Below are 57,671 nucleotides of genomic sequence, written 5' to 3'. Positions count from 1 at the left end.
AATCCCATAAAATGGATGGGATAGAGTCATAGGAATCAGAGGTCTGTTGACAAACTCTCCCCCAATGTGGGGGATTTTCTGTTTCTGAAAATAAGGAGGCTTTATCCTCACTTGCTCCTAAACCTGTGCATACGATTGCGATTATCCCAAGAACACGCGCGTGTTTATGAAACATGTTACTCTCCCGAAGTTATGAATAAAAACACCCAATTACATAGCCCTTCCCAGAAATCCCTCATGTTTCTGGATGCCATGTGAGCCGTTTCTCCTGTGTTTTCTGTATGGGGGAGGGGGATGACCTCAATCTCATGAAGATGTGTAAGGAACGTAGAGAAATCTGGGTTTATAGGACAAGTATAATAACCCTCATTAAAGTAGGATGAAAGTTCTTTCAACGCGGGAGGATAGGACTGGCAAGCTAATACCCAGAGTCCGTGAATACCTTTAATTTGGTCTGATTCACACAGCATGTCCGCACAGCTTTTTTCAAAATGTATCGCACATTCATCGTCCGATAAAAGAAGCGCATGAAGGGGTTTTGGTGTGAGATTATAAACTTCAAGAGTCATTCTGACTGTTGATGAGACTGAGGATCCCCAGGCGTAGGGGGAGTCTGTGCCTTCATCATGGGTGCTTGCCCAAGAGCTCAATGAGGATATCACACTGAAAATAACCAAAAGTACTCTATGATATTTTTTCACATATCATCCTTGTATCCCTTGATTAATGATAGGAGCAAAATCGCCATAAACACATAACGTAGCAATTACGGGAGTGGTATTATATAGCCGTTGTTTAGGGGTAAGATTTTATTGAGATGGCGGCGTTAATGTCTCAAAATGATTCTTTAAAACCATAACCATGACAAGTGCTGGAACCGTTGCAAGGGAAATCCATAAGTGGAATGTCGCCCACCCCATGTGTTGCTCCAGAAATCCTGCAAACGTAGAAAGATAAATGCGTGATAGAGATGAAAACGAGGAGAGAAATGCAAAGTGTGCCGCTGTTTGAGGGCGATAACACAAGCGAGAAAGGTAAGCAATCAAGGCAGTCTGAGATATCCCACACGTAATGTTTTCAAGTCCCATTGTTACGTACAAAAGCGTGATGTCGTGTCCAACCTTGGCCTGTACAAAGTACCCAAGACACGCAATGATCTGTAAAAGACAACTCACGATCAATGTATGGCGCAGGTGAAGTTTATAAAGCATTACACCCCCCATAGCTCCCCCCACAATCATGGAGACAATTCCAAATGTCTTTGCAACAGTGGCCACCTCAAAATTTGAAAAACCCAAGTCTTTCAGAAAAATAACAGTAACCGTATTGAGTACTGTATCAGCTAATTTAAAAAGAAAAATAAAGGACAAAACAATAAACCATGGTCGCTTGCGCGAGAAATCTAAAATAGTCCCTATAAAACTTGGATTGCTTTGAGAAGAAAGAGGGATGGTTATAGGCTCATCAGCCAGCAATGTGCCCACGACCCCCAAAACCATACACGCCGCCATCACAAGATAAGCGACCTGCCAGCCATGTTCATGGGCAATAAGCAAGGCAAATGCACCTGAAATAAGCATACCAACGCGAAACCCCATAACAGCAGCTCCTGCTCCGTAGGCTTCTTCTTCCTTGCGCAGAGTCTCTACGCGAAAAGCTTCAAATACAATGTCTTGGGTGGCTGCCAGGAAACTTAAAGTGCTTCCTGCAACAACCAATAACCACAAATCTGCTTGGGTATAAAAACTGAGATTTATAATACTTGCAGCTGTGCCTATTTGCGCAACGAAAAGCCATGCCCGCCGATGCCCCAACAGTGATGTTAAAAACGGCACACGAAAACAATCAAGAAGGGGAGCCCACAGGAATTTGAGCGCATAAGGTAAGGTAATGCCAGTCAAAGAGCAAATGATATGGTTGGGAATCCCCTTGTCCTTAAGGTAGGCACTGAGAGTGGAGGTTAGAAGTAAAAAAGGAATACCACTGGTAATTCCCATGAGGAACACACAAATAACCCGACGGCGCATGTATACAGAAAGCGTGCATACCCAATTTTTCAATGCGTTAATCCTTGATACTCTGTTGGTACAGTAAACGTTGCCCCAAAAATGGCGGACACCAATGGCGCAAAGGCTTGGAAGTTCTTGGATCAGATTTTTAGCCGCTATTATACAAAACGTTCTGCCATTTTTCAGTCGCATCTAAAACGAAAGATTGATAGACAAGATTTTTTGAATTTTAACGCGGGGGACTATGGCTTTTTCGCTGGTTCTGTTAAGCCAGGAACTTTCTCAAGCTTCACGTTGTAGGCCTTTTTCAGCGCTTCGTAATGCTTCTCAATTTCTTGAGCAGCCACTTGTTGTTGCAGGCCCTTCGTCATGTCAGAAAGCTCTGGTTTCTTCAGATCCCGCACATCAAGACATTTAACGAGATGCCACCCTGCTCGTGTTTTAAAGGGTCCCCGTATTTCACTTTCTTTCATGTTTTCAACCTCTTTGCGAAACTCGGCAGGAATGCCCTTATGCAAATCATTGATGTAACCAAGCACACCATTCTGCAACTTATCACTAGAGAATTTGGCTACAATCTCGTCCATATCAAGAGACTTGCTCGTGTAAAGTTTGAGTGCCTCATCAGCCTTGTCCTTGGAGGTAAAAAGAGCATGCTGAATTTTCCGTTCTTTGAGTTTCTTATTCTCAAAGTTCTCCTTGATGTAGGTATCGTAAGCAGCTTTAATTTTTTCATCAGTGACGAGTTCAGATGTTTTGACCTGCATGTACGTTTCAAAGAGGGCTTGAATGCGGGCATTTTTAACACGCGCAAGATAGAGGTCGTTTTTTCTAATGCCTGTCTTGCGGGCTTCAGCAACAAACAATTGTTCTTGAACCCAGGCACGCATCACAAGGGGAATCAGTCGCTCAGCGGGCATGTTCCGCATCTGTGGTGGAAGCGCTTGCAGCATTTTTTGCAGATCAGAAACAGTGAATTTTTTTTCACCAATGCTTGCCAAAAGTGTGTTTTCCGTTATCTCAGGCGTAGCGTTTAGTGCATGCGTGCTGAGCGTAATAGAAACAATTGCCATAACAAGGAGACTATTAATAAACCGTGATTTCATTTGTATACCCTTTTGACGTAACACTTTTAAAAATATCACGGTCACTATATCGCGTTTGCCTTATAAAAGACAACCTTTTCCTGTTTTTTTTATCTGCATTTTAGGATATACCTGAAAGTACGATAAAATAACGTATATTTTGAATAATGCTTAAAAAGATTCTGGCGCAATTTTTCCCCTCTGCGAACGATCGGTTTATTCGCCGAATCATGCCAACGATTGAAGCCATTAACGCGCGTGAGTCGGAGGTTCAGAAACTAACGGATGCCCAACTCAAAGAACGCACAGATCTTTTTCGCACACGCATAGCAGGCGGAGAAAGCCTGAACGATATTTTGGTTGACGCCTTTGCAACTGTTCGCGAAGCATCAGTGCGGTCAATGGGGTTGCGTCAATATGATGTTCAGTTGGCAGGCGGCATTATTTTGCATAAGGGTATGATCGCGGAGATGCGCACCGGTGAAGGAAAAACACTGATGTCTGTTGCCCCTATTTATTTGAATGCCCTTGCAGGTAAGGGTGTGCATGTTGTCACTGTGAACGACTACCTTGCTGCACGCGATGCGCATTGGATGAAACCTGTTTATGATATGTTAGGAATACACGTCGGTATCATCACACACACAATGTTTGATGATGAGCGCAGAGCGGCTTATGCCGCTGATATTACCTATGGCACTAATAATGAATTTGGTTTTGACTATCTTCGCGATAATATGAAGTTTCGCCTTGATGATATGGTTCAGCGGACGTTTAATTATGCGGTTGTGGATGAAGTTGATAATATTTTAATTGATGAAGCCCGCACGCCATTGATTATTTCGGGAGCCGCGGAAAAATCCTCTGATCTATATACCAAAGCAGACAAACTCATTGGGAGGTTAGTGGAAACGGATTATAAAATTGATGAAAAAGCCCACTCTGTGGTTTTGACAGAGCAGGGGCAAAAACACGTAGAAGATCTTGTGCGTGAGCATGGCCTTATTGAGGGTGAAAACCTTTATGATGTTCACAACATTGCTCTTGTGCATCATGTAGACCAGGCGTTGCGTGCCAATACTCTGTATCGTCGCGATAAAGATTATATTGTCAAGGATGGTGCGGTCGTTATTATTGATGAGTTTACGGGGCGCATGGCGGATGGGCGACGCTACTCGGATGGTTTGCATCAAGCGATTGAGGCAAAAGAAAAAGTCGCAATTCAGTTGGAAAACCAAACGTTGGCTTCCGTCACGTATCAGAACTATTTCCGATTATATCCGAAATTGGCAGGAATGACGGGAACAGCGCTTACGGAAGCTGCAGAGTTTTCAGAAATTTATAACCTTGATGTTGTTTCTGTTCCCACTCATCGTCCCCTTAGGCGTGTGGATGGTGATGATGAGGTGTACCGCACATTTGAGGAAAAGTTTGTTGCTATTAAAGAGCGTATCTTGGCGGCACATGAGGCACGCCAACCGGTTCTGGTTGGCACAACAAGCATTGAAAAATCAGAGCTTATCTCCCGTCTTTTGAAGGAAAAAAATATTCCTCATCAAGTGCTTAATGCGCGCTTTCATGAAAAAGAGGCTGAGATTATTGCCCAAGCAGGAAAACCGGGAGCAATAACAATTGCAACCAATATGGCTGGTCGCGGAACTGATATTAAGCTTGGTGGAAGCGCAGAGATTGAATTTGCGAAGCGTATAACGGGAGAAGAATCCCCTAATGATCTTGCCACACTCAAGGCAAAAATTACGGCTGAAATTGCCGCTAATGAAAAAATCGCCCGTGAAGCGGGGGGATTGCTGGTCATTGGTACAGAGCGCCATGAAAGTCGACGCATTGATAACCAGTTGAGGGGTCGTGCGGGGCGCCAGGGGGATCCAGGAGAGTCAATTTTTTACCTTTCTTTGGGTGACGATCTCATGCGTATTTTTGGTTCCGATCGCTTAGATGCCACACTTGTGCGCCTAGGTTTGAAAGAAGGAGAAGCGATCAGGCACCGATGGGTTACGAAGGCGCTTGAGCGTGCTCAAAAACGTGTGGAAGCCCGCCATTTTGATGTGCGCAAACAACTCTTGAAATATGATGATGTGATGAATGATCAGCGCAAAGTGATCTACCAACAGCGCCGTGACATTATGACCCTCGAGGACATTAGCGATACCATTGTCGCTATGCGCGAAGAAGCCGTTCGCAATGCGTTGAATCGTTGCATTGCCCCCCGTACGTTTCCGGAAGAATGGCCCATTGAACTGATTGGGGTCGAATTGAAACAATTTACCAATGAAGATTTCCCTCTGCATGCGTGGATCACTGAAGCTGGGATGAATCAGCAAGTGGCCGAGGCACGCGTTTTGGAATTTCTAAACGTTCTTATGGCCACAAAAGAAAAAGCCCTTGGGTCCGAAGCTATGCGTAAAATGGAGCGCTTGATTTTGCTGCGGGTTCTTGATCAAACATGGAAAGATCACCTGGCAGGGCTTGACCATTTACGCCAAGGAATCCATTTGCGTGCCTATGGTCAAAAAGATCCCCTGAATGAGTATAAGCACGAAGCATTTGCTATGTTTCAAACAATGTTGACGACGATCCAAGAATCCGCTACACAGCTGCTCGCGCTGTTCACAGTCGATAAGGAAGCCATTGCAACCCTTCAAGATGAAATGTTTGAGGACGATGTTATTGATGGCACGGCATCCAATCCTGATGCCGAAGAATTTCTTTCAGGAGGCGAGCATGAAAGTACAGATCATAATGAGTCATCCGATCATTGGGAAGCGTACATTCCCCGCAACTCCCCTTGTCCTTGTGGATCCGCAAAACGTTATAAGCACTGCTGTGGTCGTTAGCCGATCGCATGTTTGGTTACACAGGGGGTTATGAAGTCTGTTCATTTTAAAGTGTATTCATCAATATGTGTCGATATCTCTCACCATGCCCTCAACACATAAGAAAGCAGGAATCTTTGCAAAAAAGTTCCCCCTTCGAGGTTGTATTCTCTAGTCTGTCACCTGGTGGGCCATAAACCCACTACCCTTTTGCCCATCCCCAAATTTTTTGAGATTATCAGTCTGTGCTCCTTCTATAATAAAAGGATTTCCATTATTGCGTGGTTTTATGAGAACCTACTGGAGGGTCGAGCTTAATGTGTAGTTCTTTTAATTGTTTTTCAGATACCGTGCTTGGTGCGCCCATCATCAAGTCTTGGGCTTTTTGGTTCATCGGAAATGCCACAATTTCGCGGAGGTTTTCGACATCGGCCAGCAACATTACAATACGGTCAATGCCTGGGGCTGACCCTCCGTGAGGTGGCGCACCGTAGCGCATAGCATTAATCATCCCACCGAAACGCGCTTCCACTTCAGAGGCAGGATATCCTGCAATTTCAAACGCTTTGAGCATAATGTCAGGTTTGTGATTGCGTATTGCCCCTGAGGAAAGTTCGGTTCCGTTACATACGATATCGTATTGGAAGGCTTTAATAGCAAGAGGATCCTGTCCTTCTAGGGCATCCATCCCCCCTTGTGGCATAGAGAAGGGATTGTGACTGAAGTCAATTTTTTTCAGATCCTCGTTGTATTCGTACATGGGGAAATCCACAATCCAGCAAAAGTCAAAGCGATCATTGGGAATCAGACCCAACTCAGTTCCAAGTTTCGTGCGTGCAGTCCCTGCAAGTTTTGCCGCTTCTGCCTCCTTGCCACACGCAAAAAACACACTGTCATTGTTTCCAAGTTTTGCAATTTCCTTAAGTTTTTGCAGGCGAGCTTCGTCAAGAAATTTGGCAATTGGCCCTTTAGCGACACCGTTTTCAAAGGTAATATACCCCAAGCCAGGAGCCCCTTGCCCTCGTGCCCATTCATTCATTTTATCAAAGAAGCTTCGTGGTTGTTGGGCTGTATGAGGGGCGGGAATAGCACGCACGACCATTCCTTGTGCAACAGATTTTGCAAATACACCAAAATCCGAATCTGTAAACACTGTTGTCACATCAGTAATAACAAGTGGATTCCGCAAATCAGGTTTATCAGATCCATAGTGCAGCATTGCATCATGGTATGTGATGCGCGGGAAAGGCGCTTGGGTTACTTTTTTTGATGAGAACTCTTCAAAAATTCCCTGTAAAACGGGTTCGATGGCCGCAAAGACATCATCTTGTGTGACAAACGACATTTCAAAGTCTAACTGATAAAACTCACCCGGAGATCGGTCAGCTCGTGCGTCTTCATCTCGAAAGCATGGTGCAATCTGAAAATACCGATCAAAACCAGACATCATCAAAAGTTGCTTAAACTGTTGTGGTGCTTGAGGGAGTGCATAAAATGTACCCGGATGCACGCGACTGGGAACCAAATAATCGCGCGCGCCTTCTGGCGAACTCGCGGTGAGAATGGGCGTTTGAAACTCTGTAAAGCCTTGGTTTACCATGCGTTGTCTGATGGAAGAAATGATATGAGAGCGTAACTGTATCCGCTTATGTAAACCATCTCGTCGCAAATCAAGAAAGCGGTGTTTGAGGCGTAATTCCTCATTTATGGGTTCATCCACGCTGATTTGAAAGGGTAAGACCTTGGCTTCGGATTCGATCACAACATCCGACACTTTAACTTCAACCTGACCCGTGGGAATATCAGGGTTTTCTGTCCCTTTCTCTCGTGCAGCTACAATCCCTGTTACCGTAATGACACTTTCAATACGGGCACCCTCGAGGAGATTAAAGTGCGGGTTTCCTGCTTCAACCACACATTGGGTCAAACCGAAATGATCCCGTATATCGAGAAAAATTAAATCTCCATGATCACGCTTATTGTGAATCCATCCACTCAACCGAACAGTTTGGTTGACGTGTGAGGCGCGCAACTCATGGCAGCAATGAGAACGATACGGGTGCATGGACAGGCTTTCATAGGAGTCTAATTGGTAGACAACTTAGCAAATCCCCATTCTCGTGAAAAGGGTTATTTCAAAGAAGAGGTTCTTGACTTTTATCCAAACAGCGCTCCCATCTAGACCACACATCAAGCATTTCTTCTCCTGGTACAAAGGGAGCAAAGGGTGGTCTACACCTTATCGTAAGGGGGTTTTCTTTTTTTTCTTCTTCAGAGGGTCGTTCTATCCCAGGCCGAAGATCAGGCGAAAAGCCTTCAGGTATATTTTTTTGTATTGCATCCTCCGCACCGAAGAGATCTGCATCCTTTCTCATGGTTGTGGGAATACTGGCTTTATGCCTGGGGGGTGTGATTTCACCAAACAGGCGCCCGAAAATACCTGTGAACGAAGGGCGTGGAGATTCCGGCCCATTCCGTGGTGAGAGCGGTTTGACACGCCTAACGCGCAGGGATTGCGTATGTGTTTGTCCCGTCGTGTGCGAGTCATTCAGCGGATCATGTGAAGGATCAGAGGCCTCAATAAACGTCACGGAGACAGACACACTTACGGCCACAGGTAGAAGAAAATACGGTAAGAATTGTTTCATAACAAAATTCGATTAATGTGATGATAATTTAGCACTAATGACCTTTCTAAGAAAACCCCAAATGAGAAAGTATCTCTTTTTATGTTGTTTTTAGAAAAAAAGCTGGTGTTCTACGCGAAGCACACCAGCTTTTGTATAGAATGAAAATTACTGCACTTCATTCAGGTTGTAAATTCTTTCAGGAGAGCCATTGATTGAGGGATCAAGTTTTTCAGGCGCAGAGGGTGCTAGTGCTATTGCGATAGCTTTTGTATCGGCCTGTGCAAAGTTGCCTTGGCTTTCAACGATAGTCTTAGAGGGCCCGTATTTCATCACATTTTCAACGGCCTTCAGCGCCTCCCAGAGTGAGGTACCGAAACCACCAGCAACACACTTGTTAGCAAGATAACCAGCCAAAGAAACAGCAATCCGCGAGGATTTTACCATGGGCGAATCTGACTGTTCTATGGTAAGGATTTCCTGCGTTGTTTTGGCTGCTGCACCCCGATTCCAGTCTGCCACAGTTCCTCCATTTTCTATGGCCTGTTTAAGATTTGCAGGGCCAAAACTCTGCACGGATAGATCCACAATCTTGCGACAGCTTCTAATAACGGTGGTGTAAATTTGTTGACCATAACCAGATACTCCTAACCCCATACCAGAACCTTGGGAATCATTTCCGACCGTGAGGGGCCCCACGCCCACTCCCCATGCTTCCAAGGACCCCCCTGGCGAGGGTGTTTTTTCGCTACCACCCGGCGTTTTTGCGATAGGGTGATCGTTCTTCTCCACTGAAGATTCCATGTCTATAATCCCTTTTTGGGGCATAATAAACAGGCGCCATGCGAGCGATGCAGAAGCTTCGGCCCGGCTGATAATACCAGCCGATTTTTTATCCTTCACATTTACCACAGGCATAAGCGTATGTTTCACATCACCGAGTATTTGATGAAGATGTTGGAGGATTTTTTCCATGTCTGTCTCTGGTACAAATAAAGAGTTCTCTGAGGGTATATCTCCGATGTGGCTCTTGGTGAGAGACTTTTGCTCCTCCAGTGCTAATACATCGCCCTCTAGATCACTTATTTTGTCCGTTAGATCTCTTATTTGAGTATTGACGCGCGGAGAGTCATCAGACACAAGGATATCTGCGTTTCTCTCCTGAGGGCCGACTACTAAAAGATCCTCCAAAGAGGCCTGAGAACCATCATCAGTCAGGGGTTCTTCTGCAAGAATCAGGGGTTCTTCTGTCACAGAGGGGCTTTCTTCACCCAGAAGTGCCGTTTCTTCCGCGAGTATAATTTCAGCCGCAACAGGGGTAAAGAATATAGTTGCTAAAACAGAGGCAGTTAATATTTTTTTATTTTTCATAATCAAAAAATGGTTATTCTTTAAATATGATGCGATAAAGTTATTAACAAATTATATAATTATATACAAATATAAAAATAACTAATTACTTGAGTTTTTTTATGGTAATATTATTCCATCCATGACTATGTGTGTTTTCAGCGTATGTTTCTTGTGTCACGTCGGCGCATTGAGATAAGCGCCTGACAAACGGTTGGAACACCTTTTGTGAAACCGTCGAATCTTGTCCTCCCCACACAAAATGGTAGGAACCCCCACACAGTTTCTGGTGATAGTTGCGCGGATCGAGCCCCTGATTTAAAGGAGTTAGTCCCAAGGATTGGGTCCACGCCGCAACATCAATGTTTGAAGCAATAGTGGTCACCGTGCTGATATCTGTACGATGCGCTTTAATAAGTAAAGCAAGAGTTCCGCCGCCTGAATATCCTATAAGTTCAAGATGCTTGGGGTGAAAGCGTTTTTTATAGTGGTCAATCACCGCTGAAATTGCTGCAATCACCTGAGCGCTATAGATATGGGTCGTCCACATATCGGTGGTGCAGGCATGAGCTGGCTTCATTGTATACTGACAAGGACGTGCCAGATAAACCCATGACCCTATGTCATTTGCGAGAGCAATGTGTAGTGAAACTGGTGAAATTGGAGTGGGGTTTGTAGAGGGTTCATAGGCATTTTTCCATCCAAATCCATCTCCTTCAATATATACACGAAGAGTATCCGTGGAACCTTCACGAAAGGCTGTACGTAAAACAAAACCTCCGGCGGTAATATCGTCACAGAGAAGGTGGTGATGTTTCACGAGAGTGTTAAAAGCAGAGTGACGGCGATCAAGATCAAAGCGCGAGCAGCATGCTGTTAACATCATCAAGCAAAAAGGCCACCCAAAACGGATGGCCCTTTGTATTAGGTATTGCGTAAACTTAGAATTCATAACGAACTGTAAGCATACCCGTATCAGATTTAAACTTGCGTGCCCCATCAAAGTGAGAATACTCAGCAGTGATCAAGAAACTATCAAACTTCCCAATGATACCACCACCCATGATGTAGTTGCTGCGATCATTTTTGAAGTTTATCGCTGTGCTTTTTGCTGTGAGAGGGTTTGTGTTGGTAACATCATACTCAGGAGATTTTTTGCTGGAGACCAAGTCATACAAATATCCACCTTTGATAAAAGGCATGATACCTTCTGCAATCATAAAGCCAACCTTTAGATTAGCAAAGGCACGACCAGCTTTAGCCGTAACAGCACTGACTGCACGATCATCAGTCATGTTTTGAACCTTAAAGCTTGCTTTTTGAGAGAATGCTTTTTGCTTGCGTTGGGCATAATCAGCACCAATCTGGGCACTTACCATAACACACTCCACAGGCTCTACGTGTGCATTAAATGCTACACGACCACTGAATTGGTCGGCCTTTGGGCTACCCGATAGTGTTCCATCAACAGCAGATGTTGAAAGGATGTTATAATTCCAGCGGGTGTTTTTGCGAGATGTCTTCGATGTAATGTGCAGATATGAGGCCATAATGTCGGCATCAAAGTTCTTGCTGAAAACAACTTTTGCATAGGGCGTCAAACCATAGCCATTACTTCTAACTTTCTCAGATAAGAATGTTGTCTTGGCATTTTCATGGGCATAGTTAAGGGCAAGACCAACTGTAAACATATCATTCAAGCGATAGTCAGTACCCAATGCTGCGGCCCAAACATCACCACTAATACCAATGTATGGATCACTTACTTTATAGTCTGTGTATGCTGTTGATAGCCACAAGCCCCAGTTCATCTGATCAGAACCAGCAGATGTTCCTTTTCCACGACCTGCAATTGTTGTGTATACAGAGTTGGCTTGCGCCATTTTTCCACCACCTGAACCAAGCGCATCTAAGCGATGATTCATGGCCGTTGTCATGGTTTGTAAGTTTGCCAACGTGGTTGCTTTGTTTGTTACAACCGTACCGTTTCCAAGCAAATCAGATTTTGTGTACATCCCGTACTTTCCAGTTAGGGAAGCGTAAACAGATTGTCCCATATTACCAATGTACATGTAAACCCATGTACCCGAACGAACACTTGAACTGTAGGTTCCGCTTGCTTGTGCGTGCGAAGTGACAGTTAATGCCGCCACACACACAAGAAAGATCTTCTGTATTTTTTTAATCATTGATTTTTCCCTAATTACTTATTACTAAACTTTATCCTTATAACGCATTGTAGATATGAAAATAGTTACCAAAGCGAATGTGCCAGAAATTTTTCATGAGACGTGTGTTGAAAGTGCAACAAAATTGTCAACGCCCTTACAAACAATGTTTGTTATTCTTTCATTGGTAACGTTTAATATTTTTATTTTCAGTGGATTTTCGATTTTCCACCTAGGGTACTGTCATGATTCAGATTTTGCCCATGTTTCTTTTTGGTTGCTGAGCTTTGTTCAGGGTGTCGCTTTGATGGCGACCAAGGCACGCCTTTCAGTTATTGCTTTGCTTAAAACCCCTCTGCCCCACGTAATTTTTGTTCTTTATATTACAACTGTAGGGCTTTCTTTTTTTCATGAAAGCACCGTCCTTAGTTTTCTGGGGTCCGCACAAATGGCCGAAGGTGCTATGTCTCTCTTGAGTTTTTTGATAACAACGCTGACATTTAGTATCCTGTGCCAAGAGGAACGCACCCGAAAAACCCTCCTTAATATAGCTTTATTCTCGGGGCTTACACACATAGGTATTGCCTTGCTAGGCACAGAAGAAGGGTGGCACCGGGTCTCTTCTGTGTTGGAAGATTTTGGATTAACCGTTATTGGGGAATCCCCCCCCCTGCGGAGTATCGTTCCGCATTGGTTTCCTGATTATATCATTTTTGTTTTGTTGCCCACTTTTGTGTTGTTTCTTCTAAGGATTGCGTCGCATGAAGGCCTATTTATCCAGCGTGGCTCTGTGCGTACAGGAGTCCTGTGCGGGGGAATGCTTGTCGTGATTTTTGCGTACATACTGATGAATCATTCATTTTCTGTATCTCTTTGTATTGGAACTTTGGGCTGTGTAACCATGTATGCCATGAGAAGAATCTTTTCTCCATCGAAAGCTCTTTTTTTGTACCTGATTTTGGGTGGTTCTCTGGTTATGGTAGCCATCTTTCTTTCTCCTGATTTTTCTTGGATTCCTGATAATATACAGTCACGGGGTTATCTGGCTCAAATTGTTTTACCCCGATGGCCGTATGATTTTTCTTTTCAAGGATTTGTAGATATTTTTGTGGGCCGTGGCTGGGGAACCTATGATCAGTTATTAACCCAAAACATTGATCTTATAAAAGTCCACCAATACCAAGGAAGTTCTTGGAACCCATCGTGGGAATCCTTCGTGCGTGACCAATTTCATACCCATAACAGCGCGCTAGAGTACTATGTGAGCCTTGGTTTGGTGGGAGTTACTGTAGGGGGATATAGTCTTTATGTCATCAGTACCAACCTTCGCAACGCATATTTCTATCTAGGGAGCTTTTATCTCTTTGCTATGACTATTTTATGCTCTGCCTGGTTTCAGGTTTTGAGTTGTGTACCCTATAATATTCTTGTTTTATGCCTTATTTTGAAAGATAAACCCTTGTCTTCACCCATACAGGGAAAGATACTCGCACGCGCATGGAAAGTTCTTCCCTTGAGCCTGGTGCTTTTGCCTTTAGCGGCCGTTGGTCTTGGGTCTATGACGTACGCGATACGCAACACGCACATGCCGGAAAAACCAGAAACACTTGTTTCTGAAAGTATGGCATTTATACACTCAGATCTTAATCATCTTGATCGATTGCAAGGATACTATCGGATGAACAAAGTTCTCTCCTTGTGGTTGAGTCTTGCTCCGGAGGGGATAAAGCAAAAAACAATCACATCCCGTGAGGCTTTTGCTGTTACAAAAGCCTTTGCGCATAAACTTTATGAGGGCATTAAGACGAAGCGTATGCCCCATTCGCGTGTGTTAATTTTAAATCTTTTGGCGCTGAATGGCACACATCCGGAACTAAAAAAACACATGCAAGAAGAAGATTATAGGTTCTGGATTAGGTTTTCTCAAGAGTTCTTGGATAGTGTGCCGCAAAGAGCTTCCGTTCTTCACCTGACGCTTGCTTATCTTGTCAGTGTGAATGATACCGTGAATCTTATACAAATTTTGGATAAAATGGATCGCGTTGCTCCCAATAATCCCGTTGCGTTGTGGTTTCGGGGGTTTCATTTATTCGGATCTACAGCCACCACCAAAGAAGGAGTGGCTCTTTTATATTCAGCCCTTCAACGCGGCGTGAACAACGTTATTCCCATCAACCCTCAGCACCGTGAAAAAATCATCCAGATTCATAAGCAGATGTTTCCCCATGACCATCTTTTTGGTGGTTAAGAAAGCAAAGGCTGTCGGGTCGCAGGATTTTCCTAAGGAAGACGACCAGAAAACCGACAGGGAATACAGGGTCTTCAAGAGGGATTCCAAGAAGATCATTAGCTTTTTGCAATAAATACAGCGTAGGGGTTGCTCACAAAAAACTCTGAAGAAGGAAAAAATTATACCTTAGCAAATACGAGGGAGGCATTAGTGCCGCCAAACCCAAATGAGTTTGACATCGCAAGAGAAATACCCCTGTCTTTAGCAGTGTGTGGGGTGAGATCCAGGTGAGCACATTCATCAGCAGGGGTGTGCAAGTTAAGCGTTGGAGGGCATACATTGGTATAAAGTGCCATGACTGTGAATACGGCTTCAACGCCACCTGCTCCCCCTAATAAATGACCCACGGCGGACTTGGTGGATGAGATAGACGTCTGAGGGGCCGAAGCCCCTAACAGGCGCGTAATGGCAAGGGCTTCGATAACATCCCCTAAAGGGGTGGATGTCCCATGTGCATTAATATAGTCAATGTCTTGTGCCGGGAGGGCTGTATGGTTCTTGATACTCTTAAGGGCTGCTTTCATTGCACGGTATCCACCGTCTCCATCGGAAGCGGGTGCTGTAATGTGGTGAGCGTCACCGGACAACCCATAACCAACAACTTCGCCATAAATTTTTGCTCCCCGCTTTTTGGCATGGTCATATTCTTCGAGAACAAGAATGCCTGCACCTTCTCCCATCACAAAACCATCGCGCCCTTTATCCCACGGACGAGATGCTTCTGTCGGGGTATTATTGTATGTGGTACTGAGGGCACGGCATGCAGAAAATCCTGCTAGTCCAATGCGGCATACGGCTGCTTCTGCTCCACCGGCGACCATGACGTCGGCATCGCCATAAGCAATGAGCCGTGCGGCATCACCGATAGCATGGGTGCCTGTCGCACATGCCGTCCCCACCGCGTGGTTGGGGCCCTTAAAACCGTACTTAATAGAAACTTGACCCGATGCCAAATTAATTAAGATCGCAGGGAGAAAAAACGGACTAACGTATCGGGGGCCTTTTTCATGAAGATCCACAGAGGTATCATAAAGTCGTTGCAATCCCCCTATTCCAGATCCAATCAACACCCCTGTGCGCTCGCATTGTTGCGTGTCTGTTGGTTTCCATCCAGAGTCTTCAATGGCTTGCGTTGCGGCTGCGATGGCGTAAACGATAAAGGGATCTGTGCGTTTGCGTTCTCCTGCTGTCATCCAATCATCAGGATTAAACAACCCTATGGCAGAGTCTCCGTGGGGAACCATACCGGCAATGTGGCAGGGAAGATCATCTACAGGAAATTCTGTAACTGTACGAATGCCGGATTTTCCGGCAATCAAGGAATCCCAGGACGCAGAAATGGTCCCCCCCAAAGGAGTAACGGCCCCTAGACCCGTAACAACAACCCGACGCATAAAAACAGACTACTAGGCTGTGTTAATTTTCATAACGCGATCAATCGCGTCTTGAACTGTTTGAATATTGTTTGCTTCTTCTTCGGGAATTTGGATACCAAACTCGTTTTCAAGAGCCATGACAAGTTCAATTTGTTGAAGACTATCAGCATTAAAATCATTGACGAAATGGGACTCAGCTGTGACCTTATCAAAGTCAACCTCAAGGGTTTTTGCAATAACTTCAGTTACTTTTTTTGTGATATCTGCCATGATAAATCTTTCCTTATGTTCGTATCATCAACGAGAGTTACAGTGTATGGCTTGATGAGCCTGTGTTTGTTTCCTATCATACTTCAATTCGAAACACCAGTATGGAAAAATAGTGCCCAACAATAAGACTACTAAACCATCGCCATACCACCATTGATGTGAAGCGTTTGTCCGGTAATGTATTTTGCTTCGTTACTTGCTAAAAAAGCAACCGCCGCTGCCACATCATCAGGGCTTCCTATGGACCCTGCAGGTATTTTACCCATGATAGCGCCTTTTTGTGTGTCGTTTAGTTTTGCTGTCATGTCGCTTTCAATGAAGCCGGGAGCAACACAATTTAAGGTAACCCCGCGTACGGCGACTTCCTGGGCCAACGCCTTTGTCATTCCTATAAGCCCCGCTTTCGATGCACAGTAGTTGGCTTGCCCAGGATTACCCATGACACCGACAATAGATGCAATATTAATAATTCGCCCCCACCGATTGCGCATTAACGTTTTGATGGCTTCGCGAGAAATAACAAAAGCGGCACTCAAGTTGACATTGATGACGGTGTCCCAGTCTTCGTCTTTCATGCGCATGGCCAACATGTCACGTGTGATCCCTGCGTTATTTACGACAATGTCGAGACCACTCATGGCTTCTATGGCTGATGGTATCAGTGCTGTGACAGCAGAGCGATCACTTAAATCGCATGATATGACTGTGGTTCGTGATCCTAATTCCCTCGCAAGGGTATCCAGTTTTTCGTCGCGTGTACCAGAAATCACCACATGGGCGCCCTGGTTGTGAAGAGTGCGTGCGATGGCTGACCCAATGTTTCCGGTGGCCCCTGTTACAAGTGCCCGTTTTCCCTTTAAATCAAACATTATTATATCCTTTATACCTAGTTTTATGTAATATTTTTCATAAATGTGTCAAGATCACTGGGTGTTTCCAAACTACACGCCATAATTTCTTTATTGATACGTCCCATTAAGCCAGTTAGTACCCGACCTGCGCCCAACTCAACAACCATAGAGGTGCAATCAGTGTGCTTATAGTTGGTGCATATGTATTCCATAGACTCTCTCCAGCGTACGGTCCCTGTTAGCTGCTTGACCAGATTTATGCGTATATCATCAGGTTTTTCAATGGGTTTAGCGCTAACATTAGCAATCACTGGTATGCGGGGTGTGGAAAGGGTAACACCCTCAAGCGCACGTGCCATAGTCTCTGCAGCAGGTTGCATGAGAGGACTGTGAAAAGGCCCACTAACATTCAGGGGAATGACACGTTTAGCCCCTCTTTCCAGGGCTATCGTTGTGGCATAGGCAATTGCTGCCGTTTCACCAGAGATCACCACTTGTCCCACACAGTTGTCATTAGCAAGTACACATGTACCTTCGGATTGTCCTTGATCACAAATTTCTGTGATCGCCTTGTAATCAAGACCAAGAATGGCAGCCATCGTTCCTTTTCCTCCTGGAACAGCTTTTTCCATTGCCTTTCCGCGCGTACGTAGAAGTTTGGCACCATCGCGCACACTAAAACAGCCAGCTGCTGCAAGGGCAGTGTACTCCCCCAACGAGTGTCCCGCGAGTGCGTGCACATGCGTGTGCAGGCAAAACCCGTAGTGTTTTTCAAGAACAGCCAAGATAGCCATGCTTGCTGCGAAGAGGGCTGGCTGGGTGTTGGATGTTGCCTGTAAATCTTCAGGAGATCCGTCAAAGCAAATCTTTGAAAGATTGTCACTCAAGGCATCATCAATTTCATCAAATGTTTCACGAGCGGCAGAGAATGTATCGGATAGGGTTTTCCCCATACCCACTTTCTGAGACCCCTGTCCTGGAAACACAAAAACAACCATAGAACTTCTGTTCGCATTTCGTTATAGTAAGGCAACATACTGTTATGCTTCATCAGAAGAGTCAAGGTTGCATTAAACGCCTTCATTCCCTTCACCTTAACTATTGGGTTACTGCCACACATGCGTTTTTTTACAACCCCGAGATTTATCAATTGCGTGACGATTCTCAGTGTCTTTATTACCGAAATTGCGACAGACATCTATTTGCCGAGTACGCGATGTTTAATGCTTGAGTTTCATTCCACGCAGAAAATGGTTGCACTGACTCTGAGTAGCAATTTCGCAGGGCTTGCGCTTTCAGCGCCTTTTTATGGCGCGCTATCGGATAGTATCGGGCGTAAGCCAACTGTTCTGCTTGGTTTGGGGGTTTTTGCCCTCATGTCTTTTGCGTGTGCATATGCGAACTCCCTTGAGATGCTTGTATTCTTGCGTCTTATCCAAGGAATAGGGGCTGGGGTAACCTATCCTGTGGGGGTGGCTGTCCAAAAAGACATTTATTCGGGACGACAGTTTGCTAAAGCGCGGGCAACTATGAGTGTCGTTTGTGCAGCTGCTCCTGCTTTAGGACCTGTGCTTGGGGGATACCTCGTTTCATTTGTGAGCTGGCATTGGACGTTTATCAGTGTTGCGGTTGCTGCAATGTTGGTTATTCTTATCCTTCTGCTACAACCAGAAACACTGGATGCTCGTTATCGTAAACCCTTTTGTTTTTCCCGAATGACGGAAAGTTACAGGCAGTTATTTCGCCAGCGTATCTTCATGAAATACGCCATGATTGTTGGGTGTGTGTCCAGTATCTATTGGAGTTTTCTTTCTGGTATGACATTTTTGTTTTTGGATCATTTTAAAATATCCGAGCATGAGTACCCCTACTATCAACTGGTTCTCGTGTGTGTGTTTATAGGGGGCACCGTTGTCAATCGGTTTTTGACAAACACACGTTCACCAGATGCACTTATTGAAAAAACACTCAGCCTTAGTACTATTAGCTGTTTTGCGTTTGTGTTGGTCACAGTGATATTGCCGGATCATCCGCTGACAATTATTACATGCATGATCCCAATTTGTGCGTGTCTTGGAGTGCTATTTCCCAATATCGGCTTACGTGCAATCGAAGTGGCGACACACGCTAAGGGGTATGCTTCAGCTGCTTATACCACAGCTGAACTGCTTTTTCCCGCCATTGCTGTAGAAATTGTGGGAAAAATGTACAATGCGCGTGCGTTCACAATTGTTATTTTTATGATGCTTTTGCATATTGTCGCACTGGGTATTTGGCATTACTATGAACCACAACAAATCACACCCTACATTGACAAACATACATAATAAGAAGGAAATGGTACGTCTATGACAAAACCAACGCTTGGCATTTGGGCAACTACAGCACTTGTGGTTGGAAATATTGTAGGAACGGGGATTCTTATGCTTCCCAGTTCTCTTGCTGCCTTGGGAACAGCTGGCATACTGGGCTGGTTTGGCACAACAATTGGTGCTTTATTTCTGGCGCTGGTATTTGCACGATTATCCCGGCGCTTCCCAAAAACAGGAGGGCCTTTTGCCTATACACAATATGCCTTTGGTGACTTTGTGGGTTTTCAAATGGCGTGGATGTACTGGACAGCAAACTGGGTCAGTAATGCAGCCGTTGCGATTGCGTTTGTTAGCTATTTGTCTATTATCTATCCGCAGGTAGCCACACAGCCACTTGTATCGCTTATGCTTGGGTTGGGGGCTATTTGGATACTCACAGTCCTTAATTTGCGTGGGACGCAAACATTTGGACGTGTTCAAATCTTTATCACACTGCTGAAGCTAACACCGCTGGGGTTTATTGCAATTGTTGGTTTGCCTGAGATTAAATCGTCCAATATTTTTCCGTTGACGCCGGCTCCAGGGAAGGATTTTCTCTATGTTATCTCACATGGAATTTCATTAACACTTTTCTCGTTTATGGGGCTTGAGGCTGCTACTATTCCTGCTCAAGATGTGAAAAATCCGGAAAAAACGATCTCCCGTGCAACAATCTTTGGAACACTTCTTGCGGCTGTAATTTATATTTGGATTAACATTGTTGCCCTTGGTATTCTGGGGGCGGACGCTCTTGCCCAAGCGCAGGCTCCTTTTGCGCAGATTGCAGAACAGCTTTATGGACAAAACATGGGATTGATTGTGGCGGGGTTTGGTGCTTTTGCTGCCTTTGCAACACTGAATGGGTGGATTCTTCTGCAGGGGCAAATCCCCATGGCAGCTGCGCAAGAAAATCTTTTGCCCCAAATTTTTGCAACTAAAAATGGGCAAGGGGTTCCATGGTTTAGCCTTGTTTTGTCCAGTACGCTGGCAAGTATTCTTTTGAGCGTAAACTACACCTTGGATTTTGTGAGTCAGTTCACGTTCATTGTTAACCTCACTACATTTACAGTGCTTCTTCCTTATCTTTACACCAGTGTTGCAGATGTTATTTTACTGATAGAATCCCGTAAAAATGCCCGAAAACGAGAGATTTTTCGTGCAAGCCTTATTTCAGCTGGGGCTTTTTTATATGCGCTAGGGGCTATTTATGGGAATGGCAGGGATATCGTTTTTTCGGGAACCCTTTTCACGTTGATGGGGGTGCCTTTTTACGTTTGGGCACGCCAAACAAAAAAGAGCTCCTATCAATGGAAACAGGAGACTTCTTCTTTGCCTCAGTAACGTACGGTATATGTGGGGGTTAATAATGTGGATCGATTGTTCCGTATGTCTTCGGACATATAGTCAAAAATTCCTGTGTTTACATCATGACCACTATGATTGATAGGGATTAGGTGAAGAGAGTCGTACCCATTCAGATTTGCACCTAACACATCCGTATAAAGTGAATCTCCAATAACCAGTATTTTTGATGGCTCTATTGTAGGATTTATGACTTCAATGTGTGAATATATGCGAGGCCAGGGTTTCCCATAATAAAGAATATCTGTATTTGTGGTGCAGTATGGAAGTATAGATCCCGGCCGCGCGAATGTTTGTGTGCCACTTTGAACAGCTTCATCGGGGTTTATAATCACAATGGGAATTCCCTGCGCACAGGCTTTCTGGATGGTGTCGGCGTATGAGCTCACTTTGGAAATATCAGGATTTATACTGCGTACAATTAAAAGTTCAGCTTCCTCAATGCGGTTAACAAACACCAGGGGTAATCCCTCAAAATAGGGGCTATAGTTATCATAATCAATGATGTAAGCCTTTTTACCCCGGTACTTTTTATGTGCGTACATGTCTTGATAGGCAATCTCTCCTGCTGAAATAACAGCAATATCGGGAGAGATGTCCAGACCAAGTGTAAGAATATTTGTGCGGACACGGCTGTTTCTTTCAGGAGAGTTCGTCAGAACAACCACGTTTGCGCTGTAGTTTTGGATGTAATCCACAAGCATTTTACCAGGCGGTAATATGTCATCACCATTTTGCAAAACGCCCCACGAATCAATAAGGAGAAGGCTATATTTTGCTATAATCTCAGCAAGATTTTCAGCCGCATGAGGGTTTTCATTGTGCATATACATAACGTAAAATAAACGTTCCTAACCATAACCTTTAAAATTTAATAAAAAATTAATAACAAATATCGTAATGTGATGTATGATTTTATCACATATGTAATTTAGGGCGGTATGTATATGAACGAAATTCTGCACGTTGTTAAAAGTCATCGACTATTTAAAGATCTTCCCGCAATGGTAAAGGCGCGAATTATACCCTTACTTGAGGTCATTTCTGTTGCAAAAGGGAAAAAAGTATACTTAGCGAAACAAGAGGCGGATGCGATTTACTTTGTCTGCTCAGGCAGTATAAAAATTGATGGCAAAGAGGAGCTATGTGATAAGGGAACATTTTTTGGGGAAGAGTCTTATTTCAAATCCCGATTTTTTGGTTCAGATGCGCTTGCAAAAGAGGAATCAACGATTATTCGCATTCCTGTGAGTGCTCTTGATAAAATCAAAGCTCACAACGAAGATATCTCAAGTATTCTATTTTCATCGTTTACGCAGACAAAATCAGTAATTGAAACAGTGCCTGTTGTTGATGAGGGAACAAAAATTTCCGCCCTTATTAGCTGGGTATTTGCCTTTATTGTGCCTGTTTTTATTCATGCTCTTCTTGATGATGGTATTGCTAGTGAAACACGTTTGTTCATAAGTATTTTGTCGTCAGGCGTTATTTTTTGGGTATTTGGTACTTTCCACGAGTCAATACCAGGACTCATCATTATTGCGGCATCACTTATTCTGGGGCTTGTTCCTCCCGCTGAGGTGCTGGCGGGATTTTCTTCAAGTCCTTTCATTCTTGTGATGTCGCTGTGGGGAATTGGGCTTCTTTTGATCCAATCAGGATTAATCCAACGAATTTTGCTTTATCTGATTCGGTATCTGCCATCAGGATCTGGATTTTATAACGTTGCGCTTTTTTTTCTTGGGGGCCTCATGACGCCTGCTATTCCTTCAATAGTCAACCGTGCAAAAGTGGGAGCTCCGATGGTTGAGGAGACTCTTGACATTCTGGGAATTCCTCATGGAACGACTTTGAGTACAAAAATTAGTGCATCTATCTTTTTTGGCATAACAATACTGAGTAGTGTGTTTTTCACAGGATCCGTTATGAACTTTGTTGTATTTGGTTTGCTGCCTCTTCAAGAGCAGCAAAACATTATAACCATTGGTTGGTTTTATAGTGCGGGTGTCGTAGGGGGGGTACTGAGTGTTTTCTACCTTGTAACCTCCTCAATTTTCTTTGCGACGCGCACAAAAATTAACGTGTCAAAGCCAATGATTGATCTTCAGATCAAAGCCCGTGCTTCTATGTCATCACAAGAAGTAATGGCTTTGGGATGTGTGATCTTTTTTGTTATATCGCTTTTTACTACCCAGTATCATCGTATCCCTATTGAGTGGGTCAGTCTCTTCCTTCTTTTTGCTATTCTCTCCATGAATCTTATTGGTACAGAGAAATGGCAAAAAGATACGGATTGGTCTTTTCTCGTATTTCTGGCAACGATCATCGGCATCAATAAATGTATGCAGTTCCTTGGTGTGGATAATATGTTTCTCTCTTACATTCTTCCCCTGCTTAAGGCCTTTATTTCTGAGCAGGATCTTGGGAAGCTTATTATGGTGCTTGTGGGAATAATGGTTGTCGTGCGGCTTATTCTTCCTATTGGACCGGCAATTGCTCTTCTTTCGGCTATCATGGTTCCTGTTTCGGAATCATTCGGTTTGAGTTTGTGGGTTCTTGGTTTTGTTTTGCTGATGTCAGCTGATATTTGGTGGTTTCCGTATCAATCTCCTTTCTACACAAAGTTTACAGAATCATTTTCAAAAGCGCTTCCGTATAAAGAGAGTTCTTTCCTTCTATTTAATGCGCTTATGAATATAGGACGTATTGCGGCAATATACCTATCTCTTCCTTTTTGGAAGAGCCTAGGCCTTATGTTTAATTAGTATCTACGTAGGATTACAAAACATGTTCACATCGAAAATTCGTTTTGATTACATCATACCTTCACTTCTTCTTCTTTTTGCGTTTACATTTTTTATTATCCATAATTCTGGACGCAAAGAAGTGCTTGTGGTGCACAGCTATCAAACAGACTATAGTTGGGTGCGTGATGTAAATAGTGGCCTAAAAAACATTTTTGCGAATGAAAAACGCTACAATGTTCGCTATCATTATATGGACACAAAGAGGCATACTTGGCCTACATACCTTCGCAATGCTGGCTTGATTACGCGACGATTAATCGGTGCTATTCGTCCGCAAGTGATTATTTGTGTCGATGATGATGCGCAGCGTCTTGTTGGCCAATACTATATTAATGATCCCAATATTAGCGTTATTTTTTCCGGTGTAAATGCTTCTCAAGAAACGTATGGTTACGACAAAGCAAAGAATGTAACAGGTATTTTGGAAAGACTCCCGTTGGGGGGATTGCGGGATACATTTTACTTGCTTGCCCGACAGCGGGGTCTTGCGGAGAATGTGCAGATTCGCACAGCTCACATTAGTGATAATTCTCCTACTGTTCAAAATGATGATAAATACATGCGTCAATTTTCTGAGTGGGGACGTGTGAAGCTTGAAGATTCCAAACTTGTGGGAACATTCGATGAGTGGAAAAAGGCCGTTCTTGAGGCCAATAAGACCTTGGACTTCATTACTATTTCAAACTATCGCTCTATTCGTAGGAATCCAAATGACAAGGAGTTCATGTCACCAAAAGAGGTTCTTGAGTGGACGATGCAAAATGCCACAATTCCAGCAATTGGCGTTAATGCGTTCTTTGTTGAGGAGGGAGGCGGTCTTGCGATTGCCACATCTCCTTACGAGCAAGGGTCATCAGCGGGTCTTGCAGCACAGCAAATTGTGATTGGGGGAAAAACCGCTAAGGATATCCCAATCGTTCGAACAGAGCAGTTTATTGTGTGTATCCGTGATTCCATTGTGGAAAAAATGAACATTGAGCTTCCTGATATTTATGATGCGTTTGCACGCGTAACCAAGAAACACTACAGGTAAATGTGGATGTATATCTATGATTACGCGTCGATACAAAAAGTTATTTAATCAGTTCACTCTTGAGCTTTATGTTCTCTTTCAGGTTATCTCTCTTTTAGTTATCACGCTCCTTGTTCTTGGGTATTTTACCAATATGCGTGTGCGCTCACGCGAAGAAACCTTTGTAAAAAATAACATTCAAAAATACAATGAAAGCATTGAATCCCTGGTTTTGCAGAAGTTAGAAACGACACGCAAGGTTGCTGAAACAACCACCCGCGTTCTTGTTTCTCCTCTCATTGGGAGTATCGAGGATCAACAGGCCCAATACTTAAGCTTTCTGATGGATCAGAATCAGGATATTTGGAGCCTATATGTTGGGTATCCAGATAAAGCATTTTTTCAAATCAGCAGGACCTCTCCCCAAGACAGCCTTGTGTTTGATGAGCAAACCCGTATTCCCGATAATGTACGATTTCGGTATCGGATCATCTCCGCGCCACTTCTTGGAGAAACATGGTTTTATACGGACAGTGCCCGCACCGTGGTTGAAAAAGAATATATCGCACGCACCCGATATGATCCGACTCAACGCCCCTGGTTCAAGGAGGCTGTTACAAACAGGCGCCTATCAATCATTGATGCCTATGTTTTTGGTTCGATTGCGAAGCCTGTGGTTACTGTATCAATTCCTCTTCGTAGGCAAGACTCAGGTGTTCCTGCAGTAATTGGTGTTGATTTTGACATCACCAGTCTCTCTCGTGAACTGCGCGAAAGAAAGATTTCCCCGGATTCGTTTGTTTGCATTTTGAATGCTGAAAACAAGATTGTTGCTCAATCTGAGATTCTGAATAATTCCACCCACAGCGAAGCGCAGGGGCTGATCCATATCAATCAACTGAGCAGTGGCCATTTGCGCTTAGCTATGGATACATTTGCACAGAGCAAAGAAAATACGTTTTTTATCACTATCCAAGAAAAAAAATACCTTGTTAATGTGTTGCGTATGTTTGATGTGGAAAATCTTGAATGGATAATTGTCAGTGTTACAAATTACGAAGAGTATGTTTATTCACAAGCACAAATAGAAAACCACAATTATAGCCTTTATGTTTTTATTTTGTTTATAGCGTGCTTACAGATTATTTTGTTAGCGCGACGAATTGCTTATCCCATTCAAGATCTCACAGCGCACGCGGAACAAATTGGAAAATTTGATCTCACAGATCGTGAAAAAATAACATCAAAGATCAGCGAAGTGGGAACGTTAGCGCGAACGCTCCAGAATACACGTCATAGTTTGCGTATTTTTACAAAATATATGCCCTCACAACTTGTACGCAAACTTGTGGGAACAGAAAAAGAAATAGAAATCGGGGGTGAAAGAAAACCACTCACTCTTCTTTTTACTGATATTGAGGGGTTCTCAACGGTATCTGAAGGGCTTTCCCCCGAAGATCTCATGAAGCATATTTCTGTCTATTTTGAAGGATTATCCCAAATTATTATGCGTCACGAGGGACTCATCGATAAGTACATTGGTGATGCTATTATGGCTTTTTGGGGTGCGCCTGATGATGATAAGACCCAAGGCAAAAATGCTTGCAGAGCAACCCTAGCTTGTTTTAATGCGCTGCGTGACTATAACGCCCAGTGGGAAAAGGCAAACAAACCGGTTCTTAAAACACGTTTTGGTCTCCACCACGGTGAGGTTGTTGTTGGAAACATAGGGTCTTCTGATCGCATGAATTACACTGTTATGGGAGATAATGTAAACCTTGCTGCCCGCCTTGAGGGTGCAAACAAATTTTATCGCACACACATTCTTATCAGTGAGTCTCTTTATGCTCTCGTCAAAGATGAGTTTGTGTGCAGGAGTGTTGATGTGATTGTCGTCAAAGGCAGGACAAAGGGCGTGCATACCTATGAACTGGTTGGCCATCAGGCTGATCATAATCTAGGGGTTCCCGATAAGAATATGATGGCGTATGTGACGGGGTTCAATAGGGCTTTTGATTTCTACCTTAATTTGAACTTCAAACAGGCTATAAAAACCGTTCAAGGGCTCCAAAACCTATCAGAAACACAGCAAGCAATCATCGAAGAATTTATTGAAAGGTGTGAAGTGTTTATCAAGAAGCCTCCTTTAGAGGGGTGGGACGGATCATGGACACTTGTATCCAAATAAGGGTATTCGTTTTTCCCCCAAGTCATGCTAGCTTACATACAGAAAAAATTCTAAGTCATCATGCCTTTTTCGGTTCTTATGCCAGCCCTATCACCTACTATGACTGAAGGAACCTTGATTTCCTGGCAAAAAAAAGAAGGGGATGTTGTGGCCCCTGGCGATGTGCTTGCCGAGATTGAAACGGATAAAGCTACGATGGAAGTTGAGGCTGTCGATGAAGGCCGCATAGGAAAAATTCTTATTGCTGCTGGAACGGAAGGTGTTTCTGTCAATACTCCTATTGCAGTTATGCTCGCTGAGGGCGAGGATCTCACCACATTAGACACTTATATACCTGAAACCATGCCGGGCCTTGGAAGACCAGATGAAGCACATAGCGCCGCATCAAACACCCAACCATCAGGGTTATCTTCGGAAACAGAAAAAACACCACCCTTGGAGAATGCCCCCGTGCGGGTCTTTGCCACCCCTGTGGCTAGGCGCCTTGCTGCGGAGAAAAAGATTTCCCTTGCCTCTGTAAGCGGATCGGGTCCTCATGGACGGATTGTGAAGGCAGATATTTTAGAAGCTCTTTTTGTGTCAGACACTCCCCTTGTTTCTGGGTCTACGACACCCCCTGCGTTGTCTCCATCTGTTGTGAGCGATGAGAATACCCAGACCACGCGCATGCCTCTTTCAGGGATGCGTAAAACGATTGCTGCGCGTCTTACCGAATCCAAACAAACTGTCCCGCATTTTTATCTTAGTATAGACGTGCGGTGTGATGTTTTATTAGAGGCGCGTGCCGATATCAATAAACGGCTTGAAAAGCAGGGTGTGAAAATATCTGTGAATGATTGCATCGTAAAAGCTTGTGCTGTGGCGCTGCTGCGTGTTCCTGAGGCCAATGTAACATGGGAGAATGACCATCTTATGCAGCACCATCGTGCGGATGTGGCTGTGGCTGTGGCTGTTGATGGAGGACTTATTACACCCCTTGTTTTTGATGCGGGGAGATGCTCGTTGGCTGATATTTCTGCAACCATTAAAGATCTTGCAGAACGTGCACGCGCGGGAAAATTATTGCCCTGTGACTATCAGGGAGGAACATTTACCCTGTCAAATCTTGGTATGTTGGGGATTGATACCTTTAGCGCCATTTTAAATCCTCCTCAGGCAAGTATTCTTGCCGTTGGAATGGCCGTTAGAAAGCCAGTTGTTGCTGACGATGGTTCGCTTGCTGTCGCAACGGTCATGAACTGTACCCTGTCGGTAGATCATCGGGCACTTGATGGGGCAGTGGCAGCTCGTTTTCTCAATGCGATTAAAGATAATTTGGAAAATCCTACGATGATGCTTATGTAAGCAAATTTTTTTGAAGAATTTTCAGAAGAAAAGAAATGGTCGGGGTGGAGAGATTCGAACTCCCGACATCCTGCTCCCAAAGCAGGCGCGCTACCAGGCTGCGCTACACCCCGAATTGTTCTCAAAAGAACACTTTATACATACAGATAAATATACACCTACGCAACAATGTTTCGGTAGGGGTGCATAAAAATTACCTAAATAGGGCCATGGACTGTTTGTATGGCGGTTTTTTGGAAAAACCCGCAAGGGTATAACCAAAGCAGGTTTTTGCTAGCCAGTAGTAAGGCGTGGCTCTTATTTCGCCACTCCGGTTTCGAAACAGAAGGAAACCTCTGTTTGACCCTTTGCGTCCCCATTTTGATCAAAGCGGAATGCTGTTTTTTTGTAATGCGTGCACTTAAACGTCATTTTTAGCATATCACCATATGGTTCGATCGATTGCGTAAAGCAATTTGTAAACTCCATATCCAAAGCAACCACATTAACACCATTAATATTAGCAATACGCTTCAAAGAAATGGATGATAGTGCTTCACCAATCATCATACGGTATTCCAGTGTTGTGGATGAGTCCGTGTTTGAGATCACAACCTGAATATCACTAATGGTTACCACAGCAGATGAATACAAGGGGCCTGTGGAAGAGGGGTTTGTAGGCTTTGAAAGTTTGAATCCCCAGCTAAAGCACTCTGTGTGTTCTGTGAATCCTTCAATGTATGAGCTCACAAGGTTTTCTCCTACACGAATAATCCACTCAGGGGTTTGTGTGCGTTGTGAATAATTTGAATGTTGGCTCGTAACAGGGTTACGCTCATTCATCGTTGAGGCGGCGGTTGTTTCTGCTGCATAATCGAGTGGCATGGCTTATTCCTTTCGTGATGTACTTTAAGGGTTTTTACGCGGCAGGAGCAGGAAGAGTTGCAACCAGACGAATCGACGCTGTAAGCTCTTCCAACTGAAAATGCGGCCTTAAGAAAACGGTTGCCCGGTATGAGCCCGGTTTTCCTGGAATGTCAAACACATCGATACGTGCTTCGCGAAGAGGAAAGCGTGCTTTTGTGCTTTGTGTTGCCTCATCAGAGAGCAAAACGTAGTTTGCAATCCACTTATTCAGATAGTTTGCGACGTCATCCTTTGACAGAAAGCTACCGATTTTATCCCGAATGATTGCCTTGATGTAGTGGGCGAATCGTGATGCAGCCAGCATGTATGTTAAGCGTGCCGATAATTGTGCATTAGCATTTGCATCTGCGGTGCTGAACTTTTTGGGGCGTTGGGCTGTTTGGCCACCGAAAAACGCCGCATAGTCCGAACCCTTGCAGTGACATAGTGATATAAATCCAAGATCAGACAGTTCTTTCTCACGGCGGTCGGTAATGGCAACTTCTGTGGGACATTTCAGTGCCACATCACCATCCGTGGTTTTGAATGTATAGGTCGGCAAGTCCTCTACGAGCCCCCCCCCTTCAACCCCGCGTATGGCAGTTGTCCAGTTGTAAAGGAAAGCGGCATTTGTAATGCGCTCCCCAAGGACATATGAAGCATTTCCCCAGCAGAACTTACTGTTATCCGTTCCTTCAACTTTTTCGGTATAATTAAGGTCTTCAACAGGGTTTGTATCGGGACCGTAGGGCAGACGTGTTAGCACATGCGGTAAAGTCAGAGCAACGTATCGAGAATCTTCACTTTCCCGAAAGGATCGCCATTTCAGAAGCTCGGTGCTCTCAAAGGTGCGTGCAAGATCCCGTGGGACACCAAGATCAGAAAAACTTTCAAGATTGAAAAGTGATGGTGCTGCACCAGATATAAAAGGTGTGTGCGCGGCCGAAGCTACCTGTGCTATTTTGCGTATGAGTGCCATATCAAGGGGATGACTACCAAACTCATAATCACCTACAAGACATGAATAGGGCGCACCACCAAAGGTTCCGTACTCCTCTTCGTAGACTTTTTTGAATAGCTGACTTTGATCGAACTCAACCGCCTTTTCAAGATCTTGCAGAAGCTCTGGCTTGGAGATATTCATTAACCGAAGTTTGAGGGTAGAGCTCGTATGACTTTTATTGACAAGGTAATGTAACCCACGCCATGATCCTTCTAGTTTCTGAAAGATGGGATCATGAATAATGACATCTAGTTGTTCACTAAGCGCGGTATCAATTTGCTGAATGCGGTGTGACATAAAGGGGCCAACATGCTTGATTTGATTGTCCTCTGTGTTGTTTATTTGTGAAATTAACTCACGAAGCTGCTCAAGTCCTGCTGGGCGCTTGTCTTCATCTTTCGCCAAGCGTCCTTTTACAAGGATATCTTCTAAAGTAATTTTATTCTCTACGTCCGCCATTTCAAAATCTCCTAGTTATCCTTAAGCTTTGCTTTTTGGTGCATCGCCTTCAGGTGCGGGTGCGGGTGCAATTTTCTCAATCTCAGCAAGAATGCCATCCCGCAGAGCTTTGTCTTCAATAATTTGACCAAGCATTCCCTCAAGAACCTCGTTTCCATCAAGTTTTCCAATGAGATCATTCAACAGTGTACGTGAGTCGTGGAGAGCTTTCATTTCAGGAATCTGCCGAATAACTCTTAAGGGATTAAAGTCATCCAAGCACCGAAGCTCCAATTCGATATTTATGCGCTCGGAATCTCCAGGAAGTTTGTTGTCAACAACAAATTGAAGGCGGGGTTTATATGAAGCAAAGACAGAATCGAAGTTTTCAAGATCAATCTCGACGAACTTCCGATCAGCGATACGTGGAGGTTTCTCCGCTGGCACGCCACTAAGGTCAGCTAATATGCCCATCACAAAAGGAAGCTCTTTCAGCTGAATTGCATCACCGATCTCAACGTCATACGTGATGTGAACACGTGGCCGACGTACGCGATCGAGAATATGCTGGGTGCTTTCTGCCATATTTTTTACTCCTTACCTTCACCACACATCCTGCATGGATCATTGGTAATTTAATTATCTAAGATCATTAAAGATGTTTTTTGTTAAAAATAAGTTAAATAATTAGGTATTTTTTTAAATTAATTTATCTTTATTTTATGGTGCAAGAAAATCTATTGCGTCTGTGAAGCCCTAAAAGATGATGTGTGAGCGGTTTTATTGTTGGGTTTTTATCCGAAGAAAAATAATTCAACACATACAATTTGGGCAGGCGCAAGCGAACATAACCCCATCGCGCAAGGGGGTTATAGTCTCGGTGGTGGATACCATCGCGCTATCGTATATTCTCAAGGGAAAGTCTTTATTGCAAAGAGCTATGAGTGTGGGCATCACGGCAAAGCTGGATGTTCGTAGCTAATGCAACACTACCCGCTTGTAATTGGGGCAATTCAGAAAGAAACACTCAAGCCTGGATTTTTGCTACCTGTTAGATCTTTCTACAGGAAGGATTATCCTATAGCCCTGTAAGAATAAGCAAGAGTATCACCTAAAAAGATACATTCCGTAGCGAAAAAAAGATGTGGTGCATGCAAAGCGATAGATAGCATACACCCAAGATACCCCATGTGAAATGAGGAACATTCATGACTCCTGGCGCTCCTTACGAAGCTTTGTTAAAGACATCTTCCCATGTTCCTTGAGTGGCGGCCTTGGAGTATTCTGTCGCTCGGTTTTCAAAGAAATTTGTGTGCTCCACCCCGTTGAGCATTTCATCCATCCACGGAAGTGGGTTTTGAGAAACACCAAAAATTGCCTTACAACCAAGCTGACGCAAACGTCGATCGGCGATATAGCGGATGTATTGTTTGACGTCCTGTCCCTCAAGTCCCTCAACACCACCGAGCTCAAAGGCAAGATCAATAAAAGCATCTTCCAGCTCTACGACTTTTTGACACGTATCCTGAAGCTTCTGAATGAATGCAGAAGTCCATACCTGAGGATTTTCAGAAATAAAAGTTTTAAAGAGGCGGATGATGGAGTGCGTGTGAAGTGTTTCATCGCGCACGGACCATGAAACAATCTGCCCCATCCCCTTCATTTTATTGAAGCGCGGAAAATTCATAAGGATGGCAAATGATCCAAATAGTTGTAAGCCCTCTGTAAATGCCCCAAAAACAGCCATAGTCATGGCGATATCTTCAGGAGAATCCCCTCCAAATGACTGCATGTACTCCCATTTGTCTTTCATTTCCGCATATTTGAGAAATGCTTGATATTCTGTTTCGGGCATTCCAATCGTGTCTAAAAGATAGGAGTATGCAGCGATATGAACAGTTTCAATATTTGAGAATGCGGCCAACATCATTTTAACCTCTGTAGGCTGGAAAATGCGGCTATAATGTTCCATATAGCAGTTATTGACCTCCACGTCCGCTTGTGTAAAAAAGCGAAAAATATGCGTGAGAAGATTACGTTCTGACGGAGTGAGGCTTTTATTCCAATCACGCACATCATCGGATAAGGGAACCTCTTCGGGAAGCCAATGGATGCGCTGCTGTGTAAGCCATGCTTCGTAGGCCCATGGATAATTAAAGGGCTTGTAAAGAGGGTTTGGTGTAAGAAGATTCGGTGTGCGTGTTGACATGGTGGCCTCGGGATTTACTTATTGACAGGATAAACATTCTTCATAGTTATTTGTGACAGGAGCTGGTGTGTTGTGATGGGAAAGATCACTAGAGACGGAACTTTCTGCCCGCTGAATAGATTTTGATCGTGCGTAATACAAACTTTTCACCCCCTTTTTCCAGGCTATCATATGGACATCGTGAAGTGTTTTTTTATGCACGTTGCTGGGCAAGAAAATATTCAAGGACTGTGATTGGCTGATAGAGGGCTGCCGATCAGCGGCATGTTCAATAATCCAGCGCTGATCAAGCTCGAAAGCAGTTTTGAAAACGGCTTTTTCGTGGGCACTCAGAAAGTCTAGATGCTGAACAGACCCCTCATTTGTTGTAATGGAGGACCAAATATCAGGATTGTCATGCCCTTTTTCAGCAAGAAGGTCTTTAAGGTGTTTGTTGCGTACAGCAAACGACCCCGAAAGCGTTTTATGCGTAAAGGCATTGGCTGCATTTGGTTCAACTCCAGGAGAGGTGCCTCCGCAAATTATGGAGATAGATGCCGTAGGTGCAATAGCTGTTTTGTTTGAAAAACGTTCCATACTTCCACCATCAATGGCGTCGGGGCATGCGCCTCTTTCTTTGGCCAGGGCGATAGAAGCCTTGTCCGCTTGCTCCTTGATATAGGTGAATATCCGTTTGTTCCAGCTTTTTGCTGTAACACTTTCAAATGGGATCATTTTTGATTGCAAGAATGAGTGGAAACCCATAACCCCAAGACCCACTGAGCGCTCTCGCATAGCAGAATACTTTGCCTTGGCCATATCAGAAGTGGCGTTATTAATATAATCGGTAAGAACATTATCTAACATCCGCATGATATCTTCGATGAACTGCGGTTCGTCCTTCCAGGCATCGTAGGTTTCAAGGTTGATCGATGACAAGCAACATACCGCCGTACGGTCATTACCAAGATGGTCCTTGCCCGTAGGGAGTGTAATTTCACTACACAGGTTTGACATTTTTACAAACATATTAAGGCGCTTGTGATGTTCTGGTATCGACTTATTAACAGTATCGATGAAAATGAGATAAGGCTCACCTGTTTCAATACGGGTGGTCAGAATGCGAATCCATAACCCTCGTGCAGAAATTTCGCGGATAACTTCCCCATCTTTCGGGCTTTTGAGTTGCCAAATCCCATCGTCTTCCACGGCTTGCATAAAAGCGTCAGGAATGAGAATCCCATGATGTGTATTGAGGGTTTTGCGGTTGTAATCACCACCAGTAGGCTTGCGAATTTCGACAAACTCTTCAATTTCGGGATGGTCTACGGGGAGGTAGATAGCCGCAGATCCTCGCCGTAATGAACCTTGAGAAATAGCCAGCGTCATGCTGTCCATGACTTTCATAAAAGGAACCACACCCGAGGTTTTCCCATTACGCCCCACTTTTTCACCAAGGGACCGTAGATTTCCCCAATAGCTTCCGATGCCCCCCCCACGAGACGCCAACCAGACATTCTCATTCCATAAACCAACAATCCCTGACAGACTATCTGTGGCCTCGTTCAAAAAACACGAAACAGGTAAGCCCCGCGTGGTGCCCCCATTGGAAAGAATGGGTGTCGCTGGCATAAACCAGAGTTTTGAAATGTAATCATACAAGCGTTGGGCATGGGCTGTATTATCACCATAGTAAGTTGCCACACGCAGAAAAAGATCTTGATACGTTTCGCCAGGAAGAAGATACCGATCAGTTAACACGGCTTTCCCAAAGTCGGTGAGCAGTGCATCACGTTCGGGAATCGCATGCACAGATTCGCAAGGCTGATTAGTACTTACATGATTATGTGTGATAGAAGCTGAAGCCGTTGATTGCATCGTACGTAATACCCTTTAATTTTATGTTTAAGGCGTTTTGCCAAATAATGAAAATACGTAATCACAATGACCCCGTATCATGAAATTCAGAGGGGTGTGCGGAGCGCGCAAAAATAACGGACTATGCACACCTAAGTAGTGATCTTTGCAACAAAAAGTTACAAAGAAGCCCCACCTTATTAATACCACCAACCATCTGGAAAACCCTTTAAAAACAGGGCTTACAGGAACTAACACTTTCTAATTTAAACACATCTTCTGGACACGTCAATCAACTTTGATACAAAAAAACTTCCTAATTCACATGAGTAATGGTGATGAAAAAATTATCACTTATGGGGGGATTTTTCTGGATCAAGAAAGGGAGAAATGCGATAGATTTGTCAAAACCTACTCTTCAATAGAGTTATTATTTCAGAAAAAAAATAGGTAGTCAGAAAAATATCTATTGTGTAGGATGTGGAGAACTTTCGCATAATTTTTAGGAATCCCGCTATGTCAAGCCATCCACGTGTCCGCCAATGGTCGGGGGTTAAGCTCGTTCCCTTTGTGTGGGTTCTTATTGTGGGTTTCATCCTGTGGAATGTTCCTATTCCAGGAGGGCTGACCCCCCAAACGTGGCGTCTTTTTACAATTTTTGTCTCAACAATTGTAGGTATTGTAACATCTCCCTTGCCAATGGGTGCAACGGCTCTTATCGGCTTAGTGGTTGCTGTAACGGCGGACGTTCTGAGCATGGATCAGGCGCTTTCGAAGTTTTCATCACCAACGGTATGGCTCACTGTTTCTGCGTTTCTTATCGCCCGTGCGTTTATCAAATCTACCTTAGGTGATCGCCTTGCCTATCTATTTATTGCTCTTCTTGGGAAAAACTACCTTGGTTTGGGATATGGTGTTGTGCTCACAGAATTTTTTCTTGCGCCGGTCATCCCATCTAACACAGCACGCGGCGGTGGCATTACATATCCCATTATTCAACCACTTGCGTTAAACTTTCAGAGTCAACCAGACGCTTCCACGCGCAGACGCATTGGAGCGTATTTGATACAAGTGGGGTATCATGCCAATGTTGTGACTAGCGCCATGTTTCTGACGGCAATGGCTGGAAATCCCCTAATGGTAGAGTTTGCAAAAAGTGCAGGCATTGACATTACCTGGATGCTCTGGTTTCAAGCAGCCATTGTGCCGGGGATCATTTCGCTTATCTGTATTCCTCTCATTTTGGCGTTTATCTATCCTCCCGATCTTCGCGATACTCCTCAAGCTCCGGAGCAGGCACGCCAGCGCCTGAAAGAAATGGGCTCTCTTAATTTTGCCCAAGGAATTATGTTGGGTATTTTTTGCTTCCTGATCACCTTGTGGATACTGGGAGAATATATTGGTGTGGATGCAACGACCACAGCACTGCTTGGTCTTTCGATCCTCTTGCTTGTTGGGGTTCTCCAATGGGAGGATATTTTAAATGAGAAAGGGGCCTGGAATACCTTGATCTGGTTTTCTGTGCTTCTTACGATGGCTGAGTATCTTGACAAATTTGGCATGATGAAATGGTTGGGTGGGCAGGCGCAAATAACCGTTGCCTTTCTTCCACAAACATTGGCAATTGCAGCGCTTCTGGGATTCTATTTTTATATTCACTACTTCTTTGCAAGTATTACGGCACATGTCAGTGCATTTTATGCAACTTTCTTGCTTGTTATTTTAGCCAGTGGGCTTCCACCAGTAGCCTCTGCGCTTATTTTGGCCTTTTTTTCCTGTTTGTCAGGGTGCTTAACCCATTACGGAAGCGGTAGTGCGGCGGCGTTTTTTGGCTCACGTTACGTGACAGTAACCGAATGGTGGAAAAATGGTTTCGTTATGAGCTTAGCCCATATTGTTGTTTGGGGGGTTGTAGGCTCTGTCTGGTGGCGTTATCTGGGCATTCTTTAGGTAGAGAACAAAACCTCTATTTCTGTGATGCAAGGTAATGAGATGCCTCCAGCGCAGCCATGCACCCTTGCCCCGCAGCCGTCACTGCTTGACGGAAGACCTTGTCTTGCACATCACCGGCTGCAAAAACACCCGGAATGGCGGTTTTTGTACTACCCGGTGCGCAGATCAAATAACCTTGTTCATCTGTCTGCAGTTGATCAGCGAAAATTGTCGTCTGGGGTGCATGGCCAATGGCCACAAAGGCACCACTTACAGAAAGCTTCTGGGTGCTTTTATCGTTTGTTGATTCTAAAACAAGCGTTTTGAGTTTGCGTGGCGACTCCTCTCCTTGAAATTCCTTAACATGGTGATTCCAAAGAACAGTAATTTTCTCATGCGCAAAAAGGCGGTCTTGCAACACCTTTTCCGCGCGCAGCGTATCACGTCGGTGAATGAGGGTGACTTTGGCGGCGTGGTTTGTTAAATAAAGTGCCTCTTCTACTGCTGTGTTCCCACCGCCGATAACGGCCACGTGCTTCTCTTTAAAGAAAAATCCATCACATGTTGCACAGCCTGATACACCGTGCCCACGAAACTTTTCTTCACTGGGAATTCCCAACCACTTAGCTTGCGCACCTGTGCAAATAATAACAGTGTCAGCGGTAAATAGTTCGCCAAACTCAGATTCGGCGGTAAAGGGGCGGCGCGAAAAATCAACTTTTTTAATGCGATCAAAAAGAGGGACAACCCCCACATGTCGGGCCTGCTTTTCCATTTGCTCCATAAGCCAGGGGCCTTGAATGACCTCCGCAAATCCTGGATAGTTCTCCACGTCAGTGGTGACAGTAAGTTGTCCACCAGGCTCCATGCCTTGAACAAGAATAGGATCAAGCGCAGCCCGCGCCGCATAAATAGCTGCTGTATATCCTGCTGGACCGGATCCAATGATTAAAACTTTTGTATGCGTGGGGGCCATATTTTTTTCCTCAGTAATTGTCTTTTTTTAACGAAAAAAACCGACAAAAGAGTCCCATAGGGATGGACTTTTGGACGGCGAATGGTTTGGTTTTACTTTTCCATCAATAAGCTCCTGAAAAAAACGGATAAAGTCTTTGTGGTCCCACTGAACAGCCCCATCAAGACGGCCAATAATGTGTCCTCGGGGATCAAGAAGAATCGCTGTTGGTAAACTTGTGATATTGAAAGCAGCATGAAGGCGGGCAGGCGTTTCTTTAGTGCTGCTATCTTCTGTAAAATCAAGGGACATGAGCCCATTGGTGCGGCGGTATGCTTGCACCATTTGGGTGGTCTGTGAGGGATAGGGACGTGTTATTGCCACAAAAGCAATATTATCATGTTTAAATTGTTGTGCCAGCTTTTCAAGTGAGGGCATTTCAAAAACGCACGCCCGGCACCACGTAGCCCAAAATGTCAGCAGAACATATTTCCCTTTGTAGTGCGAGAGTTGTGTTTTCTTTCCATCGAGCTTATGCATCGTGGCATCGGCGGCTTTTCCTTGATCACTGAGCTGGAAACGATCGATGGGGCTTAAGGCCATCAAAGGGCTTAGGCATAGCGTGAAGATCACAAGGATTGCTTTCTTGTGCAGGTGCGTGCAGGAATTGTATATCATATGCTGCCCTCTCTTGAGCTTGAATATTTTCATAGAATGTCTATAACCGTAGGTAACATATAACACTATCACAGCAAACAGAATTGAGTAGCTATCCTTTTATGTGTCGATTGTTTTTTTTCATATCTCTTGTTTTTGTGAATCTCCTGTTTTCTGGTTGCGGAAAAGTGGGTGTGTTGCGACCCCCAGAACCTGATTCATATCCCAACACATATCCAGTGGAGGCAAGTGATGCCTAAAGGTCCCTCAGAAAACCCGGACTCCCTCATGTCGGCTGTGGCGCAAATTGCCGTTTTAGGGGCAAGCGGCAGTGTTGGAAAAGCTGTTCTCCAAAGTCTTTGTGATGCGGGTGTTCCTGTGTCACAGATCGTGGCGATACACTCTGGTAGGCGCTCTCAAGCCCGTGTAACCTATGGGGAAGAGGCTGATATCGGTTGTGTGACCCTTGATAAGGTAGACTTTGGTCGCGTGTCTACAATAATCAACTGCTTGTCTGAGGGTAAAACGGTCATTGCCAAGCCATATCTTGCAAGATTCAGTGGGAGAATTTTGGACACAAGTGGTTACTTTTCTTTGGATCCTAATGTTCCTCTTCTTGTTCCTTATGTATCAGAAGAAAAAGAATGGCAGACCAAAAAGATCACTGCGGTTGCTAATCCACTTGTTTCGGGTGTTGTGCATGCCCTGCGTTATCTGAATAAAACACATACGCTAACAAGTATCACTCTTTCTAGCTATGAGGGTGTTTCTGTTGAGGGACATAAGGGTATGGCTGAGCTTATGCAACAAACCAAAGATGCGTTGATGAATGCGCCATCACCTGTGGTGCACTTCCCAAAAACAATGGCGTTTAATACGCTTCCTTGTGTGGGAAATCTCCACCGTGCTGGTGCCGAAACATCCCTGGAGGAGCTTGTGCGCCTTCAGCTGTGTAAGTTTTATAAGCGCCAAATTCCAATTGATATTACACGGGTTCTTGTTCCTGCGTTTGTGGGGGTGGGTATTAGCTTACATGTGACCTTTGCGGAACCACTGACCAAAAGTATTCTTGGGGCGGCGCGCACCCAGGGTGTGTGTGTTGTTGCTGGGCATGATAGTGCCCACGCCGATTTTGCAACGCATATGGATGTTGCGGGTGATGATTTTATTTACGTGGGGCGTCGCCGCATGAATCCCAACTACCCCAATCGACTTCAGTTGTGGGTGGCGCTTGACAACTTGCGTTGGTCAGGGGCGATGGCTGTGGCTTCCTTTGTTGGCAAACACAATCAAGAGACACCTCGTTGACCCTCCTGTTGATTGGTGTCAAAAAAGAGTAGACTGCGGTAACTTTGTGAATAAGGTTCAGAACAAAAATATGACAAAACTTCTTAAAGATACAGTGTTTCTTCCTAAAACAGATTTCCCTATGCGCGGGAGTCTTCCGACACGGGAGCGTGAAATTTTTGCGGAACTTGAAAATACCCATGTCTATGAAAAATTGCGCAAACTACGCAAGGGACGAAAAAAATACATTCTGCATGAGGGCCCCCCTTTTGCAAATGGTCATATTCATATGGGGCATGCGCTCAATCGTATTTTAAAAGATGTGATCGTGCGGGGCCAATCATTACTTGGCAAGGATGTTCCTGTTGTGCCTGGTTGGGACTGTCACGGCCTTCCCATTGAGTGGAAAATTGAGGAGAAATACAGGGAGGCTGGAAAAGACAAAGCCGAGGTTTCTCCAGAAGATTTTCGCAAAGAGTGTGCGGCGTTTGCTCAGCATTGGATCGATGTACAGCGTGACGAACTCAAGCGCTTAGGGCTCATGGCGGACTGGGGAAACGCCTACACAACAATGAACCCCCAAAGTGAGGCGGCTATTCTCGAAAACTTGGGTGACTTTCTTTTGAAGGGAAGCCTTTATCGGGGTTTTCGCCCGGTCATGTGGTCGGTTGTGGAAAAAACGGCGTTGGCTGAGGCTGAAGTGGAATATCATGAACGCACATCGTCTTCTATTTATGTGAGCTTTCCTATTACGCAAGCCCCTGATGCAAATCTTGTTGGAAAAAACGTCGTTATTTGGACCACAACTCCCTGGACCATACCGGCTAATAGAGCGATTGCTTACAATGCAGACATCAAATATGTGTGTATTCGCGCACAGGTTGTGGGCGAGCGGAGTATTGTCCCGTTAAATACGGAATTTTTGATTGCGGCGGATTTATGTGCGTCTTTTTGCACACAAGTTGGTATTGAAAAATATGAGACAATAAAACATCTTAAGGGATCAGCATTTGCGGCATCTATCTGTCAGCACCCTTTTTGTGATGACCGATATGCCTTTAATGTGCCGCTTTTGCCGGCTACGTATGTGACCACAGAAGCAGGCACTGGTTTTGTCCATACAGCCCCTAGCCATGGGCCGGATGATTTTCAGCTGGGGCGGGCCCATGGTTTGGATGTCCCAGAGACAGTGACTGAGGATGGCATATACACAGATCAGGTTCCTATTTTTGCGGGCAAGCATATTTTTAAGGTTGATTCAGAAATTATCACCTTCCTGCGTGACAAAAATACCCTGTTGGGAGCGTCAAAAGTTGTCCACAGTTACCCGCACTCATGGCGCTCAAAGGCTCCTCTTATTTATCGAGCGACTCCTCAGTGGTTTATTGAGCTTGATCGTTCAGGAATACGCCAGGAAGCTCTTCAGACCATTAAGACTGTTTCCTGGATCCCCGAAAGCGGTGAAAAGCGCATTGGAAGTATGGTGTCGGGACGACCAGACTGGTGTATCACGCGCCAGCGGATGTGGGGAGTTCCCCTTACTGTTTTTGTGAATACTCACACAGGAGAGGTTTTGCGGGACAAAAAGGTTCATGCACGCATTGTGAAAGAGGTAGCCCAAAAGGGTTGTGGTGTTTGGTTTTCAGGTGATGCACGTCGTTTTCTGGGAACGGACTATGACCACGCAGATTATGAGCCTGTCTATGATATTTTGGATGTGTGGTTTGAATCGGGTTCAAGTCATGCCTATGTTTTACAGGCACGCAAGGACCTTGCGTGGCCTGCAGACCTCTATGTTGAGGGTTCTGATCAGCATCGTGGATGGTTTCAATCTTCGCTCCTTATTGGTGTGGCAACCAAAGGTCAAGCTCCCTATCGGTCTGTGCTGACCCATGGATTTATTTTGGATGAAAAGCATCAAAAAATGTCTAAGTCTGATAAAAATGCCCTGTCTCCCCTTGGTATAGCAGATGAAATGGGTATTGAGATGGTGCGGTTATGGGTTGTTGGGAGTGACGTTTCCGATGATGTGACTTTTGGTCGTGAGATTTTGAACCATCAAAAAGATATCTATCGACGCTTCCGGAATACAATTCGATATCTGCTGGGTGCCTTGCATGCGTATTCACCCGAAGATAGTGTGGCGTACGATGATCTTCCCGATTTAGAAAAGTGGGTCCTGCATAGGGTGTGGACACTTAATGAAGAAGCCAAAAAAGGGTTTGAGACTTTTGATTTTCTGAATCTTTATGCTGCGATACATAACTTTTGTACAACGGACTTATCGTCGTTTTACTTTGATGTGCGCAAAGATAGTTTGTACTGCGATAAGCAATCATCGCCCAAGCGTCGTGCGTGTCGCTATGTAATGCATCACGTGCTTGATAATCTTTTGCGGTGGCTTGCTCCTGTTCTTGTGTCCACAACTCAAGAAGCGTGGGGGCACCTGTACCCAGGGGCACCCAGTATCCATCTGGAGGAATTGCATGCTCTTTGTGAGGGTTGGCAGAATCCTCGTCTGGATAAACGCATCGCGACCATTCGTGAGATTCGCCGTGTGATGACGGGTGCCCTTGAAAAGGCACGCGGTGAGGGAACCATTGGCTCTAGTTTACAAGCCCATGTGGATCTTTACGTACCAAAGGGGAGTGTGTCGTTGAAGGAGAACCTCTGGGCGGAGTTAGCCATTGTTTCTTCTGTTGGTTTAATGCAGGGAACTATTCCTCCGGAAGCTTTTTCTTTGGGGGAATTTAGCGATATTGGGGTTGTTGTCCATAGTGCGCGGGGTGGAAAGTGTGAGCGGTGTTGGCGGGTGCTCGATGAGGTCGTTATTGTTTCAGATCTTGGGCCTGTTTGTGAGCGATGTCGAGATGTTTTAAAGGACATTGATGAATGAGCATACCAATGCGTATTGCGATGATTGTAACCCTTTTTATTGGCTTCGGGATCGATCAATATACGAAATATGTGGTACAGAAGATGGAAATTGCTACTCTCCAGATAACACCTTTTTTCGCGATTAAGGGAGTCGTTAATGCGGGGGTGAGTTTTGGAATGTTTGCTGATTTTTCACCCCTGACTCTCGTGGTATTGACGTCCTGCATTGTGGTGGTTTTTGCTTTTATTTTTTGGCGAGAAACGCGCTCTCTATCGGCCTGGTCATACGTCTGTGTTTTGAGTGGCGCGCTTTCAAACATAGCGGATCGCGTCCGAATGGGAGGAGTTTTTGATTTTTTTGATTTCCATTTAGGGGGATACCACTTTCCGACGTTTAATGTAGCGGATGCACTGATTACGCTTGGAGCCGTTGGCCTCCTTATAGATAGCTTGCGTTTTTGTCCAAAATCTCGTAAAAGGTGAAGAGTTAAATACGATTATTTCATGAAAAACTTGCCTCTATCTTCGTCAATTTTTTATACCCTTGTGGCTCTTTGTGTCTTGGGTGGGTGTGACAGCACGAAAAAAGCCCTTGGCCTCCAAAAAGTCATTCCGGACGAACATACGCTTATGGAGCGCCCACCACTAACAACACCCAAAGATTTGTACACGCTGTACCCTCCTAAAACGGGAGACCCGGAAGCTTCTTATCGTACGTTGCGCGCAGATGGAGGTGAGAAAAAGCGTTCTCTTCCATCAACACTTTCTGTGTCTGAAAAAAATCTCCTAAATCAGGCAGATGCTTCCGCAAGAGACCCAGACGTTCGCAAGAAACTTGGGGACTCTGTTAAGTAACACGTACGGTTGTGAGTGTATTATGATGTTGTTGGGCCATTTGCATAAAGTAGTACCCTTTTTTTGGATTATTCTATGTTCCTTTTCGGTTAATGCCAAGCTGGTCGAAGGTCAGAGTTTTACCCTCCCTAATGGTTTGCAAGTTGTAGTAATTCCCAATCACAAGGCACCTGTTGTTAGCTGCGCTCTTTGGGTAAAAGCGGGCACAAAAGATGACCCCCCAGGAAGGTCTGGAATCGCCCACTTTCTTGAGCACCTTATGCTTAAAGGGGCGAGTCTCACGATGGCCGAAGATACCGTGATGAAAGAAATGGACGTTCTTGGTGCTGAACACAATGCTGCTACAGGTTTTGATCTTACAGTTTATTATCAACGCTTGCCCCGCCACCATTTGCCGCGAGCAATGTCCTTAATTGCTCCGCGCCTTCAAGGGTTGCGCCTGACTCTTCCTATCGTGACCTCAGAGCGCAAGGTAATTCTTGAAGAACGGAGCATGCGCACGGATAATATCCCTGAGAAGCAGCTGTTGGAAGGAATTTTTGCCTCTCTCTATTGGAACCATCCCTATGGTCGTCCTACAATTGGCTGGCGCCATGAGATGGAGTCTCTTTCGTTAGAGGATGCTCAGGCTTTTTATACTCAGTTTTATACACCGCAACGTATGATACTCGTTCTTGCTGGTGACATTACGCTTAAGGATGCACGAAATCTGGTGGATCAGTACTATGCTTCCCTTGTGCCCCAAGAAGACATTTCCTTGGCTCCTCTTGTTGAACCCCCTCATCATGGACTGAAAACACACCTTGTGAATTGCCATGCGCGCATCAAAAAGCGTTCTTGTTATTATGCATTTTTGTTAGATATGGGTAAACATGAGACAATCTCTTTTAAAGATGCTGTTGGTCTTGAGTTGCTAGACTATCTTCTTTCACACGATACGCTTGGATATGCTTATGAGTATTTTGTCCGTGAGAAAGAAATAGCCACCCATGTCAGTATTGCAATGATGTCTCCGACTAAACTTCAGCCCGCTGTGTTGTGTAGTGTTTCTCCCAAAGAAAAGATTACTCGTGAGGCAATAGCCCATGCTTGGGATATGTTTTTTGAAGAACTTCCCTCTAAAATAAAGGCAGAAAACATTGAAGAAGCAAAGAGGCGCTTGTTGCGCGCCCAGCGCTTAAAGAGTGACAGTGCTTTTTATGGTGCGGAGGAACTGGGATCTGCCATGGTTTTGGGGTATAGCTTTGAAGAAGCTAATGCATGGCCTGAAGTATTGCAAGCGCTGACTATAGAAGATATTCAAGCCCTGGCTCAAACGTTTGTGCGGTCACGTCATGCCGTTGTGACGGCCGAAGCCCTTCCTTGTGAGGAAGGGCCGAGTATTTCTCGTGAACCCAGACAAAACAAACCCTTGCCTGCATTTGTGCCAGTGGGGACTCTTGTGAAAGGCCTTACGCAATGATTCAAAACCTTGTGCTATTTATTTTTATCCTCCTTTTCGGTGGGTGTTCTGATGATAAACCCCTTGAGAAACAAGGATCGTCATTTGCATCGACACAGGATAGCGAAGATAATAAGGCCCATACTAAAAGCACCATTAACCTTAATGTAAAAAAGCATGTTTCTCCAAAGGGAATAGTTTTTTGGCATGTGAATGATCCTAAGGCACCTGTTGTTTCTGTGGTGCTTTCCTTTAAACAAGGGGGTGTGGCCTATGACCCTGCCTCACACGTAGGGGTAGGTGATATTCTTGCGCGTATGCTGCTGAAGGGTTCGCACAAACGTAACGAAAAACAGTTACGGGAATTTCTTGATGATCGGGGGGCATCAATTGCTTTTGCAGCGGGTTTGGATACCTACGAAATGTTTGTAACGGCTCTTGCGGAGGATTTTCCTGATCTTGTTCTTGTGGCAGAGGATTTATTGAAAAATCCACGATTGGGTGCGGATGACTTGGCAATCATCAAGGAACGTGAACTTGCCCAAATTGCTATGAAAAGAGCTTCCTCCCAGTATCAATTGGGTAAATTAATCCGGAAGACACTGTATGCTGACCATCCTTATGGACGTCTTGTTTTTGATACACCAGAGGATATTCATCGCATTACGTCTCAGGATTTGGTCGAAAAACTGCACAGCCTATCCCAAACAAACGTGGTCGCAACTATTGTGGGGAATCTTTCTGCTGAGAAAGCAGGAGAGTATCTCGATCGCATGGTTCCTTTTGCACACAAGCGAAGCAGTGTGAGTGCTTGTGATGCTTGGGTGATCCCTGAGGCAGTAGGAAGCGATCCTTATATTATACCAGAAGAAGTTCCTCAATGTACGGTGGTAGGTGTGATGCCTGGCATTCCCTTGAAACACAAAGATGCTCTTGGGCTTCAAATTCTTATGGGAATTTTAGAAAAACGCCTGTGGAAAGAGGTTCGCGAAAGACGGGGGTTGGCTTATGTTGTCAATGCTTACACGGTGCGCCAAGAAAAATCGGGCAATATACGGGTTCTTTTTAGTACAGCAAACCATCAGGTTTATGAAGCTTTGCAAGTGGTGAAGGATGTTCTGCATCAGGTTCATACCCAGGGCATTACGCCGGACGAGTTATTAGAAGGTGTTCGCAGAGCCCAAGATTCTCATGTAATGGGTTTTACGACCACATATGATACAGCAAGAGTTTTGCACGGCTATAGGTTGCAGGGAAAATCCAAATCATATGTGAATCATCGTCATGATAAACTTGAAACACTGGATCTTGGTACCCTGCAAGAGTTGTCAAAAAAATATATTCACCCCGACCGCATGCATGTGTTTATCCATGGTTCTCCTGGAACGAAGACCGGTGAATAAGAAACCACACAGCATGCACCGTTTTTCCCCAGCGAGCGTTGTGACAAACAACGACCCTGCGTATATTATTTGTGCCGAGGATTTGATCATGCTGAGCGCCAAGAGACTGGCCGCTTTTGATCCTTGTGTGCGTGAGGCAGCCTATACTTTAAAAGAAAAATATGGCCGCTTTATCATATTTGGTGTTGGCGGATCAAGTCTTGGTGGTCAAGTGATTCAAGCATGCAGTGCTCAAGAGACAATCCAATTTATTGAAAACATCGATCCTGATCAAATGATGGGCTTTTTGCGTGATTTTGATCCGCGATCCATGGGTGTTGTGGTAATATCCAAATCAGGCTATACGCCCGAAACAATCGCTCAACTTTTGAGTATCGTTCCTCTTTATTATGAAAGGGGATACCCCGAAGGTGTTGCAGATATCGTCGTTTTATCTACAGACGTGGATACACCGCTTCGCCGGTTTTCCCATAAACACGGGTGCCACTTTATTCCCCACGATCCTGAGATTGGGGGGAGATTTAGCCTTTTCTCATCAACGGGGGCCATTGTTGCTGCATTATTAGATTTTGACATGGCGCAATTTCGTGCCGGTGCCCAAGAGGTCCTTGTAAACGTTCATGACCTTCCAGGGGCCCATCATTTTTTGCAAGCCGCGCAAGCCACGATTAGCAACCATGTGTGTATGTATTATGGAGATCGCCTCCGGAGTTTGGCTTATTGGTATCGGCAGCTGTGGTCAGAAAGTCTCGGTAAAGATGGTAAGGGAACCGAGCTAAGTATATCGCGTGGGATCGTTGATCAACACAGTCAAATACAGCTTTATTTAGATGGGCCACGTGTCAACTACTTTACATTTTTTTGTTCTGAAGAGCAAAAACAGGATCTTCCAGTTATGATGTCGGATGACCCGGAGTTGGCTTTTTTGTCGCAAAAAACTCTTGCTGAATTGTTTCATGCGGAGAAAGAGGCTACTATTCAAGAACTTGAAAAAAAAGGATTTCCTATACGTGTCGTGACACTGGAGGATACCCCTTTTATGTGGGGGCGTCTGTGTGGATTACTTATGGCGGAGGTAGTCTTGATAGCCAAAAACTTAGGGGTGAATCCCTATAACCAACCTGCTGTTGAGGGTGCTAAGATTCGTACGCGGAATATTCTGGAAGCACGCTAATGTCTATAATTCGTCGTTTACCCACAAATCTCGTCAACCAAATTGCCGCAGGTGAGGTTGTTGAACGCCCTGCTTCTGCAATTAAAGAATTGATTGAAAACAGTCTTGATGCAGGGGCAACAGCTATTGAAATAATGATTCGCCAGGGTGGACAAGCCTTTATTCAAGTGAAAGATAATGGTGCAGGGATTCCTCACGATCAGCTAGGGCTTGCTTTGGAACGCCATGCAACGTCAAAACTTGAGAACGCCGATTTATTTGCTGTTAATAGCTTTGGTTTTCGCGGAGAGGCACTTGCATCTATGGGGGCGGTGAGTCGTCTTCAGCTATCTTCACGCACAGCCAATAGTGATTCCGGGTATACAACCACGTGTGATGGCGGAGCAATGACAGAAGTTACACCTATGGTGATGCCGGTAGGAACGGTCGTTACTATGCGGGACTTGTTTTTTGCTGTTCCGGCACGCCTAAAATTTCTCCGTACACCAGTTACAGAAACCCAACATATTGTTGATGGGGTGAAGAAGTATGCTCTGTGTAACCCGGGAGTGTCCTTTACGTTTATCGATGATAAACGCACAGTGTGTCGGTATTTAGCCTCTGATCTTTCAGATCCCGAAGAAGCTTCTATTGGCCGTATGTTTGATGTTCTAGGAAGTGAGTTCCAGGAGAATGCCGTTTCGGTCTTGCACGAAAGTCCGGGTTATAAACTGACAGGTGTTGTTGGTCTACCGACTTTTAATCGTGCAAATGGAAACCTGCAGTATCTCTTTGTCAACAAAAGACCTGTAAAAGATAAAATGCTTCCATCCGTTTTGCGCGTGGCGTATCAAGACTATCTTGCGCGAAATCGCTTTCCTGTTGCTGTTTTATTTATGTGTGCCCCAGCAGAAGATGTCGACGTGAATGTGCACCCAGCTAAAACGGAAGTGCGGTTTCGTGATAGTAACTTGGTGCGAAAGATATTATTTAAGGGCGTTCAGGGCGCTTTGGATCAAGGGGCCCATAGGGCATCAACGGTTGTTGCGGATCAAGCGTTAAGGGCTTTTTCAGCTGTGGATGAAAACCCAACATCAACCACCATGATGCAATCTTCTTTTTTGCCCCAGTCCCGAACTTTCACGAATGTGCGCTCATCGTCTGGAGCATACACGTTTGCGGCATCTCCTGTTTCTTCAGAAACACTTCGAGATGCGCAAACATTTATCTATCGCCCGCTTGAAGGTTCCCCATCCAGCCGAGAGTCTCAAAACACGCCTGAAGCAGCCAGCCAGTCGGAAGTTTCGTATCTTGGGAAACCAATTGCGCAAATATTTGATACATATGTGATCAGTGCAACCCCTGATCATTTGATTATGGTAGATCAGCATGCTGCTCATGAAAGGCTTGTCTATGAGCGCATGAAAATGCGTCATCAGAAAGAAGGGTTGCAACGTCAGCTCTTGCTTTTACCCATTCTTGTACAGCTCGATGAACGGGCATGTGGTCATATTCAAGCTCTTCAAAAAGACCTTGAAAGTTTTGGGCTTATTTTTCGGGTTGAAGATGCGACGCACGTGCGTGTGCTAGAGATCCCTAGTATTTTGCGTGATGCATCGATAGAGCAACTAATTAAAGATATTTGTGATGAGATTGATGCTCATGGATCTCCTTTAGCACTGAAAGAAAAAATCGAAGATTTATGCAGTACCTTTGCCTGCCACGGGAGTATCCGGGCCGGAAGGCGGTTATCTTTACAAGAAATGGAAGCTCTCTTGCGCCAAATGGAAGAAGTTCCTTACTCTGGGCAGTGTAACCATGGGCGCCCCACCTATGTAAAACTCCACAAGTATGATATAGAAAAATTATTTGGAAGGCGTTAGGAGGTTCTCCTGTGAGTTTATTAGAGCGGTTTGTGGCGTATGGCCCTGAAGTGGCGTATGCCATTCTTTTTCTGGGTTCCTTGGTTGAGGGGGAAAGCTTTGTTCTGACCGCGGGGTATCTAGCCTATAAAAAGTACCTGAGTTTTCCTGTTATTGTTTTGATTGCTTTCTTGGGGTCTCTTATTGCGGACCAAATACTCTTTTTTGTGGGACGTAAGTACGGGCCAGGCTTATTTTTGCGTTGGCCTCACTTGAAACCAGCGGGAGATCGGGCGTTTAAAATGTTGCACCGCTATAAAACCTCGTTTATTTTCTTTTTTCGTTTTGTCTATGGTATCCGCACGGTAAGCCCGTTGATGATTGGTGCTAGTGGTATATCTATTATGCGCTTTAGTCTAATTAATCTTATAGCAGCATTGATTTGGTCGGTTCTGAGTTGTGGTGCTGGCTATGCAATTGGGTATTATTTTTCTGGGGAAATTGAAGCAGGGCTGGCATTGGCTCAAAAGTGGTTCACATATATTATTGGCCTAGGCTTGTTGGTTGGGTTTAGCGGTTTGTTTGTATGGCACTGGCGGACACACAAGGACTAAAGAATCAAAGCCTAAGGTCTGCTTGGGTTGATAGGGAGGAGCCTTTATCTTGATGGAGTGATCAAGGGAGTGTAATTTACGACCTGACAATGTCCCTGTTCTTTATAAAATTAGAAAAATCCTTGCTGTTAGTAAGGTTCTCGTTATTGCACGTGATGTTCTTGCAAGATCCGCTGAAAGCGCAATTCAATTTTTGTGAGGCGTTTTTGTAACTTGTGTAAGGATTTTTCAAGCTTTTTAGTATCCATACTTACCCGAAGCGTCGCAAGGTGCGCGAGGGCTTTTTCAGACTTGAGAAGGAGTTTCCCGTAGGTACGTGGAATTTTTGTGTGGGTTTCCGTCGTGCCTATAGTTTTGCACAGTGTTGTGTATCCATCATATACTTTTGTGTGGATCTTGCGACACTCAGTTTTTAATGCCCCAAGAAGCGTTACGTATCTTTCTGCAAAGGTATCCAGTGTCATTTGTGTTTTTGCTGTGATGCGTGCCCGTGGGGTTTTTTCCAGTTCCCATGCTAAACCCACGCACCTTAAGCCATTAATAATCCACTTGTTAATATCCACATGATACCATTTGTGACCATTGCGATAGTCTCGTGGAAAGGCGTGATGAAAATTATGCCAATTCTCTCCTAACAGCAGAAAAACTCCCCACCATAAGTCACGAGCAGTTCCTGGGGTATACGGCCGTCGTCCGAAGAAATGACACAATGAATTGACGGTAAACGTAGCGTGTTGCTGCAGAACACGGCCCAGTCCCATAAATACAACCCCCGTAAAGGCTCCAGTCCAGGTTTGCTCGATGAATAATCCTACAAGACTAGGGACTATTACATTCATGAACACAGCCAAAGACCAATAGTGTTTCATCTGCCACATCACAGGCTTGTTGCGACCGAGTTTCACCAAGGCAATGCGTTCAATTTTTTTGGGTGTTGGTTCGTAGAGCATCCATCCTACGTGCGACCAAACGAATCCAGCCAAGCGGGATTTATATTTTAAGGGCGAGTGAGGGTCATTCGGCGTATCTGTGAAGGCGTGATGTTTGTAATGATCAGAAGCCCAGGCGAGAATAGGACCCTGTAGGGAGCCCGCAGCGACCCACGCCAGAACCCATTCAACGGCAGCATGCGCCTTAAACGACTGATGTGCCCAGAGGCGGTGCAGTCCCACGCACACAGCAATTTGATAACCATAAAAGGCAAGGACTGTGTACCCAATGTAACCCAAGTGAAAGCCTAGCCACTGCGTGTGGACAACCAGTAAGCCCAACAAAACAACAGGCAGTGTTACAATGACGTGAAAAGCAGAAACATTTAGTATCCGATGCATAGAGTATTCCTGACCTTTTTCTCCTTATAGCATTTTTTTCAATTGGAGCAAACATATCCACTGATTCACTAACCGAATCATGAGAAGAATCTTGACCAAAAGAGATAAAGAACGCTATAACAAGGCAAAGGCCGGGTGGCAGAATGGTTATGCAGAGGACTGCAAATCCTTGTATGTCGGTTCGATTCCGGTCCCGGCCTCCATATCGAAAAAGAGGTGGAATTTCACATTTTTGCGTGTTATACCTCTTTGCGTATTGTTGTTCCTCGGTAGCTCAGTGGTAGAGCAAACGACTGTTAATCGTTTGGTCGCTGGTTCGAATCCGGCCCGGGGAGCCATTTTTTTATCACTATACTTTTATAGAAATAATCTTTTCCCTGTTGGCGCACAGGGACCACACTATATTCAAAAAACACAGCGGAATTTCTATCCACCTCTATTGTTCGCCAGAATCCGTCAAATTAAGAACTCTAAACGGTTCATCAGTATGCACGTAGAGTGTTTTGAAGAAAGGGCTTGCGGAGGTATTGATTTTTTAGCGATTGGAAACGGGAAAAAATGTGGATGGGCCTACATATACCGCCCTTACAAAGATGTGGTGCGCCCGAGAAGATTCGAACTCCTAACCTCCTGATCCGTAGTCAGGTGCTCTATCCAATTGAGCTACGGGCGCATACAATCAACCAGAGGCAAAACTAGCTAAAATACGAATTCTTGGCAAGTCATAAAATCACAGTTTCTCATAAATATGATCGGCTGTGGGTGTGTCCTGGGCAACCCCGTCCCTACGTTCGTCGAGATACGTCTGTTCACCGGAGTGAATATTGGGTACAATCTCCTCTAATTTGACAGAATGTTTTCCGGTACATGCGCCTTTCACGATCTTTGGGATTTGTTTTTACAGCACTGATCTTTCTTGGGGTTCTGGGATTTATCATACTTGGTGGCGTGTTTTATTTTTTTGGATCAGGACTTCAGGACTATAAACAGCTTAAAGATTATGAACCCCCTGTAACGACACGATTTTATGCCAATGATGGTCGTATGTTTGCTGAGTATGCCCATGAAAAAAGACTGTTTGTTCCCCTGAAGGGAATTCCTCTGCGGGTACGGCAGGCTTTTATGGCGGCGGAAGACAAAAGTTTTTACACGCATGGAGGATTAAACTTTGTCAGTATTATCCGGGCGGGATTTAAAAACTTTTTGTCGCGCAACAGTGGTAAACGCCCAATTGGCGCTTCAACAATTACACAACAAGTCGCGCGCAATTTCTTGCTTAACTCAATTTCACGAGAGATTTCCCTAAGTCGCAAAATTAAGGAAGCTATTTTAACGTTCCGCATCGAATCTGCTTATACAAAAGATCACATTTTTGAGCTCTACCTTAACGAAATATCTCTGGGTAATAACTCCTTTGGGGTAGCCTCTGCTGCTTTAAACTACTTTAACAAGAGCCTTGAAGATCTTACAGTTGCTGAAATGGCCTTGCTGGCAGCTTTGCCCAAGGGGCCTAGTTATTATAACCCTCGTCGACGTAAAAAGAGGGCGCTTGATCGACGGAATTGGGTGATTAGCCAGATGCTCAAAGCCAAGTATATTACTCATGAGGAGGCTCTTCAGGCGACACATGAGCCCCTAAAGCTCCGAGATCGTAACACATCAAACCTTGTTTCTGCAGGATACTTTGCGGATGAGGTGCGCCGAGAAATGATAACCCTTTTTGGTGAAACAGCTTTGTATAAAGGGGGGCTTGCTATTCGTACAACGCTTAATCCTGAATGGCAAAAGACAGCTGATAGTGTTTTGCAAGAAGGGTTGATCGCCTACGATCGCCAGAAGGGTTGGCGCGGCCCTCTGGCAAATGTTTCTCAGCACCACGCGGCTATAAAAGATGCAGGGTGGCTAGGTGTTTTCTCTACAAAAGGATTTCCCCGACGCAAAGGTGTACCAGCGTCGTGGAAGGTGGGTCTTGTGTTGGAGGTTTCACAAGATAAGGCTATTGTTGGCTTTGATGATGGATCGGTGGGCAAGATCCCTCTTGCGCATGTGAAATGGGCGCGAAAATATATTACGGTGAATTCGCAAGGCCCCCCTGTGACACATATTTCCCAGGTTTTGAAAAAGTCAGATGTTGTGTATGTCAAACCTCATGAGGGGAAACGTAAAAATCATAAGGGAACGTTTGAGCTTTGCCAGGTGCCTAAAGTTTCGGGGGGGCTTGTAGTTTTGGATCCTCATACAGGGCGTGTCTTTGCCATCAGTGGGGGGTTTAGCTTTGAAAATAGCCAGTTCAATCGTGTCACACAAGCCAAGCGCCAGCCTGGTTCTGCGTTGAAGCCGTTTATTTATTTAAAAGCGCTTGAAAATGGTTTACTTCCGACGACGATTGTTGATGACTCTCCTCTTGCGATTGATTTGGGTCCTGACCAAGGTGTGTACACACCTCACAATTACACGGGGAAATTTTATGGCCCTGTAACGTTGCGGTGGGCTCTTGAAAAATCCTTGAATATTCCGCCTGTGCGCTTGGTATATGAAAGTGTAACGCTTGGTGGGTTTGCGGAGATAACGGAGCGGTTTGGTATTTATGAGCGTATGCCCCTGCACTACTCCACCACCCTTGGCGCCGAAGTTGTAACCCTTTTGAAACTTACAACAGCCTATGCAATGCTCGTAAATGGGGGGTATCGTATTCAACCAACACTGATCATTCGCGCCCAAGATCGCAGAGGGTTTAATGTGTTGAATGATATGCAGCACACGGTGGACTCTGATATTACAGCGATTGATTGGGCCCATCAAGAACCACCAATATTGGGAGATAAGAGAACACTTATTACTAACCCAATTAATGCGTACCAAATTTTATCCATTCTCGAGGGATCGGTGATGCGCGGAACAAGTCGCAACGCAAAAGTCCCGGGACTGACTATGGGAGGAAAAACAGGAACAAGTAACGATTTTCATGACGCATGGTTTGTTGGGTTTACACCAGATGTGGTTGTGGGTGTGTATGTTGGCTATGATGGCCCCACCAGTCTTGGGAATCATCAAAGTGGCGCACGTGTCGCTGCTCCTATCGTTAAGGAGTTTATGATGCGTACCAAAAATGAACTGCATGCTGTTCCTTTTCGTATCCCTAAGGGAGCGCAATTTGTTCGTGTAGATTACCGAACCGGCAAGCGTACACAGCAAAAGGGACCTGATGTCATTTCTGAAGTTTTTGATCCTAAAACCCCCTTGTGTGATGATGAGGAGGTTATCCCCGAAGAGGCCATCGAATCAGAAAGCCCTGACCATACCAGTTTTGGGACCGGAGGGCTGTACTAGTGTCACGTGTTTATGTGCTGGGGAATCGCCTGTACACAGGATCATTCTCATTCCCCGTCATGTGTGGATCAAATGGGTATACGGTTGATAAGAATGAGGGAGACTTTTGCACCCCTCAGGGGATTTTTTCCTTTCAAAAGCTCTATTATCGTGCTGATAGAGTTGCGGAACCTCTTACGCAATTACCTCATATTTCTATTACCCCGGATATGGGTTGGTGTGATGACCCCTTATCTTTGGCATACAATCGTCTCGTACAGCTACCCACATCGTGCCGTCATGAGAAACTGTGGAGGGAGGATAATCTTTATGATATTTTGCTTGTAATTTCTCATAATACGGGTCCTTCTGTTGTAGGCAAGGGAAGTGCGATTTTTTTTCACATATGGCGGAGCGCTGGCAGTCCAACACAGGGGTGTATTGCGATGTCTCGGGAAAATATGTTGCGCTTATGTCGCGAGTTGTCTCCAGGAGATGATGTTATTTTGCAGCCGTTTCCGTAATGTTTGAGGGGATGCCTTGTTCCAAGATTTTTTCTGCAACTTCTTGAGAGTTTTTGTGTGTGCCCAACGTTCGAATATCTATATTATGAGAGTGTGACTCATAAGTATGAAGGGCGAAATCAAGTTTCTCGTCATTTTTGTAAACATCTGAGGTAAACTTTTCCATCCCTTTGTCATCAAACCAAATCGTATGATACACAACATAAACGGGCACGGGTTGGGGAAGCGTGACATCTTGTAAAAGGTCCGTGTCAATAAGCTTTGCGATTACAGAGGGGGACCACCGATCAGGAGTATTCAAAACTAAGTAGGCAAGTTTTTCGGGGTTTTGTACCCGGATACACCCTGCTGAGAAGGTTCGGGTGTTTTTTGCGAAAAGACTCTTGTGCTGTGTATCATGGATGTGAATGTGCCTTTTGTTGTGCAGTGAAAAGCGAATCTGACCCAAGGCATTTTTGCGCCCGGGGGGTTGGCGTATGATGAAGGGAAACGTTGCAAGGTTAATATCAGCCATATCAAGGCTATCACGATCGACTATAACTCGTGTTTTGATATCTAGAAGAAGATACCCGTTGTTTTTTAGATAGTCTGGATCTTTCTGAATAAGGGGAATAAATTTTTTACGAACAATCCTGCGCGGAATTGTCCACGAAGGGTTGAACCGTACAGCATACATCGTCGTGTGCATTTGTGGAGTAGGTGATGTTGCTTCACCCACACAAGTTTTAAACTTCCCCATGAGGATATTGTCGCGATAAAACTCAAGCTCATAGGATGGGATGTTAACCCATACCCGTGTCTCGGGTAGTGTGTCAGGGATCCAACGGGCGCGCTCCATGTTTAAGACAACTTGGCGAATGCGTTGATCAAGCGAAACGTTGAGAGCTTTTTGGGTTTCGGCGCTTACCACTCCTGTAACAGGCAGGTGGTTTCTGATCTGAAACGTGCGTAAAGCACTTTCAACAGCAAAATCATATGTTTGTGTGGATGCTTCTGGTTCGAGATATCCTTGTTTTATCAGAACACTGCATAGATCTTTGACAGCATTTCCTGAATCCCCAAGTTTCAATACCTGGCTTGATTGAAAAGGGGGCCAAGCCTCACCGTTTTCTTTTTGTTCCTGTAATTTCTGAAGTAGTCTCTTTAACAGTGCGTAATGAGAATTTCGGGGACCAAAGCGTTTTATCCATTCGCCGGTTTCATCCCGCTCGTTCATGGTTAGGGTAACATCCGCTGGGCTTTTGTGGATTGTTTTTTCTGTTGTAATCGGCATCATAAGTGTGTGAGGAATGCGTCCTCCTGTAACATCGATCATGTAGCGAAAAACACAGGTACAAAAATAAATCTCTCTAAGTGCCTCATCTTTTTCTCCTTTTACGGGAGGGAGGCTCTTTTGTGGTTTTCCTTTTTTTTGCCTCTTTTTTTGGGGAAATAACCCTAGGGCTTGTGCGTAATTAAGGGGGTTTAGCCCCTCGGACTCTGCGTTTTTTAATGCCTCAAGCGCATAACTTCCACGCAGTGATAGTCGTCCCTCAACAAACCAAAAGGGTTCAAAGTTGCGCTGTTCATAGAATTTTACCACCTCTCCTAGCACTCTGTCTGTGAGGTTCGATTTATGAATGCGTGCAAGGGTTTTTTGAATGTTGCTTTTCCGATCACTTTTACGCTGTAAAAGGAAGTTATAAAAATCAGAAAGTGTAGAGATTTGTGCCCCATGACAAGGAATGGTGCTCGCTATAAGGATGAATAGGGTAAAAATATTTTTAGGCATCATACATGTCAGGCTGGATGAGTGTGGGCTCATGAACTGTAAATAGGTGACCATGCATTGTTAGGTTGCTGGCGCTGAGGACTAGTTGGTGCGTGCAGAGCGTCTGATTGTTTAGGATAAGCGGGCAGCGTAGGTTCCCCATAATTCTTGCACCAGAACTTGTCCTTTGTATACAAAGAGGAATAAAAATTGTCACGTCTGTTTCTGCCTTGGGATATAGCTGGTTAATGAAATGACGGATATCTTCCCCATAGTAGTGAAAATTTGTCTCAAGGATATCAAGTGTAAATAAGGTATCTTCGGAGTGAAGCGTAAAAATAGGGATGTTGTGTTTGCAAAAATGTCGATTCGCAGAAATTCCCCCCGCACGTATTGTCTCAAAACCAAACAATCCTAAGGGAAGGGCCACAGTCAGGGGTTTGGTTTCCTGGTATGAGTGTGTCAATCGATTATGCGATAAATTTATATTCCAGAATAGATGAAGAAAGTTACGAACTGGTTAGCGCCGATAAAGAGGCCTTGTTATTGTGCGCCTAATATAAGAACAAACAGCTAAGGTTCTAAAATTTTTATTAAAATCCATTAAATATGTCTTGATAACTTCATGACTATTCTGTTATTAATTCATCAATAGAAAGCTTGAGGCCTCAAAAATAATATTTATTTGACAGCAGGTTTTATTGTGATATGAAGATTTATTACTCAAAGGGTGGAATCAAAATGCAAGATATTAATGAAGAAAAGTTTGAGCGTTGCAATACTTCAGAGTTACTTAATTTAACAGCTGAGATTGTAGCGGCTCACACATCGAACACAGAAGTGGAGTCAAGTGCATTACCTGATATTATTCAGAGTGTGTACCGGACGCTGCTAGGTATTAACAACGGTGCGCCCAAAGCACGCACAGATCTTCAGCCTGCTGTTCCTGTCGAAGAGTCAATCTCTGAAGATTATATTGTCTGTCTTGAGGATGGCCGAAAGTTGAAGATGCTCAAACGTCATTTGCGTTCAGCATACAACATGACACCTGAACAGTATCGTGATCGGTGGGGCCTGCCGAGTGATTATCCTATGGTTGCGCCAAATTATGCGCGCCGGCGTAGTTCTTTGGCCATGCAAATTGGACTTGGAAAGCACAATAAGAAAGCAGCATAGTTGCTGTGTCATTGTTGTGATTAAGGGACCACTGCTTTTGATCAAGCAGTGGCTTTTTTATGTTTACTCTCTTTCTCCTGCTGTAATTCCCTTTCTGTTTGTTTGACGCAAGAGTGGAGTGTGTTAGAAATACACAGTTTATAAGTAATGAGTGTGAAAAATGCCGAAAGGCCTCTATATTAAGACATTCGGATGTCAGATGAATATCTATGATTCGCAAAAAATGGCAGATATTCTGCTGCCCCTGGGG

At 44.6% G+C, this 57,671-nt stretch carries 46 protein-coding genes and 4 tRNA genes (2 of these 50 running past the window's edge); 24 read left to right on the top strand and 26 right to left on the bottom strand.

Features of this window, described 5'->3' with window-relative positions:
* The 4 genes from H6849_01800 to H6849_01785 all read right to left on the bottom strand — a co-directional run.
* A protein-coding gene (locus tag H6849_01800) for a hypothetical protein (GenBank protein ID USO01757.1) crosses the window boundary here: on the bottom strand, nt 1–175 show its start. Its footprint begins 437 nt before the window's first position; 175 of the gene's 612 nt are visible here — the first part of the coding sequence; its start codon is at nt 173–175; its stop codon lies beyond the left edge, outside the window.
* Between the two features lies 1 nt (nt 176).
* Nucleotides 177–701, bottom strand: a complete 525-nt coding sequence (locus tag H6849_01795; protein USO01756.1) for a hypothetical protein — start codon at nt 699–701, stop codon at nt 177–179.
* Nucleotides 702–809: 108 nt separating this feature from the next.
* Entirely contained in the window at nt 810–2,060 is a 1,251-nt protein-coding gene (locus tag H6849_01790) for an MFS transporter (protein USO01755.1), read from the bottom strand.
* Nucleotides 2,061–2,251: 191 nt separating this feature from the next.
* Nucleotides 2,252–3,115, bottom strand: coding sequence for a peptidyl-prolyl cis-trans isomerase (locus H6849_01785; GenBank protein ID USO01754.1), 864 nt, complete (start codon nt 3,113–3,115; stop codon nt 2,252–2,254).
* Nucleotides 3,116–3,261: 146 nt separating this feature from the next.
* Here H6849_01785 and secA point away from each other — a divergent pair, with 146 nt between their 5' ends.
* Complete coding sequence (gene secA / locus H6849_01780; GenBank protein USO01753.1) at nt 3,262–5,949, top strand: preprotein translocase subunit SecA; 2,688 nt, start codon at nt 3,262–3,264, stop codon at nt 5,947–5,949.
* 253 nt (nt 5,950–6,202) lie between these two features.
* Here secA and aspS read toward each other — a convergent pair whose 3' ends face one another.
* The 5 genes from aspS to H6849_01755 form a co-directional block, all read right to left on the bottom strand.
* Complete coding sequence (gene aspS, locus H6849_01775) at nt 6,203–7,993, bottom strand: aspartate--tRNA ligase (GenBank protein USO01752.1); 1,791 nt, start codon at nt 7,991–7,993, stop codon at nt 6,203–6,205.
* A gap of 70 nt (nt 7,994–8,063) precedes the next feature.
* Nucleotides 8,064–8,576 carry a hypothetical protein gene (locus H6849_01770; GenBank protein ID USO01751.1) on the bottom strand — a complete coding sequence of 171 codons (513 nt, stop codon included), beginning with the start codon at nt 8,574–8,576 and terminating at the stop codon, nt 8,064–8,066.
* A gap of 147 nt (nt 8,577–8,723) precedes the next feature.
* A complete protein-coding gene (locus tag H6849_01765) occupies nt 8,724–9,926 on the bottom strand; it encodes a hypothetical protein (protein USO01750.1) in 1,203 nt (400 codons plus the stop codon).
* A gap of 85 nt (nt 9,927–10,011) precedes the next feature.
* On the bottom strand, nt 10,012–10,791 hold the full coding sequence (locus tag H6849_01760; GenBank protein ID USO01749.1) for a hypothetical protein: 780 nt from the start codon (nt 10,789–10,791) through the stop codon (nt 10,012–10,014).
* Between the two features lie 55 nt (nt 10,792–10,846).
* On the bottom strand, nt 10,847–12,094 hold the full coding sequence (locus H6849_01755) for an autotransporter outer membrane beta-barrel domain-containing protein (GenBank protein ID USO01748.1): 1,248 nt from the start codon (nt 12,092–12,094) through the stop codon (nt 10,847–10,849).
* Nucleotides 12,095–12,149: 55 nt separating this feature from the next.
* Here H6849_01755 and H6849_01750 point away from each other — a divergent pair, with 55 nt between their 5' ends.
* Entirely contained in the window at nt 12,150–14,321 is a 2,172-nt protein-coding gene (locus tag H6849_01750) for a hypothetical protein (GenBank protein USO01747.1), read from the top strand.
* A gap of 161 nt (nt 14,322–14,482) precedes the next feature.
* Here the strand turns inward: H6849_01750 and fabF are convergent, their stop codons facing one another.
* The 4 genes from fabF to fabD form a co-directional block, all read right to left on the bottom strand.
* Nucleotides 14,483–15,757 carry a beta-ketoacyl-ACP synthase II gene (fabF, locus tag H6849_01745; GenBank protein ID USO01746.1) on the bottom strand — a complete coding sequence of 425 codons (1,275 nt, stop codon included), beginning with the start codon at nt 15,755–15,757 and terminating at the stop codon, nt 14,483–14,485.
* 12 nt (nt 15,758–15,769) lie between these two features.
* Nucleotides 15,770–16,009 (bottom strand): acyl carrier protein, encoded by a 240-nt coding sequence (gene acpP, locus H6849_01740; protein USO01745.1) that lies wholly within the window; start codon nt 16,007–16,009, stop codon nt 15,770–15,772.
* 131 nt (nt 16,010–16,140) lie between these two features.
* Nucleotides 16,141–16,878, bottom strand: a complete 738-nt coding sequence (fabG, locus tag H6849_01735) for a 3-oxoacyl-ACP reductase FabG (protein ID USO01744.1) — start codon at nt 16,876–16,878, stop codon at nt 16,141–16,143.
* A 23-nt stretch (nt 16,879–16,901) separates the two neighbouring features.
* Nucleotides 16,902–17,858, bottom strand: coding sequence for an ACP S-malonyltransferase (fabD, locus tag H6849_01730; GenBank protein ID USO01743.1), 957 nt, complete (start codon nt 17,856–17,858; stop codon nt 16,902–16,904).
* A 120-nt stretch (nt 17,859–17,978) separates the two neighbouring features.
* Here fabD and H6849_01725 point away from each other — a divergent pair, with 120 nt between their 5' ends.
* On the top strand, nt 17,979–19,187 hold the full coding sequence (locus H6849_01725) for a multidrug effflux MFS transporter (GenBank protein ID USO01742.1): 1,209 nt from the start codon (nt 17,979–17,981) through the stop codon (nt 19,185–19,187).
* 21 nt (nt 19,188–19,208) lie between these two features.
* Nucleotides 19,209–20,552, top strand: coding sequence for an amino acid permease (locus H6849_01720; protein ID USO01741.1), 1,344 nt, complete (start codon nt 19,209–19,211; stop codon nt 20,550–20,552).
* Here the strand turns inward: H6849_01720 and H6849_01715 are convergent.
* The gene (locus H6849_01715) at nt 20,546–21,400 is read right to left on the bottom strand and encodes a TIGR01459 family HAD-type hydrolase (protein ID USO01740.1); all 855 of its coding nucleotides are present in this window, start codon (nt 21,398–21,400) and stop codon (nt 20,546–20,548) included. The two genes, H6849_01720 and H6849_01715, sit on opposite strands and share 7 nt — an antisense overlap.
* 120 nt (nt 21,401–21,520) lie before the next feature.
* Between H6849_01715 and H6849_01710 the strand changes: the two genes are divergently transcribed.
* Genes H6849_01710 through H6849_01695 form a run of 4 tightly spaced genes read left to right on the top strand, consistent with a single transcriptional unit; the run spans nt 21,521 to nt 27,924 of the window.
* Complete coding sequence (locus H6849_01710) at nt 21,521–23,338, top strand: anion permease (GenBank protein USO01739.1); 1,818 nt, start codon at nt 21,521–21,523, stop codon at nt 23,336–23,338.
* A 22-nt stretch (nt 23,339–23,360) separates the two neighbouring features.
* Nucleotides 23,361–24,413 carry a hypothetical protein gene (locus H6849_01705; protein ID USO01738.1) on the top strand — a complete coding sequence of 351 codons (1,053 nt, stop codon included), beginning with the start codon at nt 23,361–23,363 and terminating at the stop codon, nt 24,411–24,413.
* 16 nt (nt 24,414–24,429) lie between these two features.
* The gene (locus H6849_01700) at nt 24,430–26,580 is read left to right on the top strand and encodes an adenylate/guanylate cyclase domain-containing protein (protein USO01737.1); all 2,151 of its coding nucleotides are present in this window, start codon (nt 24,430–24,432) and stop codon (nt 26,578–26,580) included.
* A 60-nt stretch (nt 26,581–26,640) separates the two neighbouring features.
* On the top strand, nt 26,641–27,924 hold the full coding sequence (locus tag H6849_01695) for a pyruvate dehydrogenase complex dihydrolipoamide acetyltransferase (GenBank protein USO01736.1): 1,284 nt from the start codon (nt 26,641–26,643) through the stop codon (nt 27,922–27,924).
* Between the two features lie 36 nt (nt 27,925–27,960).
* Here the strand turns inward: H6849_01695 and H6849_01690 are convergent.
* From H6849_01690 to H6849_01665, 6 genes are all read right to left on the bottom strand, one after another.
* A tRNA-Pro gene (locus H6849_01690) sits at nt 27,961–28,037 on the bottom strand.
* Between the two features lie 184 nt (nt 28,038–28,221).
* Nucleotides 28,222–28,788, bottom strand: coding sequence for a hypothetical protein (locus H6849_01685; protein ID USO01735.1), 567 nt, complete (start codon nt 28,786–28,788; stop codon nt 28,222–28,224).
* 34 nt (nt 28,789–28,822) lie between these two features.
* Entirely contained in the window at nt 28,823–30,271 is a 1,449-nt protein-coding gene (gene tssC, locus H6849_01680) for a type VI secretion system contractile sheath large subunit (protein USO01734.1), read from the bottom strand.
* Between the two features lie 21 nt (nt 30,272–30,292).
* On the bottom strand, nt 30,293–30,835 hold the full coding sequence (tssB, locus tag H6849_01675; protein USO01733.1) for a type VI secretion system contractile sheath small subunit: 543 nt from the start codon (nt 30,833–30,835) through the stop codon (nt 30,293–30,295).
* A 640-nt stretch (nt 30,836–31,475) separates the two neighbouring features.
* Entirely contained in the window at nt 31,476–32,459 is a 984-nt protein-coding gene (locus H6849_01670) for a ribonucleotide-diphosphate reductase subunit beta (GenBank protein USO01732.1), read from the bottom strand.
* An 18-nt stretch (nt 32,460–32,477) separates the two neighbouring features.
* Nucleotides 32,478–34,316, bottom strand: coding sequence for a ribonucleoside-diphosphate reductase subunit alpha (locus H6849_01665; GenBank protein USO01731.1), 1,839 nt, complete (start codon nt 34,314–34,316; stop codon nt 32,478–32,480).
* 495 nt (nt 34,317–34,811) lie between these two features.
* On the opposite strand from H6849_01665, the gene H6849_01660 reads away from it, so the two are divergent.
* Nucleotides 34,812–36,245 carry a DASS family sodium-coupled anion symporter gene (locus tag H6849_01660; GenBank protein USO01730.1) on the top strand — a complete coding sequence of 478 codons (1,434 nt, stop codon included), beginning with the start codon at nt 34,812–34,814 and terminating at the stop codon, nt 36,243–36,245.
* A 16-nt stretch (nt 36,246–36,261) separates the two neighbouring features.
* Here H6849_01660 and trxB read toward each other — a convergent pair whose 3' ends face one another.
* Nucleotides 36,262–37,203: a thioredoxin-disulfide reductase gene (gene trxB / locus H6849_01655; GenBank protein ID USO01729.1), complete on the bottom strand. Its 942-nt coding sequence runs from the start codon at nt 37,201–37,203 to the stop codon at nt 36,262–36,264.
* 27 nt (nt 37,204–37,230) lie between these two features.
* Nucleotides 37,231–37,860 carry a TlpA family protein disulfide reductase gene (locus H6849_01650; GenBank protein USO01728.1) on the bottom strand — a complete coding sequence of 210 codons (630 nt, stop codon included), beginning with the start codon at nt 37,858–37,860 and terminating at the stop codon, nt 37,231–37,233.
* A 228-nt stretch (nt 37,861–38,088) separates the two neighbouring features.
* Here H6849_01650 and H6849_01645 point away from each other — a divergent pair, with 228 nt between their 5' ends.
* The 9 genes from H6849_01645 (at nt 38,089) to H6849_01605 (ending at nt 49,331) form a co-directional block, all read left to right on the top strand.
* Entirely contained in the window at nt 38,089–39,147 is a 1,059-nt protein-coding gene (locus H6849_01645; GenBank protein USO01727.1) for a hypothetical protein, read from the top strand.
* 70 nt (nt 39,148–39,217) lie between these two features.
* Nucleotides 39,218–42,022 (top strand): isoleucine--tRNA ligase, encoded by a 2,805-nt coding sequence (locus tag H6849_01640; protein ID USO01900.1) that lies wholly within the window; start codon nt 39,218–39,220, stop codon nt 42,020–42,022.
* The gene (gene lspA, locus H6849_01635) at nt 42,019–42,486 is read left to right on the top strand and encodes a signal peptidase II (protein USO01726.1); all 468 of its coding nucleotides are present in this window, start codon (nt 42,019–42,021) and stop codon (nt 42,484–42,486) included. The genes H6849_01640 and lspA overlap by 4 nt, the downstream gene beginning before the upstream one ends.
* Nucleotides 42,487–42,507: 21 nt before the next feature.
* Nucleotides 42,508–42,858: a DUF3035 domain-containing protein gene (locus tag H6849_01630; GenBank protein USO01725.1), complete on the top strand. Its 351-nt coding sequence runs from the start codon at nt 42,508–42,510 to the stop codon at nt 42,856–42,858.
* A gap of 22 nt (nt 42,859–42,880) precedes the next feature.
* The gene (locus H6849_01625; GenBank protein ID USO01724.1) at nt 42,881–44,320 is read left to right on the top strand and encodes an insulinase family protein; all 1,440 of its coding nucleotides are present in this window, start codon (nt 42,881–42,883) and stop codon (nt 44,318–44,320) included.
* Nucleotides 44,317–45,702: an insulinase family protein gene (locus H6849_01620; GenBank protein USO01723.1), complete on the top strand. Its 1,386-nt coding sequence runs from the start codon at nt 44,317–44,319 to the stop codon at nt 45,700–45,702. Before H6849_01625 ends, H6849_01620 begins: the two co-directional genes overlap by 4 nt.
* Nucleotides 45,695–46,876 (top strand): hypothetical protein, encoded by a 1,182-nt coding sequence (locus H6849_01615; protein USO01722.1) that lies wholly within the window; start codon nt 45,695–45,697, stop codon nt 46,874–46,876. Before H6849_01620 ends, H6849_01615 begins: the two co-directional genes overlap by 8 nt.
* The gene (gene mutL / locus H6849_01610) at nt 46,876–48,738 is read left to right on the top strand and encodes a DNA mismatch repair endonuclease MutL (protein ID USO01721.1); all 1,863 of its coding nucleotides are present in this window, start codon (nt 46,876–46,878) and stop codon (nt 48,736–48,738) included. The genes H6849_01615 and mutL overlap by 1 nt, the downstream gene beginning before the upstream one ends.
* Before the next feature lie 11 nt (nt 48,739–48,749).
* Nucleotides 48,750–49,331, top strand: a complete 582-nt coding sequence (locus H6849_01605; protein ID USO01720.1) for a DedA family protein — start codon at nt 48,750–48,752, stop codon at nt 49,329–49,331.
* 143 nt (nt 49,332–49,474) lie between these two features.
* Here the strand turns inward: H6849_01605 and H6849_01600 are convergent, their stop codons facing one another.
* Nucleotides 49,475–50,662 carry a fatty acid desaturase gene (locus H6849_01600; protein ID USO01719.1) on the bottom strand — a complete coding sequence of 396 codons (1,188 nt, stop codon included), beginning with the start codon at nt 50,660–50,662 and terminating at the stop codon, nt 49,475–49,477.
* A 129-nt stretch (nt 50,663–50,791) separates the two neighbouring features.
* On the opposite strand from H6849_01600, the gene H6849_01595 reads away from it, so the two are divergent.
* A tRNA-Cys gene (locus H6849_01595) sits at nt 50,792–50,865 on the top strand.
* A 60-nt stretch (nt 50,866–50,925) separates the two neighbouring features.
* A tRNA-Asn gene (locus tag H6849_01590) sits at nt 50,926–51,000 on the top strand.
* Nucleotides 51,001–51,258: 258 nt separating this feature from the next.
* Here H6849_01590 and H6849_01585 read toward each other — a convergent pair.
* Nucleotides 51,259–51,335, bottom strand: a tRNA-Arg gene (locus tag H6849_01585).
* A 194-nt stretch (nt 51,336–51,529) separates the two neighbouring features.
* Between H6849_01585 and H6849_01580 the strand changes: the two genes are divergently transcribed.
* The gene (locus tag H6849_01580) at nt 51,530–53,992 is read left to right on the top strand and encodes a PBP1A family penicillin-binding protein (GenBank protein ID USO01718.1); all 2,463 of its coding nucleotides are present in this window, start codon (nt 51,530–51,532) and stop codon (nt 53,990–53,992) included.
* A 59-nt stretch (nt 53,993–54,051) separates the two neighbouring features.
* Complete coding sequence (locus tag H6849_01575) at nt 54,052–54,495, top strand: L,D-transpeptidase family protein (GenBank protein USO01899.1); 444 nt, start codon at nt 54,052–54,054, stop codon at nt 54,493–54,495.
* Here H6849_01575 and H6849_01570 read toward each other — a convergent pair.
* Together H6849_01570 and fliW are read right to left on the bottom strand one after the other, a co-directional pair.
* Nucleotides 54,473–56,269: a L,D-transpeptidase family protein gene (locus H6849_01570; GenBank protein USO01717.1), complete on the bottom strand. Its 1,797-nt coding sequence runs from the start codon at nt 56,267–56,269 to the stop codon at nt 54,473–54,475. The two genes, H6849_01575 and H6849_01570, sit on opposite strands and share 23 nt — an antisense overlap.
* Nucleotides 56,259–56,711 carry a flagellar assembly protein FliW gene (fliW, locus tag H6849_01565; protein USO01716.1) on the bottom strand — a complete coding sequence of 151 codons (453 nt, stop codon included), beginning with the start codon at nt 56,709–56,711 and terminating at the stop codon, nt 56,259–56,261. Before fliW ends, H6849_01570 begins: the two co-directional genes overlap by 11 nt.
* A gap of 275 nt (nt 56,712–56,986) precedes the next feature.
* On the opposite strand from fliW, the gene H6849_01560 reads away from it, so the two are divergent.
* Nucleotides 56,987–57,421, top strand: a complete 435-nt coding sequence (locus H6849_01560) for a MucR family transcriptional regulator (protein ID USO01898.1) — start codon at nt 56,987–56,989, stop codon at nt 57,419–57,421.
* Between the two features lie 160 nt (nt 57,422–57,581).
* Nucleotides 57,582–57,671: the start of a tRNA (N6-isopentenyl adenosine(37)-C2)-methylthiotransferase MiaB gene (gene miaB / locus H6849_01555; GenBank protein USO01715.1), read on the top strand. Its footprint extends 1,290 nt past the window's final position; the window shows 90 of its 1,380 coding nt (coding positions 1–90); its start codon is at nt 57,582–57,584; its stop codon lies beyond the right edge, outside the window.

The sequence above is a fragment of the Alphaproteobacteria bacterium genome (assembly GCA_023898725.1).
Lineage (GTDB): Bacteria > Pseudomonadota > Alphaproteobacteria > JAUHZC01 > JAUHZC01.
This window is presented reverse-complemented; position numbering and strand designations above follow the sequence as displayed.

Bases quoted from the DNA above. Each gene is read 5' to 3' on its own strand.
- tssB (USO01733.1), bottom strand. From the start codon at position 30,835: ATGGCAGAAAGCACCCAGCATATTCTCGATCGCGTACGTCGGCCACGT.
- H6849_01685 (USO01735.1), bottom strand. From the start codon at position 28,788: ATGCCACTCGATTATGCAGCAGAAACAACCGCCGCCTCAACGATGAAT.
- H6849_01600 (USO01719.1), bottom strand. From the start codon at position 50,662: ATGCATCGGATACTAAATGTTTCTGCTTTTCACGTCATTGTAACACTG.
- fabD (USO01743.1), bottom strand. From the start codon at position 17,858: ATGGTTGTTTTTGTGTTTCCAGGACAGGGGTCTCAGAAAGTGGGTATG.
- H6849_01575 (USO01899.1), top strand. From the start codon at position 54,052: ATGTGTGGATCAAATGGGTATACGGTTGATAAGAATGAGGGAGACTTT.
- H6849_01640 (USO01900.1), top strand. From the start codon at position 39,218: ATGACAAAACTTCTTAAAGATACAGTGTTTCTTCCTAAAACAGATTTC.
- mutL (USO01721.1), top strand. From the start codon at position 46,876: ATGTCTATAATTCGTCGTTTACCCACAAATCTCGTCAACCAAATTGCC.
- acpP (USO01745.1), bottom strand. From the start codon at position 16,009: ATGGCAGATATCACAAAAAAAGTAACTGAAGTTATTGCAAAAACCCTT.
- H6849_01665 (USO01731.1), bottom strand. From the start codon at position 34,316: ATGCAATCAACGGCTTCAGCTTCTATCACACATAATCATGTAAGTACT.
- H6849_01620 (USO01723.1), top strand. From the start codon at position 44,317: ATGATTCAAAACCTTGTGCTATTTATTTTTATCCTCCTTTTCGGTGGG.
- H6849_01785 (USO01754.1), bottom strand. From the start codon at position 3,115: ATGAAATCACGGTTTATTAATAGTCTCCTTGTTATGGCAATTGTTTCT.
- H6849_01720 (USO01741.1), top strand. From the start codon at position 19,209: ATGACAAAACCAACGCTTGGCATTTGGGCAACTACAGCACTTGTGGTT.
- fabF (USO01746.1), bottom strand. From the start codon at position 15,757: ATGCGTCGGGTTGTTGTTACGGGTCTAGGGGCCGTTACTCCTTTGGGG.
- H6849_01750 (USO01747.1), top strand. From the start codon at position 12,150: ATGAAAATAGTTACCAAAGCGAATGTGCCAGAAATTTTTCATGAGACG.
- secA (USO01753.1), top strand. From the start codon at position 3,262: ATGCTTAAAAAGATTCTGGCGCAATTTTTCCCCTCTGCGAACGATCGG.
- lspA (USO01726.1), top strand. From the start codon at position 42,019: ATGAGCATACCAATGCGTATTGCGATGATTGTAACCCTTTTTATTGGC.
- H6849_01700 (USO01737.1), top strand. From the start codon at position 24,430: ATGATTACGCGTCGATACAAAAAGTTATTTAATCAGTTCACTCTTGAG.
- H6849_01570 (USO01717.1), bottom strand. From the start codon at position 56,269: ATGATGCCTAAAAATATTTTTACCCTATTCATCCTTATAGCGAGCACC.
- H6849_01650 (USO01728.1), bottom strand. From the start codon at position 37,860: ATGATATACAATTCCTGCACGCACCTGCACAAGAAAGCAATCCTTGTG.
- aspS (USO01752.1), bottom strand. From the start codon at position 7,993: ATGCACCCGTATCGTTCTCATTGCTGCCATGAGTTGCGCGCCTCACAC.
- fabG (USO01744.1), bottom strand. From the start codon at position 16,878: ATGTTTGATTTAAAGGGAAAACGGGCACTTGTAACAGGGGCCACCGGA.
- H6849_01725 (USO01742.1), top strand. From the start codon at position 17,979: ATGCGTTTTTTTACAACCCCGAGATTTATCAATTGCGTGACGATTCTC.
- tssC (USO01734.1), bottom strand. From the start codon at position 30,271: ATGGCGGACGTAGAGAATAAAATTACTTTAGAAGATATCCTTGTAAAA.
- H6849_01625 (USO01724.1), top strand. From the start codon at position 42,881: ATGATGTTGTTGGGCCATTTGCATAAAGTAGTACCCTTTTTTTGGATT.
- H6849_01670 (USO01732.1), bottom strand. From the start codon at position 32,459: ATGTCAACACGCACACCGAATCTTCTTACACCAAACCCTCTTTACAAG.
- H6849_01760 (USO01749.1), bottom strand. From the start codon at position 10,791: ATGATGTTAACAGCATGCTGCTCGCGCTTTGATCTTGATCGCCGTCAC.
- H6849_01630 (USO01725.1), top strand. From the start codon at position 42,508: ATGAAAAACTTGCCTCTATCTTCGTCAATTTTTTATACCCTTGTGGCT.
- H6849_01715 (USO01740.1), bottom strand. From the start codon at position 21,400: ATGCACAATGAAAACCCTCATGCGGCTGAAAATCTTGCTGAGATTATA.
- H6849_01580 (USO01718.1), top strand. From the start codon at position 51,530: ATGCGCCTTTCACGATCTTTGGGATTTGTTTTTACAGCACTGATCTTT.
- H6849_01755 (USO01748.1), bottom strand. From the start codon at position 12,094: ATGATTAAAAAAATACAGAAGATCTTTCTTGTGTGTGTGGCGGCATTA.
- H6849_01705 (USO01738.1), top strand. From the start codon at position 23,361: ATGTTCACATCGAAAATTCGTTTTGATTACATCATACCTTCACTTCTT.
- trxB (USO01729.1), bottom strand. From the start codon at position 37,203: ATGGCCCCCACGCATACAAAAGTTTTAATCATTGGATCCGGTCCAGCA.
- H6849_01560 (USO01898.1), top strand. From the start codon at position 56,987: ATGCAAGATATTAATGAAGAAAAGTTTGAGCGTTGCAATACTTCAGAG.
- H6849_01765 (USO01750.1), bottom strand. From the start codon at position 9,926: ATGAAAAATAAAAAAATATTAACTGCCTCTGTTTTAGCAACTATATTC.
- H6849_01695 (USO01736.1), top strand. From the start codon at position 26,641: ATGCCTTTTTCGGTTCTTATGCCAGCCCTATCACCTACTATGACTGAA.
- H6849_01710 (USO01739.1), top strand. From the start codon at position 21,521: ATGAACGAAATTCTGCACGTTGTTAAAAGTCATCGACTATTTAAAGAT.
- H6849_01770 (USO01751.1), bottom strand. From the start codon at position 8,576: ATGAAACAATTCTTACCGTATTTTCTTCTACCTGTGGCCGTAAGTGTG.
- H6849_01660 (USO01730.1), top strand. From the start codon at position 34,812: ATGTCAAGCCATCCACGTGTCCGCCAATGGTCGGGGGTTAAGCTCGTT.